The organism is Saccharopolyspora hattusasensis (genome assembly GCF_050972075.1).
GTDB lineage: Bacteria > Actinomycetota > Actinomycetes > Mycobacteriales > Pseudonocardiaceae > Saccharopolyspora > Saccharopolyspora hattusasensis.
Window position 1 is genome coordinate 1 of sequence record NZ_JBPCDC010000001.1, and the last position, 55,101, is coordinate 55,101.

General features: G+C 69.1%; 57 protein-coding genes and 3 pseudogenes (1 of these 60 only partly in view). 25 read left to right on the forward strand and 35 right to left on the reverse strand.

Going from position 1 to position 55,101, the window contains the following annotated elements; all coding sequences use genetic code 11:
- The 6 genes from ACRXBZ_RS00005 to ACRXBZ_RS00030 form a co-directional block, all read right to left on the reverse strand.
- A partial coding sequence (locus tag ACRXBZ_RS00005) for an amidohydrolase family protein (protein WP_433877179.1) occupies positions 1 to 477 on the reverse strand: 477 nt, incomplete at its 3' end.
- Positions 474 to 1,772, reverse strand: a complete 1,299-nt coding sequence (locus tag ACRXBZ_RS00010) for an aspartate aminotransferase family protein (RefSeq protein ID WP_433877180.1) — start codon at positions 1,770 to 1,772, stop codon at positions 474 to 476. The genes ACRXBZ_RS00005 and ACRXBZ_RS00010, both read right to left, overlap by 4 nt.
- Positions 1,773 to 1,782: 10 nt before the next feature.
- Positions 1,783 to 2,625 carry a nitrilase-related carbon-nitrogen hydrolase gene (locus ACRXBZ_RS00015; protein ID WP_433877181.1) on the reverse strand — a complete coding sequence of 281 codons (843 nt, stop codon included), beginning with the start codon at positions 2,623 to 2,625 and terminating at the stop codon, positions 1,783 to 1,785.
- Positions 2,626 to 2,913: 288 nt separating this feature from the next.
- Positions 2,914 to 3,357, reverse strand: a complete 444-nt coding sequence (locus tag ACRXBZ_RS00020; RefSeq protein ID WP_433877182.1) for an SRPBCC family protein — start codon at positions 3,355 to 3,357, stop codon at positions 2,914 to 2,916.
- Between the two features lie 145 nt (positions 3,358 to 3,502).
- Complete coding sequence (locus ACRXBZ_RS00025; RefSeq protein WP_433877183.1) at positions 3,503 to 3,688, reverse strand: DUF397 domain-containing protein; 186 nt, start codon at positions 3,686 to 3,688, stop codon at positions 3,503 to 3,505.
- 17 nt (positions 3,689 to 3,705) lie between these two features.
- Positions 3,706 to 4,551: a helix-turn-helix domain-containing protein gene (locus tag ACRXBZ_RS00030; protein WP_433877184.1), complete on the reverse strand. Its 846-nt coding sequence runs from the start codon at positions 4,549 to 4,551 to the stop codon at positions 3,706 to 3,708.
- A gap of 159 nt (positions 4,552 to 4,710) precedes the next feature.
- Here ACRXBZ_RS00030 and ACRXBZ_RS00035 point away from each other — a divergent pair, with 159 nt between their 5' ends.
- Positions 4,711 to 4,980 carry a hypothetical protein gene (locus ACRXBZ_RS00035; RefSeq protein WP_433877185.1) on the forward strand — a complete coding sequence of 90 codons (270 nt, stop codon included), beginning with the start codon at positions 4,711 to 4,713 and terminating at the stop codon, positions 4,978 to 4,980.
- Positions 4,981 to 5,035: 55 nt separating this feature from the next.
- Here ACRXBZ_RS00035 and ACRXBZ_RS00040 read toward each other — a convergent pair whose 3' ends face one another.
- Positions 5,036 to 5,170, reverse strand: a complete 135-nt coding sequence (locus tag ACRXBZ_RS00040) for a hypothetical protein (RefSeq protein WP_433877186.1) — start codon at positions 5,168 to 5,170, stop codon at positions 5,036 to 5,038.
- Between the two features lie 87 nt (positions 5,171 to 5,257).
- Complete coding sequence (locus ACRXBZ_RS00045; RefSeq protein ID WP_168588877.1) at positions 5,258 to 5,641, reverse strand: DUF5313 family protein; 384 nt, start codon at positions 5,639 to 5,641, stop codon at positions 5,258 to 5,260.
- A gap of 210 nt (positions 5,642 to 5,851) precedes the next feature.
- On the opposite strand from ACRXBZ_RS00045, the gene ACRXBZ_RS00050 reads away from it, so the two are divergent.
- The 5 genes from ACRXBZ_RS00050 to ACRXBZ_RS00070 all read left to right on the forward strand — a co-directional run bounded on the left by ACRXBZ_RS00050 (position 5,852) and on the right by ACRXBZ_RS00070 (position 9,267).
- Entirely contained in the window at positions 5,852 to 6,004 is a 153-nt protein-coding gene (locus ACRXBZ_RS00050; RefSeq protein WP_168584138.1) for a hypothetical protein, read from the forward strand.
- Between the two features lie 221 nt (positions 6,005 to 6,225).
- Positions 6,226 to 6,843 (forward strand): hypothetical protein, encoded by a 618-nt coding sequence (locus tag ACRXBZ_RS00055; protein ID WP_433877187.1) that lies wholly within the window; start codon positions 6,226 to 6,228, stop codon positions 6,841 to 6,843.
- 51 nt (positions 6,844 to 6,894) lie between these two features.
- The gene (locus ACRXBZ_RS00060) at positions 6,895 to 7,695 is read left to right on the forward strand and encodes an SDR family oxidoreductase (protein ID WP_433877188.1); all 801 of its coding nucleotides are present in this window, start codon (positions 6,895 to 6,897) and stop codon (positions 7,693 to 7,695) included.
- A 73-nt stretch (positions 7,696 to 7,768) separates the two neighbouring features.
- Complete coding sequence (locus ACRXBZ_RS00065) at positions 7,769 to 8,533, forward strand: TetR/AcrR family transcriptional regulator (protein ID WP_433877189.1); 765 nt, start codon at positions 7,769 to 7,771, stop codon at positions 8,531 to 8,533.
- 92 nt (positions 8,534 to 8,625) lie between these two features.
- Positions 8,626 to 9,267 carry a TetR family transcriptional regulator gene (locus ACRXBZ_RS00070; protein WP_433877190.1) on the forward strand — a complete coding sequence of 214 codons (642 nt, stop codon included), beginning with the start codon at positions 8,626 to 8,628 and terminating at the stop codon, positions 9,265 to 9,267.
- Here ACRXBZ_RS00070 and ACRXBZ_RS00075 read toward each other — a convergent pair whose 3' ends face one another.
- Positions 9,268 to 10,653, reverse strand: coding sequence for an amidase (locus ACRXBZ_RS00075; RefSeq protein WP_433877191.1), 1,386 nt, complete (start codon positions 10,651 to 10,653; stop codon positions 9,268 to 9,270).
- 230 nt (positions 10,654 to 10,883) lie between these two features.
- Here ACRXBZ_RS00075 and ACRXBZ_RS00080 point away from each other — a divergent pair, with 230 nt between their 5' ends.
- Complete coding sequence (locus ACRXBZ_RS00080) at positions 10,884 to 11,822, forward strand: aldo/keto reductase (protein WP_433883761.1); 939 nt, start codon at positions 10,884 to 10,886, stop codon at positions 11,820 to 11,822.
- 4 nt (positions 11,823 to 11,826) lie between these two features.
- Here the strand turns inward: ACRXBZ_RS00080 and ACRXBZ_RS00085 are convergent, their stop codons facing one another.
- The 3 genes from ACRXBZ_RS00085 to ACRXBZ_RS00095 form a co-directional block, all read right to left on the reverse strand.
- The gene (locus ACRXBZ_RS00085) at positions 11,827 to 12,909 is read right to left on the reverse strand and encodes a VIT1/CCC1 transporter family protein (RefSeq protein ID WP_433877192.1); all 1,083 of its coding nucleotides are present in this window, start codon (positions 12,907 to 12,909) and stop codon (positions 11,827 to 11,829) included.
- 70 nt (positions 12,910 to 12,979) lie between these two features.
- Positions 12,980 to 13,870, reverse strand: coding sequence for a nitroreductase family protein (locus tag ACRXBZ_RS00090; protein WP_433877193.1), 891 nt, complete (start codon positions 13,868 to 13,870; stop codon positions 12,980 to 12,982).
- A gap of 109 nt (positions 13,871 to 13,979) precedes the next feature.
- Entirely contained in the window at positions 13,980 to 14,759 is a 780-nt protein-coding gene (locus ACRXBZ_RS00095; RefSeq protein ID WP_433877194.1) for an enoyl-CoA hydratase-related protein, read from the reverse strand.
- A gap of 269 nt (positions 14,760 to 15,028) precedes the next feature.
- On the opposite strand from ACRXBZ_RS00095, the gene ACRXBZ_RS00100 reads away from it, so the two are divergent.
- From ACRXBZ_RS00100 to ACRXBZ_RS00110, 3 genes are all read left to right on the forward strand, one after another.
- Entirely contained in the window at positions 15,029 to 15,211 is a 183-nt protein-coding gene (locus tag ACRXBZ_RS00100) for a hypothetical protein (RefSeq protein WP_433877195.1), read from the forward strand.
- Between the two features lie 614 nt (positions 15,212 to 15,825).
- Positions 15,826 to 15,981 carry a hypothetical protein gene (locus ACRXBZ_RS00105; RefSeq protein ID WP_433877196.1) on the forward strand — a complete coding sequence of 52 codons (156 nt, stop codon included), beginning with the start codon at positions 15,826 to 15,828 and terminating at the stop codon, positions 15,979 to 15,981.
- 120 nt (positions 15,982 to 16,101) lie between these two features.
- On the forward strand, positions 16,102 to 17,979 hold the full coding sequence (locus tag ACRXBZ_RS00110; protein WP_433877197.1) for an ABC transporter ATP-binding protein: 1,878 nt from the start codon (positions 16,102 to 16,104) through the stop codon (positions 17,977 to 17,979).
- Between the two features lie 9 nt (positions 17,980 to 17,988).
- Here ACRXBZ_RS00110 and ACRXBZ_RS00115 read toward each other — a convergent pair whose 3' ends face one another.
- Complete coding sequence (locus ACRXBZ_RS00115; protein ID WP_433877198.1) at positions 17,989 to 19,182, reverse strand: FAD-dependent monooxygenase; 1,194 nt, start codon at positions 19,180 to 19,182, stop codon at positions 17,989 to 17,991.
- Between the two features lie 151 nt (positions 19,183 to 19,333).
- On the opposite strand from ACRXBZ_RS00115, the gene ACRXBZ_RS00120 reads away from it, so the two are divergent.
- From ACRXBZ_RS00120 to ACRXBZ_RS00135, 4 genes and pseudogenes are all read left to right on the forward strand, one after another.
- On the forward strand, positions 19,334 to 19,516 hold the full coding sequence (locus ACRXBZ_RS00120) for a hypothetical protein (protein WP_433877199.1): 183 nt from the start codon (positions 19,334 to 19,336) through the stop codon (positions 19,514 to 19,516).
- Positions 19,517 to 19,573: 57 nt separating this feature from the next.
- Positions 19,574 to 20,683, forward strand: a complete 1,110-nt coding sequence (locus ACRXBZ_RS00125; RefSeq protein WP_433877200.1) for a sensor histidine kinase — start codon at positions 19,574 to 19,576, stop codon at positions 20,681 to 20,683.
- Entirely contained in the window at positions 20,680 to 21,333 is a 654-nt protein-coding gene (locus ACRXBZ_RS00130) for a response regulator (protein WP_433877201.1), read from the forward strand. The genes ACRXBZ_RS00125 and ACRXBZ_RS00130 overlap by 4 nt, the downstream gene beginning before the upstream one ends.
- A 110-nt stretch (positions 21,334 to 21,443) precedes the next feature.
- A pseudogene (locus tag ACRXBZ_RS00135) lies at positions 21,444 to 22,049 on the forward strand (polynucleotide kinase-phosphatase); the annotation flags it as partial.
- Between the two features lie 84 nt (positions 22,050 to 22,133).
- Here the strand turns inward: ACRXBZ_RS00135 and ACRXBZ_RS00140 are convergent.
- The gene (locus tag ACRXBZ_RS00140) at positions 22,134 to 23,612 is read right to left on the reverse strand and encodes a serine/threonine-protein kinase (protein WP_433877202.1); all 1,479 of its coding nucleotides are present in this window, start codon (positions 23,610 to 23,612) and stop codon (positions 22,134 to 22,136) included.
- Positions 23,613 to 23,827: 215 nt separating this feature from the next.
- On the opposite strand from ACRXBZ_RS00140, the gene ACRXBZ_RS00145 reads away from it, so the two are divergent.
- On the forward strand, positions 23,828 to 25,060 hold the full coding sequence (locus ACRXBZ_RS00145; protein WP_433877203.1) for a cytochrome P450: 1,233 nt from the start codon (positions 23,828 to 23,830) through the stop codon (positions 25,058 to 25,060).
- 99 nt (positions 25,061 to 25,159) lie between these two features.
- Here ACRXBZ_RS00145 and ACRXBZ_RS00150 read toward each other — a convergent pair whose 3' ends face one another.
- The 4 genes and pseudogenes from ACRXBZ_RS00150 to ACRXBZ_RS00165 all read right to left on the reverse strand — a co-directional run.
- On the reverse strand, positions 25,160 to 25,417 hold the full coding sequence (locus ACRXBZ_RS00150) for a hypothetical protein (protein WP_433877204.1): 258 nt from the start codon (positions 25,415 to 25,417) through the stop codon (positions 25,160 to 25,162).
- A gap of 31 nt (positions 25,418 to 25,448) precedes the next feature.
- Complete coding sequence (locus ACRXBZ_RS00155) at positions 25,449 to 27,131, reverse strand: sodium:solute symporter family protein (protein ID WP_433877205.1); 1,683 nt, start codon at positions 27,129 to 27,131, stop codon at positions 25,449 to 25,451.
- 259 nt (positions 27,132 to 27,390) lie between these two features.
- Entirely contained in the window at positions 27,391 to 28,569 is a 1,179-nt protein-coding gene (locus ACRXBZ_RS00160; protein ID WP_433877206.1) for an ROK family protein, read from the reverse strand.
- Positions 28,570 to 28,659: 90 nt separating this feature from the next.
- Positions 28,660 to 29,598, reverse strand: a pseudogene (locus ACRXBZ_RS00165) (sugar ABC transporter permease); the annotation flags it as partial.
- Between ACRXBZ_RS00165 and ACRXBZ_RS00170 the strand changes: the two are divergent.
- Positions 29,593 to 29,847: pseudogene (locus tag ACRXBZ_RS00170) on the forward strand (beta-glucosidase); the annotation flags it as partial. The pseudogenes ACRXBZ_RS00165 and ACRXBZ_RS00170 sit on opposite strands and share 6 nt — an antisense overlap.
- Positions 29,848 to 29,953: 106 nt before the next feature.
- On the opposite strand, the gene ACRXBZ_RS00175 reads toward ACRXBZ_RS00170, so the two are convergent.
- Complete coding sequence (locus tag ACRXBZ_RS00175; protein WP_433877207.1) at positions 29,954 to 30,268, reverse strand: GNAT family N-acetyltransferase; 315 nt, start codon at positions 30,266 to 30,268, stop codon at positions 29,954 to 29,956.
- Positions 30,269 to 30,354: 86 nt separating this feature from the next.
- Here ACRXBZ_RS00175 and ACRXBZ_RS00180 point away from each other — a divergent pair, with 86 nt between their 5' ends.
- Positions 30,355 to 31,359, forward strand: a complete 1,005-nt coding sequence (locus ACRXBZ_RS00180; RefSeq protein WP_433877208.1) for a hypothetical protein — start codon at positions 30,355 to 30,357, stop codon at positions 31,357 to 31,359.
- A 70-nt stretch (positions 31,360 to 31,429) separates the two neighbouring features.
- Here ACRXBZ_RS00180 and fahA read toward each other — a convergent pair whose 3' ends face one another.
- The 4 genes from fahA to ACRXBZ_RS00200 all read right to left on the reverse strand — a co-directional run bounded on the left by fahA (position 31,430) and on the right by ACRXBZ_RS00200 (position 35,284).
- A complete protein-coding gene (fahA, locus tag ACRXBZ_RS00185) occupies positions 31,430 to 32,602 on the reverse strand; it encodes a fumarylacetoacetase (protein ID WP_433877209.1) in 1,173 nt (390 codons plus the stop codon).
- Positions 32,599 to 33,465 (reverse strand): hypothetical protein, encoded by an 867-nt coding sequence (locus tag ACRXBZ_RS00190; protein ID WP_433877210.1) that lies wholly within the window; start codon positions 33,463 to 33,465, stop codon positions 32,599 to 32,601. The genes fahA and ACRXBZ_RS00190 overlap by 4 nt, the downstream gene beginning before the upstream one ends.
- Entirely contained in the window at positions 33,462 to 34,661 is a 1,200-nt protein-coding gene (locus ACRXBZ_RS00195) for a homogentisate 1,2-dioxygenase (protein WP_433877211.1), read from the reverse strand. The genes ACRXBZ_RS00190 and ACRXBZ_RS00195 overlap by 4 nt, the downstream gene beginning before the upstream one ends.
- Before the next feature lie 98 nt (positions 34,662 to 34,759).
- Positions 34,760 to 35,284 (reverse strand): MarR family winged helix-turn-helix transcriptional regulator, encoded by a 525-nt coding sequence (locus tag ACRXBZ_RS00200; RefSeq protein WP_168588896.1) that lies wholly within the window; start codon positions 35,282 to 35,284, stop codon positions 34,760 to 34,762.
- Positions 35,285 to 35,437: 153 nt separating this feature from the next.
- Between ACRXBZ_RS00200 and ACRXBZ_RS00205 the strand changes: the two genes are divergently transcribed.
- From ACRXBZ_RS00205 to ACRXBZ_RS00215, 3 genes are all read left to right on the forward strand, one after another.
- Positions 35,438 to 36,481 (forward strand): LolA family protein, encoded by a 1,044-nt coding sequence (locus tag ACRXBZ_RS00205; protein WP_433877212.1) that lies wholly within the window; start codon positions 35,438 to 35,440, stop codon positions 36,479 to 36,481.
- Positions 36,481 to 37,446, forward strand: coding sequence for an ABC transporter ATP-binding protein (locus ACRXBZ_RS00210; protein WP_433877213.1), 966 nt, complete (start codon positions 36,481 to 36,483; stop codon positions 37,444 to 37,446). Before ACRXBZ_RS00205 ends, ACRXBZ_RS00210 begins: the two co-directional genes overlap by 1 nt.
- Positions 37,447 to 37,694: 248 nt before the next feature.
- The gene (locus tag ACRXBZ_RS00215) at positions 37,695 to 38,546 is read left to right on the forward strand and encodes an ABC transporter permease (RefSeq protein WP_433877214.1); all 852 of its coding nucleotides are present in this window, start codon (positions 37,695 to 37,697) and stop codon (positions 38,544 to 38,546) included.
- Positions 38,547 to 38,580: 34 nt separating this feature from the next.
- Here the strand turns inward: ACRXBZ_RS00215 and ACRXBZ_RS00220 are convergent, their stop codons facing one another.
- Positions 38,581 to 38,841, reverse strand: coding sequence for a hypothetical protein (locus ACRXBZ_RS00220; RefSeq protein WP_433877215.1), 261 nt, complete (start codon positions 38,839 to 38,841; stop codon positions 38,581 to 38,583).
- A 133-nt stretch (positions 38,842 to 38,974) separates the two neighbouring features.
- Between ACRXBZ_RS00220 and ACRXBZ_RS00225 the strand changes: the two genes are divergently transcribed.
- Positions 38,975 to 39,979: an aldo/keto reductase family protein gene (locus ACRXBZ_RS00225; protein ID WP_433877216.1), complete on the forward strand. Its 1,005-nt coding sequence runs from the start codon at positions 38,975 to 38,977 to the stop codon at positions 39,977 to 39,979.
- A gap of 147 nt (positions 39,980 to 40,126) precedes the next feature.
- Here ACRXBZ_RS00225 and ACRXBZ_RS00230 read toward each other — a convergent pair whose 3' ends face one another.
- The gene (locus tag ACRXBZ_RS00230; protein ID WP_433877217.1) at positions 40,127 to 40,405 is read right to left on the reverse strand and encodes a hypothetical protein; all 279 of its coding nucleotides are present in this window, start codon (positions 40,403 to 40,405) and stop codon (positions 40,127 to 40,129) included.
- Positions 40,406 to 40,807: 402 nt separating this feature from the next.
- Between ACRXBZ_RS00230 and ACRXBZ_RS00235 the strand changes: the two genes are divergently transcribed.
- Positions 40,808 to 41,527 carry a flavodoxin family protein gene (locus tag ACRXBZ_RS00235; RefSeq protein WP_168588902.1) on the forward strand — a complete coding sequence of 240 codons (720 nt, stop codon included), beginning with the start codon at positions 40,808 to 40,810 and terminating at the stop codon, positions 41,525 to 41,527.
- A 39-nt stretch (positions 41,528 to 41,566) separates the two neighbouring features.
- On the opposite strand, the gene ACRXBZ_RS00240 is transcribed toward ACRXBZ_RS00235, so the two are convergent.
- Positions 41,567 to 42,880, reverse strand: coding sequence for an MFS transporter (locus ACRXBZ_RS00240; protein ID WP_433877218.1), 1,314 nt, complete (start codon positions 42,878 to 42,880; stop codon positions 41,567 to 41,569).
- 201 nt (positions 42,881 to 43,081) lie between these two features.
- Here ACRXBZ_RS00240 and ACRXBZ_RS00245 point away from each other — a divergent pair, with 201 nt between their 5' ends.
- Positions 43,082 to 43,816, forward strand: coding sequence for a methyltransferase domain-containing protein (locus ACRXBZ_RS00245; protein ID WP_433877219.1), 735 nt, complete (start codon positions 43,082 to 43,084; stop codon positions 43,814 to 43,816).
- A 60-nt stretch (positions 43,817 to 43,876) separates the two neighbouring features.
- Here ACRXBZ_RS00245 and ACRXBZ_RS00250 read toward each other — a convergent pair whose 3' ends face one another.
- Genes ACRXBZ_RS00250 through ACRXBZ_RS00260 form a run of 3 tightly spaced genes read right to left on the reverse strand, consistent with a single transcriptional unit; the run spans position 43,877 to position 45,467 of the window.
- Positions 43,877 to 44,725 carry a helix-turn-helix domain-containing protein gene (locus ACRXBZ_RS00250; protein WP_433877220.1) on the reverse strand — a complete coding sequence of 283 codons (849 nt, stop codon included), beginning with the start codon at positions 44,723 to 44,725 and terminating at the stop codon, positions 43,877 to 43,879.
- A complete protein-coding gene (locus ACRXBZ_RS00255; protein ID WP_168588906.1) occupies positions 44,722 to 45,261 on the reverse strand; it encodes a DUF6879 family protein in 540 nt (179 codons plus the stop codon). The genes ACRXBZ_RS00250 and ACRXBZ_RS00255 overlap by 4 nt, the downstream gene beginning before the upstream one ends.
- The gene (locus tag ACRXBZ_RS00260) at positions 45,258 to 45,467 is read right to left on the reverse strand and encodes a hypothetical protein (protein ID WP_433877221.1); all 210 of its coding nucleotides are present in this window, start codon (positions 45,465 to 45,467) and stop codon (positions 45,258 to 45,260) included. The genes ACRXBZ_RS00255 and ACRXBZ_RS00260 overlap by 4 nt, the downstream gene beginning before the upstream one ends.
- 408 nt (positions 45,468 to 45,875) lie before the next feature.
- Between ACRXBZ_RS00260 and ACRXBZ_RS00265 the strand changes: the two genes are divergently transcribed.
- Positions 45,876 to 47,000, forward strand: coding sequence for a carboxylate-amine ligase (locus ACRXBZ_RS00265; protein ID WP_433877222.1), 1,125 nt, complete (start codon positions 45,876 to 45,878; stop codon positions 46,998 to 47,000).
- 125 nt (positions 47,001 to 47,125) lie between these two features.
- The gene (locus ACRXBZ_RS00270; protein ID WP_433877223.1) at positions 47,126 to 47,884 is read left to right on the forward strand and encodes a haloacid dehalogenase type II; all 759 of its coding nucleotides are present in this window, start codon (positions 47,126 to 47,128) and stop codon (positions 47,882 to 47,884) included.
- A gap of 225 nt (positions 47,885 to 48,109) precedes the next feature.
- Here ACRXBZ_RS00270 and ACRXBZ_RS00275 read toward each other — a convergent pair whose 3' ends face one another.
- The 6 genes from ACRXBZ_RS00275 to ACRXBZ_RS00300 form a co-directional block, all read right to left on the reverse strand.
- On the reverse strand, positions 48,110 to 48,241 hold the full coding sequence (locus tag ACRXBZ_RS00275; RefSeq protein ID WP_256413597.1) for a hypothetical protein: 132 nt from the start codon (positions 48,239 to 48,241) through the stop codon (positions 48,110 to 48,112).
- A 1,259-nt stretch (positions 48,242 to 49,500) separates the two neighbouring features.
- Positions 49,501 to 51,066 (reverse strand): ABC transporter ATP-binding protein, encoded by a 1,566-nt coding sequence (locus ACRXBZ_RS00280; protein ID WP_433883762.1) that lies wholly within the window; start codon positions 51,064 to 51,066, stop codon positions 49,501 to 49,503.
- 5 nt (positions 51,067 to 51,071) lie between these two features.
- Complete coding sequence (locus ACRXBZ_RS00285) at positions 51,072 to 51,866, reverse strand: ABC transporter permease (protein ID WP_433877224.1); 795 nt, start codon at positions 51,864 to 51,866, stop codon at positions 51,072 to 51,074.
- Positions 51,863 to 52,804, reverse strand: a complete 942-nt coding sequence (locus ACRXBZ_RS00290; protein WP_433877225.1) for an ABC transporter permease — start codon at positions 52,802 to 52,804, stop codon at positions 51,863 to 51,865. The genes ACRXBZ_RS00285 and ACRXBZ_RS00290 overlap by 4 nt, the downstream gene beginning before the upstream one ends.
- The gene (locus ACRXBZ_RS00295) at positions 52,801 to 54,357 is read right to left on the reverse strand and encodes an ABC transporter substrate-binding protein (protein WP_433877226.1); all 1,557 of its coding nucleotides are present in this window, start codon (positions 54,355 to 54,357) and stop codon (positions 52,801 to 52,803) included. The genes ACRXBZ_RS00290 and ACRXBZ_RS00295 overlap by 4 nt, the downstream gene beginning before the upstream one ends.
- 97 nt (positions 54,358 to 54,454) lie before the next feature.
- Positions 54,455 to 55,101: the 3' portion of a class I SAM-dependent methyltransferase gene (locus ACRXBZ_RS00300; protein WP_433877227.1), read on the reverse strand. It continues 187 nt past the right edge of the window; 647 of the gene's 834 nt are visible here — the last part of the coding sequence; its start codon lies off the right edge, out of view; the stop codon is at positions 54,455 to 54,457.

A 55,101-nucleotide genomic window follows, 5' to 3' on the forward strand; every position in this document is an offset into this window, starting at 1 on the left:
GGCCATAAACATCTTGAAGCTGGTGATCCCCTCGGCGACCAGCACGTCCATCTCCTTCAGCGCCTCGTCGCCGACGTCGGAGAGGATCATGTGGAAGCCGTAGTCGATCGCGCACTGCCCATCAGCCTTGGCGTGCCAAGCGTCCAGGCCCTCGCGCAGGGAGCCGCCGACCGGCTGGATCGCGAAGTCGACGATCGTGGTGGTACCGCCCCACGCAGCGGCCCGGGTCCCGGTCTCGAACGTGTCCGAGGCGAATGTCCCACCGAAGGGCATCTGCATGTGCGTGTGCCCGTCCACGCCGCCCGGGATGACGTAGTGCCCGGACGCGTCGATCACGCTGTCCGCAGTGGACACCCATTGTTCGGCGACGGCGGGCGCGGCGATCGCGGCGACCTGTTCGCCGTCGACGAGCACGTCCGCTCGGGTCTCCTCGGTCGCGGTGATCACCAGGCCACCGCGGATAATCGTCCGGCTCATTGCCGCCCCGCCTCCTCCAGCGCCGCCAGCAGGATCCGGCCGCCCTCGCGCGCCTCGGCCTCGGTGAGGCTCAGCGGCGGGGCGATGCGCAGCACGTTGCCGTCCAGCCCGCCCTTGCCGATGAGCAAGCCACGCCGCCGGGCCGATTCGAGCACCTCGGTGGCGATCTCCGGCGCGGGCGTTCCGTCGGCGTGCGCCAGTTCGACGCCGATCATCAGGCCTTTGCCCCGCACGTCGACGACCGCCGGGACCCGGCCGAGCGCTGCGTCTAGCTCCTCGCGCAGGACCGCACCAACGCGCGCGGCGTTGCTCTGCAGGTCGTTGGCGAGGAGGTGCTCGAGGTTGGCTAGCGCCCCGGCGGCGGTGATCGGGCTTCCGCCGAAGGTGGAGATCGAGTTCGTGCGGACGCTGTTCATGATCTCGGCGCGGGCGATGACGCCACCGACCGAAAGGCCGTTGCCGATGCCCTTGGCGAAGGTGACGATGTCCGGTGCCCCGTTGGCGTCGTGTGCCTGCCAGCCCCAGAAATGCTCGCCGGTCCTCCCCCAGCCGGTCTGCACTTCGTCGCTGATCCACAGGATGCCGTGCCGGTCGAGGACCTCCTTGAACCGCGCGAACAATCCGTCCGGTGGGCTGGCGAACCCGCCGACGCCCTGGATGGGTTCGGCGATCAGGCAGGCGACGTTGCCGTGCAACTGCCCGAGCACGTCCTCCAGATCGGACACGCACGCGGCGGTGAACTCCTCGTCCGGCAGACCGGCGAGCGGGGTGCCGCGTCGACGGCTGCCGTGCACGTACGCCGTCTGCACCGGGGACAGGCTTGTCGGCGACCAGCCGCGGTTGCCGGTCACCGCCAGCGCCGAAAACGACCTGCCGTGGTAGCTGTTGCGCAGCGCCAGCACCTGGTTCGAGGCGCGGTAGCCGGTGGCCAGCAGCAGCGCGGTGTCGTTGGCCTCGGTGCCGCTGGTCGTGAAGAACACCCGCGGGTCTTCAATGCCGGACAGCTCCGCGACCCGCTCCGCGAGCTCGATCATCGGGCGGTTGAGGTACAGCGTCGAGCTGTGCAGGATCCGGCCGGCCTGCGCGCTGACCGCCGCGGTCACCTCGGGCAGCGCGTGCGCCGTCATCGTGGTGAGGATGCCGCCGAAGAAGTCCAGGTACCGGTTGCCTTCGGCGTCCCAGACGTGCCGACCCTCCCCGCGCTCGATGTCGATCGGTTCGTCGTAGTACAGCGCGAGCCAGTCCGGCAGCACCGCGCGGTGCCGCTTGGTCAACTCGGAGTGCGTGCTCGTCATCGTCGCTCCCTCACGGCTCGGTCAGCAGGCGGTAGGCGTCGGGGCGCCGGTCGCGGTAGAACGCCCACTTCTGGCGGACCTCGTCGATCAGGTCGAAGTCGAGGTCGCGCACCACGAGTTCCTCGTCGGTGTCGCTGGCGGGCTCGCCGACGAACTGCCCGTACGGGTCGACGAAGTAGCTGGTGCCGTAGAAGTCGTTGTCGCCGTACTCCTCGACGCCGACCCGGTTGATCGCCGCGATGAAGTACTCGTTGGCGACCGCCGCGGCGGGCTGTTCGAGCTTCCACAGGTAAGAGGAGAGGCCGCGGCTGGTCGCCGACGGGTTGTAGACAAGCTGCGCGCCGGCCAGCCCGAGCGCCCGCCAGCCCTCCGGGAAGTGCCGGTCGTAGCAGATGCAGACGCCGACCCGGCCGACCGCGGTGTTGAAGATCGGCCAGCCGAGGTTGCCGGGACGGAAGTAGTACTTCTCCCAGAACCCGGGCAGGTGCGGCAGGTGGTGCTTGCGGTACTTGCCAAGGTAGCTGCCGTCGGCGTCGATCACGGCGGCGGTGTTGTAGTAGAAGCCGGGGCCGTCGATCTCGTAGACCGGCACGACGACGACCATGCCGAGTTCCCGCGCCAGCGCGCACATCCGCTGCGTGGTCGGGCCGTCCGGAACCGGCTCCGCCCAGCGGTAATGCTCCGCCTCCTGCACCTGGCAGAAGTACGGGGCGTTGAAGACCTCCTGGAAGCCGATGATCCGGGCGCCCTGGCCGGCGGCAGCGCGGGCGTGCTTCTCGTGCTGGTCGACCATCGAGGCGGTGTCGCCGGTCCACTTCGCCTGGACCAGCGCCGCACGAACGATGTTGGGCATGGTTGCGCTGCACCCCTTCGGTCCGTGATGCCCTCTAAGACGACGTTCGGAGGGCGACCATGACGAGCCGGTCGGCCCGCTCACTGAAGGTATGACCAGCGGCCACCACGCGCAATGATCAAGCGGTTACCCAGAGTTCCCGTTCGGCGCGACGCGATCGGGACACGCGGTGCGGCGAGCGAAGATGCCAGAAAGACACCGGCACCCCGCCACCCGAATTCCTTCGAACAGGCGAAGCGCCGGTGTGTCGTGCTCGCCGCGGCTCGTCCGGTGAGCGCGACACCGCTGTCACGATTGCTTGGCGAGCGCGTCCAGGTTGTCCAGGACTTCGGAGTAGATGCGCTTGAGGCCGCCCGGGGCGAACGTTCGCTCGAAGAATCCGCCGATTCCCTTCGCGCCTTCCCACGTGGTCTCGATCCGCACGAGGCAGCCGTCGTTCTCCTCGCGCACCGTCCACGTGGTCACCATGCTGGAGTTCGCGTCGGTCTCGACGAGCTTGCCGGATTCGGGCTCGCTCATGACGGCCTTGACGTCGCGCACGCGCTTGGAGGTCGCCTGGAGTTTCCAGGTCGCGATCGTTCCCGCACCCGTGCCGCCTTCGACGACCGCGTAGTCCCGGTAGTGCTCGGTCAGGATCTTCGGCCTGCTTTGCGCGTAGTCGGCGATGATCGTCCGCACCTGCTCCGCGGATGCGCCGGTCCGGCGCTCCGCGCTGGCCGTGACCTTGCCCATGTCATTCCTCCAAGTAGCCGACGGCAGACTGCACCACCTATCTCACCAGCACGACGCACCACGTGCGTCACCAGCGTCCGCGCCGGGCGCGGCCGGGCGCCAGCGTCGGCCGCCTGTTCGTGCTGCGCAGATCCATGGCCCGCCTTCAGCGCAGCGACTCGACGAACCGAGACCACCGATCGGCCGGGAAGGCCAAGACGGCACCGTCGGTGTCCTTTGAGTCCCGCACCCCGACGCCGGGCCCGGCAAACGCGACCTCGACACAGTTGGCGTTCGCCCCACTCCGGCTGCTCTTGCGCCAGTCGGCATTGGTCAACTCTAGCGCAGACATCCACGCTCCTCGTGTGGTCAGTGCTCAGCGGCGATATTTCTAATCAGATCGCCCGTTGCGCCCGATGCAAGGGCTGCATGAAGGATATTCCTCAACGCTAGGCGGTAGGAAGCCAAGTCCTGATCTTCCTCCAGAAACAGCTCGGTGTAGTGATTGCCCACGTAGACAATGTCGGGCTCCTCATCGAACTCAAGCACCAAGAAGGCACCGTGCAGACCGACATAGGCACCTGCCGACACAGGGACCACGAGGAGGTTGACATTGCTCGCACCTGCAACGTTCAACAGGTGCTGCAACTGCCGCTTCATGACACCAGACCCACCGATAGGCCTACGCAGAACGGTTTCGTCCATCACAGCAAGGAATTGCGGCGCTCGGCTCCTGCTGAGAACGATCTGGCGCGCCATCCGCGCCGCGACGAGCTGGTCGAGCTCTTCCTCGGTCAAAGTGGCGTCGATGCCTTGGATGATCGCCCTGCAATACTCGGGCGTCTGCAGCAGTCCTGGGACGAACGTCGTCTCGAAGTTCTGGATGCGGCTTGCCTTGGCTTCGAACTCCATGAGGTTCTTCCAGTTATGCGGCAAGCCTGTTTGCCGTTCCCACCAGCCCTTCTGATCGGCACTCTTGGCCAACTCGACCAACGTGTGCCGTTCCACAGCCGGGACGTGGTAGAGCCCGAGCAGTGCCGCCACGTCCTCGATCTGCAGGCCGCTGACGCCGGTCTCGATGCGGCTGATCTTGCTACCGGACACCCCCAGCTTGGCACCTGCTTCAGTGCAGCTGAGCCCCGCTTTCTCCCGATATCGCCGCAATTCGTTTGCTATCTGGCGAGAACGTACTGACGTATGGCGGTTCCCCGGCATGGCAACCTCCTGCGAAGCGTTGTTTTGATCAGGATCTCGAAGCCAGCGGACCGTCCACAATGACCTGATCGGATGATTGCTTGCAAGCATTGCATCGTGCGAGCTTCACTGCGTCAACCCTGCGACCAGGGCAAACATGAGATCAATTCGGGAGAGGGTATGAGCGGCGAGCTCGCACGGAAGCGGACCGAACTAGAACTGCGGATCATGTCCGAAACCGCCACGGAAAAGTCCTGGCACATTCCGGCGCAGGCCGGCAAGGGGCCGGTCACCGTCGCACTGCGGATTCCCGAAGTGCGCGTCACCGATTCGGCCGGGCGGCACATCCTGATCGGCCCAGAACAGGCCGACGTGCTCGGTTCGAAGCTGAGCAGCATCAGCGACTGGCTACAAGAAGGCGACCGAGACTGGATCGACCCCGACGCCTAGCGACCTAGGCGAACGGCCCGTTGACTCCGGCAGACGAGACAAACGGGCCGTTCGCTCAGCTGCCGAGGCCGATGCCGATGCCGGGACTGTCGAGGAGGGTTACGCCGCCCGCCACCAAGAGGTCCGCCCGGTCATCGCCGGGCAGCGGTCCCGGCGACGTCGGCCGGTCGGCGCGATCCGTCCAGTACACGGCTATTTCGGTGTCGGCCAACGCCGGGTCGCACTGGTGGTGGAGTCGCCCTTGGCAGCGTTGAGCTGGTTCATCCGCCGCTATCCGCTATTCCCACCACGGCTGGTAGCCGACGCCGTGCCTCGCCGCCCGGTTCACGTCCCGGCGCAGCTCCCGGGTCTCGCGTGCGACACCCGGCGCGAAACCGTGTTTGATGGCGCGGTGTTCGGCCGTCTCGCCCAGGTAGCAGACCGAGTAGAACAGCCCGACCAGCAAGCCCAGCAGGATCGAGACCAGCCTGATCCACAGCGGACCGGGCAGCAGCACCAGGAGGCAGAACGGCGCCAGCTGGGTGAGGGCGCGGGCGAGGTGCCGCAGCACCCAAGTCGGGCAGGTGACGTCGTGCAACACCCACTCGGCGCACCGGTCCGGAAGCCTGCCACCGAAGGCGTACCAGACCCATTGCGCTGGATTGGGCCGGTTCTTCGCCATTTCTCCAGGCTAGTCTCAGGCTAGTCTTCGCGGGTTTTGGCCGGAGCCACCCGTTCGGCCGGTCCTGGACAACGGCGCAATCCTATGGGCGGCACGCCTCGGCGCCCGCACCCGTCCGCTCCGCCGCGTGCGTCCCGCGACACATCCGCCGGATAGCCAGTAACGAACGGCGGCCTTGATCGATAGTTCTGGGCAGAAGGGGTGAGTAACATGTTCGTCGTCGTTGTGGCCTTGCTGTTCGTGCTGATCTTGGGTGTTGTCATGTTCACCGATGTGCTGGACGGCAAGGAGTCGTCGGGCCACGGCCTGAAGGATGCGGTGGCGCAGTTGCGGCGCGAGATCCGCCTGATCGGCCACCGCTGATCATCCAGAATGGACTCCGGCCTCGCCTGCGGCGGGGCCGTTCTGGTCCGCCGGGCGGCCGCACCACCGCCCCACCGGTGATGATCTTGTAATCCCCGTCGGACCGGGGGGCTGGCGACCCGGACCCGCAGTGTCGTAGGGTTCGACCGGCCGCCCTCACTCGTTCGAGTGAACGGCGGCGTCGCGAGCAGACCATACGGCCGACAGGTGGGGTGACAGCAATGGGTAGGTCGTCGTTGCCGCGAGCCCGCACTCGGGGCCGCCACCGGCGGGTGGAACCCAAGACGTGGCAACACGCCACTCCCCCGCGGGTGATCGGCTACGCGGTCGCGGTGTCCCTAACCGTGATCGCGGTCAGCAGCGCCTACCACCGCACCGACGCGCCGCAGGCAGCGCCGGAGCCGGCTCCGCAGGTGGCCGCCGCCCAGTCCGGGGCGAAGTTCCTCGTGCCGCAGGTCACTCCCACCGTCCCGGACTTGACCGCCCCGACGCCGGAGCCGCGGCTGGTCGCCAGCGAGACCCCCGAGCCTGGACCGGCCACCACCGGCACCGCGCCGACGACCACCAAGCGGCCCGCGCAGACTGCGGCCCCGGAAACCACGAAGGCGCCGAAGTCGACTTCCCGGACCTCGACCCCCGCGGAGTCCTCGCAGCCGGAGCCGACCCAGTCCTCCGAGCCGTCCCAGACCACGCAGCCGTCGGAGCAGCCGAGCGAGCCGGCCCCGCCTTCGCATTCCGAGCCGGAGCCGACCCCGCCGAGCAGCTCCAAGCCGACGCACCCGGGCCTGCTGCCGGATCTCGGTGGCGTCATCGACGGCATCACGGGTCTGAACCCCTAGCCTTCGCGACCCTGGCACCGCGGTGAGACAGTTGATCCAGGGGGTGCCGACATGGACACAATCGCGATCACCGGCGGAACCGGACACCTCGGGCGGGAACTGGTGCGCCTGCTCAAGCCCACGCACCGGGTGCGGGTCCTGACTCGCCGCCCCGGCACCGACCCCGAAATGGAGTGGGTGCGGGGCGACCTCACCACCGGAGAAGGTGTCGCGGAGGCGGTGGCCGCCGCGCACACCGTGGTGCACGCGGCGACGTATTCCCCGGTCGCGCAGCGGGGTTTCATGCACCCGGTCGACTTCTGGCGCAGCCCGCCCGACGTGGACGTCGACGGCACCAGCCGGTTACTCGAAGCTGCCACCGCGGCCCGGGTCCGGCACTTCCTGTACGTCTCGATCGTCGGCGTGGACCGGCCGGCGATGCCGTACCTGCGACTGAAGCACACCGCAGAAGAGCTGGTCAGCGTTGCCGACGTGCCTTGGTCGATCGTACGCGCGACCCAGTTCCACTGGCTGCTGGACCGGATGTTCAACCGGGCGTCCCGGCTGCCGGTGCTGCCGCTTCCGGGCGCGCTGCCCACGCAGCCCGTTGACGTCGGCGACTTCGCCGATTACCTGGTCGAATGCATTCGCGACGGTGCCGGGCAGCGGCGCGAGGACTTCGGCGGCCCTGAAGTGCTCACCCTCCGCGATGCGCTGCGGACCTGGCAGCGCGCCCGCGGCAGCGACCGCCGGGTGGTGGGGTTCCCGGCGCCGCAGCGGCTGCGCCGCATCGCCACCGACATGACCTGCCCGGGCGGTCGCCGGGGCAAGATCACCTGGGCTGAGTGGCTGCAGTCGCATCCCGCCGAGTGACCGCCGTCCACCCCGCGGCGGGCGCCGACCGCTCTCCTACGATCTGGTCGTACGGAGTACGGAGGCGGGTGCGATGGCGACCGAGTACAGCGGCGGCGGTGATCCGGCGCGCAGCCTGGCGCTGCTGTGGCGGACCCACGACGGGCCGGGCAGCGGCCGAAAGGGGCGTTCCGACCTCGGCGTGGACCGCATCGTGCGGGCCGGGATCGAGATCGCCGACGCCGACGGGCTCGCCGCGCTTTCCATGCGCCGGGTCGCCGACCACCTCGGCGTCGGCACCATGTCGCTGTACACGTACGTGCCGGGCAAGGCAGAGCTGATCGACGTCATGCTCGACACGGTTTACGGCGAGACCGCCCGCCCCGAAACCGAATCGGACTGGCGCGCCAGGGTGACGCAGGTCGCCCGGGAGAACTGGGCGCTTTACCGCCGCCATCCGTGGATGCTGCAGGTCGCGGCCGGGCGCGCGGTGGTGGGGCCGAACGCGATCGCCAAGTACGACTACGAGCTGGGCGCGGTCGCGGAGCTGGGGCTCGCCGAGGTCGAGATGGACTCCGTGCTGAGCCTGGTGCTGGGGCACACCGAGGCCGCCGCCCGCCGCTCGGTGGAGATGGCGCAGGTCGAGCGACGCAGCGGGATGACCGACGAGCAATGGTGGCGTGCGCACGCCCCGCTGCTCGGCCGGCTCCTCGACCCGCAGCGCTACCCGACCGCCGCCCGCGTCGGTGCCGCCGCGGGCGAGGCCCACGGCTCGGCGCACAACCCGGAGCACGCCTTCGAGTTCGGCCTGCAGCGGATCCTCGACGGCATCGAGACCTTCGTCGCGAGCCGCCGGTAGTAGGATGCGGTCGGGACCGACACTACAGAAAATGTCAGTCGATGCCAATTGTCGCGACATGACTTATGTCGCGGCCTGGCACAATGAGTGGCATGACCGTCCCGACCGACCATGGTGGCCTGCGCGCCCGCAAGAAGCAGCGCACGCGGGCCGCCCTGATCGACGCGGGCCTGGACCTGTTCCTGGCGAAGGGCTACGACGCGACCACCATCGACGAGATCGCCGCCGAGGTGGAAATTTCGTCACGCACGTTCTTCCGCTACTTCGCAGGCAAGGAGGACGTGGCCCTGGCCAAGGGCGCCGAGTTCGACGACCTCGTGCTCGACGCCCTCGCCGCCCGGCCCGCCGACGATCCGCCGCTGACCGCCCTACGGCACGCAGTACTGGGCATGATCCGCGAATCGGCCTCCGACGACGTCCGCCGGTTCCTCCACGTCCAGCACCTGATCAACAAGACTCCGCCGCTGCTGGCGGGCAACCTCCGCCGAGCGGCCGGCAGCGAGGAGCGGCTGACCGCGGAGATCGCCGCGCGGCAAGGCGTGGACCCGGCCCGGGACATGCGGCCGCGGGTGCTGGTCGGGATGGTCTGGGGCGCGCTGCGCATCGGCTTGGAGGCGATGTGCGCCGACCCGCGCCGAGACCTGGAGCGGCTGGTCGAGCTCGTGGAGGAAGCCATCGACCTGGCCACCGCCGGAATCCCCGAGCGCTGGGGCGACGACCCGCACACCTGGTGATCACAACCTCGGCCAGGGGCGCTGCGCGGGGCGGAGCTGCTCGAAGGCCCGGGCCAGGCGAAGCACCCCCAGGTCGTCGAAGCGCTTGCCCGCGATCTGCAGTCCGATCGGCAGGCCCTCCGGGGTCCAGCCGCAGTTGACCGACACGGCCGGCTGGCCGGACATGTTGTAGGGCAGCGTGAACGCGATGTGCTCCATCGCGCGCATCGGGTCGCCGGTCGGGTAGGCCTGCTCAGCGGGGAACGCCGGGATCGGCGCCACCGGGGACAGCACGAAGTCGAAGTCGCGGACCACCCGGTTGGCGGCCACCGAGATCGCATCCATCTGGCTGAAGCCGTGGAAGACGCCGGCGGCCGAGACGTCCTTGGCGCTGGTCGCCCACTGGGCGATGCCCGGCAGGATCTTGGCGCGGCGCTCCGCGGGCAGGGCCGAGATGTCGGTCCAGGACCGGAACCGCCAGAACCGGTCCATGCCGTCGAGCATCTCGCGGGACAGGAACGGGTCGATCGGTTCCACCACGGCCCCGGCCGACTCGAAGAGCTGCGCCGCGGCGGTCACGGCGGCGGTGACTGCCGGTTCGACGGGCAGCCCCACGCGCTGGTCGAGAAGGAGGGCGATGCGCAGGCCGGAGACGTCGCAGTCCAGCTGCGTCCAGTCGACACCGGCCGGGGGAAGCGCCGTGTGGTCTCGCGCGTCCGGCGCCGAAAGCACCGCCGTCAGCAGCGCGGTGTCCGCGACCGTGCGGGTCAGCGGGCCGACGACCCGGCCCGGGTACGGCGGGGCGACCGGGATCCGGCCGAAGCTGGGCTTGAGCCCGACCACGCCGCACCACCCGGCGGGCAGCCGCACCGAGCCGCCGATGTCGGTGCCCACGTGCAGCGGCCCGTATCCGGCGGCGGCCGCCGCACCCGCCCCGGCACTGGAACCGCCGGGGGTGCGGCCCAGGTCCCAAGGGTTGCGGGAGAGGTGGTGGAAGCTCGACGCTCCCGAGGAGAGCATGCCGTAATCGGGCATGGTCGTCTTGGCGAAGATCACCGCGCCGCTCTCCCGCAGACGCGCCGCGGCGGGGGCGTCTGCGCCAGCCGGGGACAACTCGGTGGCCGCGGTGCCCTGCGGCACGGGCGTTCCCCTCGTCGCGATGTTCTCCTTGACCGTCACCGGAACCCCGTCGATCGGCCCCGCCGGGGTACCGGCACGCCAACGCTGTTCCGACGCCTGCGCTGCAGCGCGCGCACCTTCGGGGTCCGGCGCGTAGAGGGCGCACAGTTTGGGCTCGTAGGAATCGATGCGCTCCAGCACGGCATCCATGACTTCGACCGGCGAGATCTCGCCCGCCTGGTACGCCGCCGCCAGATCCACGGCCGTGAGGTCAGCCAGCTCCGTCATGCCAAGTTCTCCTCGCTCGCACTCGAAGCTCCGAGTCTCGACCAGACCACACCGCGGGTAAAGGCGGAAGCGCGCGCCGACTTCGATCGTCCTTTGTGGTCTGTCCAGATGCTGAGCCGGCCGACCGGGCGGGACTAGGCTGGGAGCAGGACCGAAAGCCAACCACATTGATCGGAGCGCACGTGTCGCAACCGTCCCTGCCCCGTCGTCGATTGGGTCGCAGTGGCCCACTGGTGAGCGCCATCGGCTACGGCGCGATGGGCCTGTCCGGGGTGTACGGCGCCGCCGACGACGCGGAGTCGGCCCGCCTGCTGAACCAGCTGCTCGACCTCGGGGTCGACTTCCTGGACACCGCCGACGCCTACGGAGACGGGCACAACGAGGAGCTGATCAGCGGCCTGCTCGCGAAGCGCCGCGACGAGGTCGTGCTGGCCACCAAGTTCGGCGCCAACAAAGACATCGGCGGCGGCCGCCCCGAGTACGTGCGCCAGGCGGTCGAGGCCAGCCTCGCCCGGCTCGGCACGGACCACATCGACCTCTACTACCTGCACCGGCTCGACCCGGCCACGCCGATCGAGGAAACGGTCGGGGCGATGGCCGAGCTGGTGCAGGCCGGCAAGGTACGGCACCTCGGCCTGTCCGAGATCAGCGCCGAAACCTTGCGCCGCGCCCATTCGGTGCACCCGATCGCGGCGGTGCAGCAGGAGTACTCGCTGTTCACCCGCGACTCGGAGGCCGAACTGCTGCCCGCGCTGCGGGAGCTCGGCGTCGCGCTCATCGCGTACTCGCCGCTGGGCCGCGGCGTGCTGACCGGTGCCTTCAGCAGCGCCTCGGACGTGGAGAACCTCGAAGTGCGCAAGCAGCGGTACCCGCGCTTCGAGGAGGAGAGCCTGCGCCGCAACATCGAGCTGACCCGGCCGCTGCGGGAGCGGGCCGAAGCGCTGGGACTCACCCCGGCGCAACTCTCGCTGGCCTGGCTGCTGGCCCAGGGGGAGGACGTCGTGCCGATCCCGGGCAGCCGCCGCATCGAGCGGGTGCAGGCCAACATCCACGCCGCCACGACCGAGCTGGACCCGGCGGTCGTGGCCGAGCTGTCCGAGCTGTTCCCGCCCGGTGCCGCCGCCGGCGAGCGCTACACGCCCGCCGGGATGGCCCGGCTGGACCGGTGATCGCTCACCCGACGGTCGCGCCGAAGATCAACCCGAGCAGGTAGGTCACTGCCGCTGCTCCCGCGCCGATGGCGAGCTGCCGCGAGGCGCGGCGCAGCGGCGCGGCGCCGGAGAGCACGCCGACGGCGGCGCCGGTGAGCATCAGCGCTAGGCCCACGAGCACGACGGCGATGAGGACGGCGAGGCCGCCGGTGAGACCGAACGCGAACGGCAGCACGGGGACCAGCGCGCCGGAGGCGAAGAAGGCGAAGCTGGACAGCGCCGCCTTCGTGCCGGTGCCGACGATCTCGTGGTGGTCGGCGGGCTTTTCGGGCGGCACCGGCGGTTTGGGGTCGCGCAACAGGGCCTCCGCGCGGCGCTGGGCTTCGTCGGCGGACATCCCCCGGGCCCGGTAGACCAGCGCGAGTTCGTTCGCATCGACGTCGAGGTAGGGCACCACCGCGCGGGCGTCGGGATTCGGGGCGGCCGCGGCCAGCAGTTCCCGCTGGGAGCGCACCGAGATGTACTCGCCGGCCCCCATCGACAGGGCGCCGGCCAGCAGCCCCGCCAAGCCGGTCAGCAGCACGGTCGAGGTCGGTACGTTCGCGCCGATGACGCCCAGCACCAGCGCCAAGTTGCTGACCAGGCCGTCGTTGGCGCCGAACACCGCCGCGCGGAAAGTTCCCGAAACGCGGGCCCGCCCGCGCGCGGCGAGGGCCCGTACCACCTCTTCGTGGATCCGCTCGTCGGCGGCCATCGCCGGGGGCGCGTCGCTGTCGGAGCGGTACGGTGTGCGGCTTTCTGCACGCTGCGCCAAGGCGAGCACGAAGACCGAACCGAACCGGCGGGCGAGGAACACCAGAAGCCGCATCCGGAACTGGCCGCGCCGCTTCGGACCGACCTCGTCGCCGAGCAGTTCTTCCCAGTAGGCGGCGTGCCGTTCCTCGGCCTCGGCGAGCCCCAGCAGAATCTCCCGCTCCTCGCCGGAGCGCCGGGCGGCCAGTTCCCGGTAGACCTTGGCCTCCTCGTGCTCGCCGGCGAGCCGGCGCCGCCAGCGGCGCACCGATTTCGCGTCTGCTGGGCCTGCTCGAAACCCGTTGTCCTGCACGCGCCAAGCCTCCTGAACGGGCGTCCCCGGTGACCATTGGAAGTCCACAGTAGAGTTCTACTGTGCACGATCAACGGCGCGGCGGCAGCAGTTCCATCGAGTCCGCCAGCACCCGGCGCGGCATCATCGGCAGCGGCTCGTCCGAAGCCGGCCAGCCCAGGCGCAGCACCAACTGGGGATGCCCCGCACCGCCGAGGACCGCCGCCCGGACCCGTTCCCGCTCCTCGGCTACCTCGCCCAACTGGTTCAGCGGGCAAGTGACCAGTCCCTCCCGCGCCGCCGCCAGCAGGACCGCACTGAGCGCCTCCCCCACCGCCAGCCAGCTGTCGACGCGGTCGCCGCGGGTGGCCAGCACCGCGAGCACCGCTTCGTCGGTCAGCACCGGAACCGCCGGTTCGGGATCGTCCAGATCGGCGATCGCCTTCTGGTATTCGGGGGTTTCCCGGTATTGCCCGGCTCTCCGCAGGGCGTCGACCAGGAGCGAGCGGTGCTCAGCGGCCCGCACCAGGACGCCGTGCTCCGTCTCGGCCGCGGCCCGCAGGGCCGTCAACAACTCCGGCGGAACCGGCTCCGCGCGGAATGAACACCGCGCGGTGCGCCGCTGACCCGCGACACCGGCGAGCGCGACCATCTCCGGGGAGACGTGATCGCGCGGGCTGAACTGGATCGACGCCAGGTGTCCGGGCTGGGCCGGGTTCGGCAGGCGGTGTACCAACGCCCGCCACCCGAGCGCGGCGAACGCGACCCGTACGTAGTTCAGTGCGGCGCCACAGCTGATCACCTGCGCGCGCCCCGCCGGATCGAGCTCCTCCGGCAGTCGCGAAAGGTCCAGGAAGAGCTGCAGTGATCGCTCGGCGAGCAGCCACCTCCATGGTTGGCAGTTGTGCACCGAGGGCGCTCGACACGTCAGGGACAGCGCCGAACACACGCTGTCATAAGATGGCGCAGAGACGTGTGCCATCCACTACCACATCCTCACGAACTCCGGGTCAAGCACCATCGTTCGCAGCGCCAACTGGTCGGTCCAGGGCAGAAAGTCATGGTGCCTGCGCGGACCGCGATCTCGGTGCTCAGTCGCCGAAGGCCGGGGCGCGCTTCTCCAGGAACGACTGCATCCGTTCGCGCGCGTCCGGGGTTTGCGAGGTCGCGGCCATCACCTCGGTGGCAATCGCGTAGGCGTCGGCCTCCGGCCGGTCCAGCTGCGCGTAGATCGTCTGCTTGCCCACCGCCTTGGCCTGCCTGCTGCCGCGCGTCGCTCGCTCCAGCAGCGCCGCGACGGCCTCGTCCAGTCCCGCGTCGGGCACCACCTGGTTGACCAGGCCCCAGCGCTCGGCGGTCGCGGCGTCGATCGGATCGCCGGTGAGCGCCATCTCCATCAGCCGCTTGCGGCCGATGGAGCGGGCCACCGGCACCGCCGGCGTGTGGCAGAACCAGCCGCCTGTGCCGCCGGGCAGCGCGAAACCGGCCGACTCGGCGGCCACCGCCAGGTCGCAGGTGGCCACCAGCTGGCAACCGGCCGCCACCGCCAGCCCGTGCACCCGCGCGATCACCACCTGCGGAACCGCATGGATGGTGCGCATCACCGACTCGCACAACCGCAGCAGCTCGCGCATCCCGGCCAGGTCGCGCTCGGCCATGTCACCGAAGTCGTGCCCGGAGCTGAACACCGGACCCGCGCCGGCCAGCACGATCCCGGTCGCCTTCGTCTCGGCCGCCGCCTCGAACGCCTGCCGCAGCTCGGCGAGGTGCGCCGCGGACAACGAGTTGCGGCTCTTGGGGCGGTTCATGGTGATCCGGACGGTCGGACCATCCTGTTCGGTCCGCAGGTGCTGATACTCCGGGCTGCTCATCGGCGCTCCAGGGAACTCGACTTCGCCGTCGTTCTCCGAGCCTCGCACACCGAACGCCGCGGCGGCACCCACCTGGAAGAGCTCCCCTACCGGACCGGTTCCCGCGTCAGCCTCCGGCTGACCAGGCCCATCTCCCGGCGCGACCGGCGCGGCCGGTTGTGATCGGCGGCCGGATGTGATCGGCTTTCCCCACGCGGGTGGTGAGCTGCCGGTGGCCGCCGGGTAGGGTCTCGTCGGCGTCGAGGGTGGTAGGACAGGGGGCTGAGCTCATGGACCGCAAGGCCGTGATCGTGGTCGTGGCGCTCGTGGTCGTCGTACTTGGCTCGCTGCTGGTCCGCGACCCGGTCGGGTCGGCGGACGCCGTCCGGTCCGGGTTCGACCTGCTGGTGTCGGCGATCAGCGCAATGGCCAATTCGCTGACGACGTTCTTCCAGCACCTATTCGCCGGCTGACCGGCCAGGACTGCGCACGTCCGACGGGCATCATCGCCGACAATTTATTAACCAACTGCGCTGTCCGATACTTTCCAACCCAATGGATCCAGGTTCGCCGAAAACATGCCCATGATTGATTTCCCGCATGTGAAAGCGCGGCCAGCGACCTAAAAAGGATCGTGCTCAATACCCACTCCCTCAACACCGAAACAAAGCACGGGAAAAAGCTCGGGACTAAATACCCGGATCCCTCGCGAACGGCGCCTATGCGGTCTGCAAAGGCGAAAAAATCCGCCGAAACAACACGAAAGCCAGCTTGTCCTCCCCGGGTGGACCGCTTAAGGTGGGAACCGGTCACATCGAGGAAAGAGCCGGCCGAGGTCAGTGCCAAATGACATCGGCTACTGGGGAAGACCGACTCACCAGCGAAGTGGCCCGGCGCAGGAGAAAAGATTTCCGGCCGGTCCGCAGTTCGCAAAGCTCCCACCGGGCACACGTTCGATCCAGGGCCCAGATCGTTCCGCTCGGGTGGTCTGCGGGGGACTGGAATCTCCATGCGCTGCATGCAAGCGCGCGCCGGATCTCAGGGTTATCCGGCACGTGACGTGCATCGACCGAAAATGGTGATGGGAATGCAGATCAAGGACTCGTTCAGGTTCGACCGGTTCCGCGGCTGGGGCGGTTGGGGCTCCGGCTGGGGCTGGGGCGGTTGGGGCTCCGGCTGGGGCTCTGGCTGGGGCTCCGGCTGGGGCGGCTGGGGTGGCTGGGGCGGTTGGGGCTGCTGGTGATGAGCCCTAACGTCCACAGGACCGTCCTAGACGTCCACAGGACCGTGTAGACGCGTAGCTCCCACTCCTCCCGGGGTGGGAGCTACGCCTGTAAGTGGGGGTGATGATTTGCCGGGATTGGTGAACTGGCTGTTCCGGCCGGCCGAACGGGACACCGAGGGGCTGGTCGAGCGCGCGCCGACGGTGCGGGTGCGCGAGGTTTTCCGCCGCTTCTGGCCGGATGCGCGGCAATACCGCGGCTGGCTGCTGGTCAGCCTGGTGCTGGTGCTGGTATCGCCGCTGCTGGACGCGGCCGCGATCTGGTTGTTCAAGGTGCTCATCGACGACGTGCTGACCCCACGCAACTTCTCGCTCTTTCCCGCGATCGCGGTGGCGTACGCGTTGATAACACTGGCGTCGGGCGTGCTGGACTTCTGCGGGCAATACCTCGCGACGTGGATCGGCGAGAACTTCCTGAACAAGTTGCGCACCAAGGTCTTCGCCCACCTGCACACCCTGTCGATCGGGTTCTTCGACCGCAGGCGCATCGGCGACACGCTGTCCCGGCTCACCGGGGACGTGGCCGCCATCGAGAGCCTGGTGCTGTCCGGGGTCGCGCAGACCTTCGCCTCGGTCGTGAAGGTCCTGCTGTTCGCCGGGGTGCTGTTCTACCTCGACTGGCTGCTGGCCCTGGTGTCACTGGTCGGGGCCCCGCTGTTCTGGGTCGTCGCCAAGTTCTTCGCGCGGCGGATCAGGGAGGCATCCCGCGAGGTCCGCGGGCGCAGCGGCTCGATCTCCACCGTCGCCGAGGAAAGCCTCGGCAACGCGCCGCTGATCCAGGCCTACGGGCGGGAACAGGCCGAGGTGGACCGCTTCACCCGGCAAAGCCGCGGCAACGTCGCCGCCGCGATGGCCTCGGTGCGAGTCGGCGCGCTGTTCTCCCCGCTGGTCGACCTGCTGGAAGTGTTCGGCGTGATGGCCATCCTCGGCGTCGGCATCTACGAGCTGTCGGCGGACCGGATCAGCCTCGGCGGGCTGCTGGTGTTCCTGGTCTACCTGTCCCAGCTCTACACGCCGGTGCGCAGCCTCGGCCAGCTGTCCAACACCGTCTTCGCCGCGTCCGCCAGTGCGGAGCGCATCATCGACCTGCTCGACCAGCGCCCACTGGTTCAGAACCCGGCGCATCCGATCCCGCTGCCGCGGCGGATCACCGGCCGTCTGGAGGTCGACCGGGTCGGCTTCCGCTACCCCGACACCACCGCCGACGTGCTGCGCGGGGTGAGCTTCTGCGCCTTGCCGGGGCAAACCACCGCAGTGGTCGGAACCAGCGGCGCGGGCAAGTCCACGCTGACCAAGCTGCTGCTGCGCTTCTACGACCCCACCCACGGCCGGATCCTGCTGGACGGCATCGATCTGCGGGCCGTGGACCTGGACGCGCTGCGCGCCAACATCGCGATCGTGCTGCAGGAAACCCTGCTGCTGGACGGCACCATCGCGGACAACATCCTGGCCGGGCGCTCGGACGCCACCCGCGATCAGCTGGTCGAGGCGGCCGAGGCCGCCGACGCGCACCAGTTCATCCAGCAGCTACCGGAGGGCTACGACACCCGGGTCGGGCAGCGCGGCCGCCTGCTCTCCGGAGGGCAGCGGCAGCGCATCGCGATCGCCCGCGCGATGATCCGCGACGCCCCGATCCTGCTACTGGACGAGCCGACGACGAGCCTGGACGCCGAAGCCGCGCAGCGGATCCTGGCGCCACTGCGCCGGTTGATGGCCGGGCGCACCACCATCGTGATCTCGCACAACCTGCTCACGGTCCGCGACGCGCAGCAGATCATCTACCTGGACCGCGGGACGATCACGGAAGCCGGCACCCACGACGAGCTGCTGGCCAACAACAACGGCTACGCCCACCTCTACCGGCTGCACCACCCGGAGCGTCCGGTCGGACCGCCGGAAACTCGGGCCCGACCGGACGGGCACATGGACGGGCACATGGACGGGCACATGCCCGGCTAGGACGCCGCATTAGCGCCAGGATTCGCCGCGCCGACGCGCGCGGAACCACCGCTGGCCGGTACCAGCAAGCAACTTTCCCTTGCGCACCAAGAAGTTCTGGTTCACGAGGTGCTGCTGGTACCGCCACGGCGGATGCGGGCCGTACCGACTGGCGATTGCGAAGGTGAAGTCCACGGCGTTGCTGTTGGCGTAGCGGTCGACGTTCTCGAACCAGGCCATGCTGGTGCGCGCGGCGGCTTGCGCCAGGCGCAGCTGCGCGTGGCCTTGCTCGTCGAACTCCTTCAACGCTGCGTTCGAGTCGCCGTGGTCGAACAGGTTCTGCGCGAGCGCTACCGCATCCAGCAGCGCCAACTTGGTTCCGGAACCGATGGTGAAGTGCGTTGTGTGCGCGGCGTCGCCGATCAGGATCATGTTGTCGTGCAGCCACGACTCGTTGTAGACGTGGGTGAAGCGCTGCCACGAAGCGGCTTTCCCGCGGGACTGGCTGACCAGCGAACAGCCCCGCAGCGGGCGGGCGAAGATCCGCTCCAGCACCCGCGTGCCCTCCTCGTGGCCTAGCCGATCCAGGCCCAGGTACCGCCAGGCCAGCTCCTGGCATTCGACGACGACGGTGCTGCCCCCGGCGCTGCTCGGGTAGGCGTGGAACCAGATCCAGCCCTCCGGGGTCTCCTCGAAGTCGTAGGTGAACATGTCGAACCGCCGGTCCGTGCCCAGCCAGATGTAGGGGTTGCGCCCCTGGTCCACCCGGGTGCCGAACTCGTCGGCGTACTGCCCCCGGATCCGGCTGTTCGCGCCGTCGGCCACCACGATCAGGTCGGCGTCGGAGAACTCGGAAAGGTCGTCGACGGCGCGCTCGTACTCGATGTGCGCCCCGACGTCCGTCGCCCGCTCGGCGAGGATCTCCAGCATCGTGGCGCGGTTGATGCTGTAGCCGTACCCCCCGAGATACGCCTTGTCCTGGCTGCACATCTCGATGACCTGTCCCTGCCACAACGTCGACGCCGCGCGGATCCGCTCAGCGCTTCCCCGGTCGTTGCGGTACAGCATGTCCAGCAGATCATCCCCGAACACGACGCCCCAACCATAAGTGGCGCCGCGCGGATCGCGTTCGATTACTGTCACGTCGTGCCCGGCGTCCCGCAGTTTCGTCGAAATGGCGAAGTACAGCCCAGCGGGGCCGGCTCCGATGCACACAATTTTCACGGCACAGCACCTCCTGGAAACAGGCGGGCAGCTGCGCAGGCGCACCGGGCGGCACGTCTTGTCCGCGTGACGCCCTCGTTGTACACCGCTCCCCGACTCGTCGCACCCGCAATCCAGCGGTCCACATGTCGGACCACATCGACACCACCGCGTGCAGGTGCGGCAGGCACCGGAGATCGCCGAACTAGTAGGCGCGGCCGACATCGTCCTGCTAGACGGCCACCACCCGCTGCTCGCCGACGCCGCCCTCAAGTGCGAGAGCCCAGGTCCCCGTGGGTGGCTGCAACGACTCCCCGAACTGGCGTGGCACCGTCGGCTACGTCGGGAAGAGTAGAGGCATGTTCGCTCCTCGGCCGACCCCTGCGCCGCCCGCATCGCGGAGACTGCGAACATGCGCGCGATGAAATCGCTGATCGGGGACGCCGTGCTCGCCGTCCTCATCACGTTGACCGGCATCGTCGGCACGTTGGGTGCCGACCACTGGACTGCGACCGCGCACCGGCCGATCGACGGCGTCGGCCTGGTACTGGTGGCGGCCACCGGGCTGGTCCTGGTGCTGCGGCGTCGCCAACCGGTGGTGACGCTGCTCGTCGCCGCCGCCCTCACCTCGACGTACCTGGTTCTGGGCTTTACCTACGGCCCGGTCCTGCTGGCGTTGATGATCGCGGTCTACACGTTGGCCAGGCACCGCCCGCCGGCCACCTCGGTGCCGACGGCGTTCGCCGCCCTCGTCGTGCTGCTGGTCCACATCTTCACCAGCGCAACCGCGGTGCCCGGCCTGCTCGGGGTGATCCCGGGTTCGGCGTGGGTGGTGGTGCCGTTCGCGGTGGGCAGTGTCGTCCGGTTGCAGCGTGAGGCAGCGTCCCGGGCCAGGGCCGAGGTGCTGCGCCAGCGCGTGGACGACGAGCGGTTGCGAATCGCGCAGGAGGTGCACGACGTCGTGGGGCATGGGCTGGCCGCCATCAAGATGCAGGCGGACGTGGCGCTGCACGTGCTGCCGAAGAAGCCGGAGCAGGCGGAGGTCTCGCTGGCGGCGATCAGCCGCACGAGCAGCGATGCGCTGGAAGAGCTGCGCGCGACACTGGCCGTGGTGCGCCGGACCGCCTCGCCAGGCCCGACCCCGGGCGTGGCCAGGCTCGACGACCTGCGGAAGCGGATGATCGAAGCCGGTGTTCAGGTCCAGCTGGTCACGACGGGTCGGCCGCGGGAGCTGCCCGCCGCGGTCGACCTGACCGGCTACCGGATCCTGCAGGAGTCGTTGACCAACGTGCTGCGCCACAGCGGCGACAAGCGCGCCGAGGTCACCGTCGACTACGCGACCGACGCCCTGGTAATCACGGTCACCAACCCGCTCACCGGCTCGCCGGACGACAGCGGCGGGCTCGGCATCCCCGGAATGCGGCGGCGGGTCGCGTCGCTGGGTGGCGAGTTCACCGCAGGTCCCACCGGGGACGGCCGGTTCGAAGTGCAAGCCCGCCTGCCCATCGAAGGACATCCATGATCACCGTGCTGATCGTCGACGACCAGGACCTGGTGCGCATCGGCCTGCGCACCCTCATCGACAGCGAGGACGACCTGACCTGCGTCGGCGAGGCCGCCGACGGGCTGACGGCGGTGGTCGCGGCGCGCGAGCACCGCCCGGACGTGGTCCTGATGGACGTGCGGATGGCCGGCGTCGACGGTCTGGAGGCGACCCGCCGGATCACTGCGGACCCAGATCTGCCGGACACCAAGGTGATCGTGCTGACCACCTTCGAGATCGACGAATACGTCTTCGCCGCGCTGCGCGGCGGAGCCAGCGGATTCCTGCTGAAGGACACCAAGCCGGTCGAGCTGCTCCGGGCGATCCGGCTGGTCGCCGGCGGTGAGGCGCTGCTGGCGCCGTCGGCGACCAGGCAGCTGGTCCGGGAGTTCGTGTCGATGGCGCCGCGGTCGCGCCGACCGCACCCGCAGCTGCACACGCTCACCGAACGCGAGCGCGAGGTGCTGGGCCTGGTCGCGGAGGGCTTGAACAACGAGGAGATCGCCGAACGCCTGGTGGTCAGCCCGGCGACGGCGCGCACCCACGTCAGCCGGGCGATGATCAAGCTGGGCGCGCGGGACCGCGCCCAACTCGTCGTCTTCGCCTACCAGTCGGGGCTGGCCGACTAACGCAACGCCGGTCATCCCAGAAACCGGTCGCACCGTTCACGAACGTGTAAAAACGTTCCGCGAGCCGACCCTTACGGTGCCGACGTTGGCCAGCGCCCGTACGGCGCTGGTCTTCCCGTGGCGATACCCGCCGCAACCGATACCTGGCGCACCGCAAGGCGTACGTCCGCTCTGCCCTGGCCCCGCTCGCCGAGTCCGTGCGGCTGGCGCCGTTCCAGGTGTTGGCCACCGAGGGACGGACCTACCACGGCGTGGAGCACGGCTGGCACCTGGCGTTGGCGGACCGGCTCGTCGGCACCGACCCGGAGTTGTTCGCCACCACCCGCCGGGTCGCGGTGGACACCACCGACCCGGCCTCGACCGCGGCGGGCATCGAGTGGTGGGAGGAGCTGACCGGGGGCGGCGGCGAGGGCATGGTGGTCAAGCCGATGGCGAACCTCACCAGGGGGCAGCGCGGCTTGGCCCAGCCGGGTGTGAAGGTGCGCGGCCGGGAGTACCTGCGGATCACCTACGGACCCGACTACACCGAGGCGGCGAACATGGAGCGCCTCCGCCAGCGGACCCTCGGCCGCAAACGCGGCCTGGCGACCCGCGAGTACGCGCTCGGTCTCGAAGGCCTGGAGCGGGTCGCGCGGGGCGAGCCGCTGTGGCGGGTGCATGAGTGCGTTTTCGCCGTGCTGGCACTGGAATCCGAGCACGTCGATCCCCGGCTGTGATCCGCCGCGGCGATCCGGGAGTTCAGCTCCACCCGCATCGCCGCGGCCCGGCTACGGCCCATCACCTGAACGCGCGGCGCAGGGTCACTGGCCGATCGGGACGAAATTGGACCAGGCGGTCTCGCTGAGCTTGCTCTTGCCGTCCCAGAGCTCGATCTTGATGCGGACCATGCCCTTCTCGCTCAGGTCCAGGTTGCAGTCCACCGGCGGACCGTCGCTGTTCAGGTCCTTGCACTCGTCCGTGCGACCGTAGTCGGTTTCCGACACGGTCTTGATCCACATGCCGTCTTTGTTGGTGTCGTGCGCGAAGAGGTGGTCGCCGACCGCCTCGAAGCAGCCGGTGCCGCGCTCCTCGCCCTTGAAACTGATCGACTGGCACCACTTGGTCTGCATCGGCTTCGACGGCGGTGTCTCGGGATCCGCCGACGGCTCCTGGGTCTCGGGAGCTTGCGTTTCCGTTTTCTGCTCGGGCGGCTGGACCGGCGGGGAGGACGGCGGCGGGGACGGGGGCGCGCTGGAAGGCAACGGGGTGGGGATCGGCGGCGCCATCGTCTCCCCTACCGGCTGCGAGGTTTCGTCCGCCGGAATCGCCTGGCCCGGCTCGGTGTGCATCATGGCCGCGACTGCCACCGCACCGGCCACGACCGCGACGACCCCGACCCCGCCCAGCACGTACCCCCAGCGCGCGATGCCGCCCTTGTGCATCGGTTCCGCTGGCGGCGCCGCGAACTGCGCCGGGATCGCCGTGACGCTGGTCAGTGCCTGGCGCGCCGCGCGGGCCAGCTCACCGGCGCTGGAGAAGCGCTCGGCGGGGTCCTTCGCCATGCCGCGCGCGACGATCTGGTCGAATTCGCGCGGGATGTCGCCGCGAACGCCGGTCGGCACCGGCGGCGGCTGGTTGAGGTGCGCGTTGATCAGCGACGCCGCGGTGTCCCCGCCGAACGGCTTCGTACCGGTCAGGCATTGGTAGAGCACGCAGGCCAACGAGTAGACGTCTGCCCGGTGGTCGACGGGGCCGTCGTCGAACCGCTCCGGCGCCATGTAGGCGAGCGTGCCGACGGTGTAGCCGGTGGAGGTCAGCGAGGCGGTGGGGCGCAGCGACGCGGCGATACCGAAGTCGACGAGGTAGGCGAAACCGCTGTGGCTGACCAGGATGTTCGACGGCTTTACGTCGCGGTGCACCAGGCCTTCCTGGTGCGCGGCGTCCAACGCCTCCGCGATCTGTTCCAGCACCGCCACCGCATCTGTCGGGCGCATCGCGCCGTTGGCGGCGAGCAGGGACCCGACGTCGCTGCCCTCGACCAGCCGCATGTCCAGGTACAGCCGGCCGTCGATCTCGCCGTAGGCGTGGATCGGGATGACGTGCGGCTCACGGAGCCGTCCGGCCGCGTGCGCCTCCCGCTTGAAGCGCTCGCGGAACTCCTCGTCGACCGCGAGGTGCTGGGCCAGCAGCTTGAGGGCGACGATGCGATCGTGGCGCGTGTCGTACGCGCGGAGGATCTCACCCATCCCACCCCGCGCGATCAATCCTTCCACCCGGTAAGGACCGAACTGCCACTTCACCGTGCGCAACTCCTCAAGACCGACCTCGCGCCATCCTATTAGGCGACTCACACGGTCCCCGCACGCCCCGCATGCCCCGAGCGCCACCTCGTCGACCACGCCTGGTGGTGACCGAAGGAGATCGGCTGAACACCGGCTGTCGCTGGTGAAGTTTCCGCTACGAACCGATGCAGATCGATGCGTCGCACGTTCCCGGCTGATAGAAGAAGTGGATCATGCTCGACCACCCGGCTGTGGAAAGGACCGGTCCGCCGATGTCGACCGACGGGACGAACGCACGCAAGATCGACCGGGGCGAACCCGAGACCGGCTGCCCGGTCAGCCGCGGCTCCGACGGCGTCTGGACGATCCGCAGCTATGCCGCCGCGCGCACCGCGTTGCGCAGCACCGACACCGTCCAGGCCGGGCTCGGGGTGGAGTCGCTCGAGAAGATGCCCGGCAAGATCCGGCGCCCCGTGCTGTACCGGGACGGACCGGAGCACCGGGAGCACCGGCGCCAGACGGCGAAGTACTTCACGCCGCGCCGGGTGGATGAGAGCTACCGCGCGCTAATGGAGCGGATCTCGGACGCCCAGCTCGAGAAGCTCCGCGGGGCCGGGCAGGCGCAGCTCTCGGAGCTGAGCTTCAACCTCGCCATCGACGTGGCCTGCGCGGTGATCGGGTTGACCGAGAGCCGCCCCGGCCTCAAGCAACGGCTGGAGCGGTTCTTCCCCGAGGAGTTCGGCAAACCGGGCTTCACCAGCCTCCACGGGCTCTACTGGGTGTGGCGGCAGGCCACCAACTGGTCCGGGATCTATTTCGGCGACGTTCGGCCCGCGGTGCGAGCGCGGCGCAAGCAACGCCGCGACGACCTGATCTCACACCTGCTGGACGAGGGCTGCTCGTCGGCCGAAATCCTCGGCGAGTGCATCACCTTCGCCGCCGCGGGCATGGTCACCACCCGCGAGTTCGTGAGCGTCGCCGCGTGGCACCTGTTCACCGACGAGGCGCTGCTCGACCGCTACCGCGCCGCCGAGGAGCCCGAACGCCTCGCGATCCTGCACGAGTTGCTGCGGCTGGAACCGGTCGTCGGCCACCTCAAGCGGCGCACCACCGCCCCTGTCGAGCTGCCGACCGACGACGAGGAGACGGTCACCGTCCCGGCCGGCGAGGTGATCGACATCCAGGTCAGCGCCACGAACACCGACCCGCAAGCGGTGGGCGACCAGCCGCTGGCGGTGTGCCCCGCCCGTTCCCTCAACGACGCCTCGGCCCCCGGGCTGTCCTTCGGGGACGGCGCGCACAAGTGCCCGGGCGCGAACATCGCGATCCTGGAAACCGACGTCTTCCTGAAGAAGCTGCTCGCGCTCCCGGGCGTCGAGATGTCGAAGCCGCCGCGCGTCTCGTTCAACGACGCGATCGGCGGCTACGAACTGCGCGGCATGGTCGTCTCCGTGCCGAAGCCCTGACAGACCGTTCCGCGTGAAGGGCACCCCCGCCAATCAACTTCGCAGGAGGTGCCCTTCACACATCATCTGGACCCGTGTATGTCCACATCGGACTTCTACTCAGGACTCCGGCCCCTCGTCCGCGGCGGGGGCTGCGATGGGTCGCAGCCGCGCCCAGACGGCGAAGGCAGCGGAGAAGACGAGCATCCCGATGCCGGAGTAGAGGTTGATGTCGATGCCGCCGGACTTCGCGACGTCGTCAGCGCCGGCCGTCGCACCGACGACGATGAGCACCACCGCGTAGATGCCGAACAGCAGCGCGATTATCGTCCGAATGTCGAAGGCACCAGCGGTGTGCCCCGAACCCCGGCTCGCCATGGGAAGACCTCCTTGTCTGCTTCGGTCAGCGTCAGCCGAAGACGATGTTGAGGGCGATGATCAGGACCAGGGCGATCCCGGCCAGCAGACCCGGCCGCCGGTACCAGCCCGCGTCCTCCCCACTGGTCGCGGCCTGCCGGCTGGCCCGCGGCGTCAACGAGTACACCAACCCCGCCAACTCCGTCTCCGGCTTCGGACGCGTCGCCAACGACACCACCACGCTCACCACGATGTCCACCACGAACGCCACACCCGCACCCACGAAACTCGCGCCCTGCCCCGGCAGGTCCAGCACCCCCGACTCCGACAGCCCGAACACCACCACCGCCGACACCGTGCCCAGCACCAGACCCGCCCACCCCGCATGCGGGGTCATCCGCTTCCAGAACATCCCCAGGATGAACGTCGCGAACAACGGCGCGTTGAAGAACGAGAACAACTGCTGCAGGTAATCCATCAAGTTCGAATAACCCGCCGCGATGAACGCCGTGCCCACCGCCGCCAGCGTCGCCGCCACCGTCACCCAGCGACCCATCCGCAGGTAATAACCATCCGCCCGGTCCCGCACCACGTACGACTGCCAGATGTCATAGGTGAACACCGTGTTGAACGACGACAAGTTCGCCGCCATCCCCGCCATGAACGACGCCAGCAACCCGGCCAGGGCGATCCCCAGAATCCCGTTCGGCAGCAAATCCCGCATCAACAACAAGATCGCATCGTTGTAATCCACACCCCCGCCACCGGTGCCACCGGCCTGCTTGTACGCCGCCAGCTCCGGGATCAGCACCGCCGCGATCATCCCCGGAATGACCACGATGAACGGGATGAACATCTTCGGGAACGACCCGATGATCGGCGTCCGCTGCGCCGCCGACATGCTCTTGGACGCCATCGCCCGCTGCACCTCGACGAAGTTCGTCGTCCAGTACCCGAAGCTGAGCACGAACCCCAACCCGAACACCAGACCCACCGCGCTCAGCACGCTGTTGTCGAACCCCGTCAACTGAGTGCCCGGCCACGCCGACAGCTGCGCCGCACCCCCCGGACCCGCCGACACCTTCGCCACCAGACCTTGCACACCGCCGACCTTCACCAACCCCACGATCGTCAACGGCAACAACGCCGCCACGATCACGAAGAACTGCAACACCTCGTTGTAGATCGCCGCCGACAACCCGCCCAACGCCGTGTACGACAACACGATCGCCGCCGCCAGCAACACCGACAACCACAACGGCCAACCCAGCAACGCATTCACGATGCTGGCCAGCAAATACAGGTTCACACCCGCGATCAAAATCTGCGCCACCGCGAAACTGATCCCGTTGACCAGATGCGCCGCCTTCCCGAACCGCCGCAACATGAACTCCGGAACACTGCGCACCTTCGAGCCGTAGTAGAACGGCATCATCACCACGCCCAAGAACAGCATGGCCGGCACCGCACCGATCCAGAAATAATGCATCGTCGGCATCCCGTACTCGGCACCATTCGCCGACATACCGATGATCTCGATCGCACCCAGATTCGCCGAGATGAACGCCAAACCCGTCACCCACGCCGGCAACGCCCGCCCCGACAAGAAAAAGTCCAGACTGGTGGAAACCGCACGCCGCGCCAAATACCCAATACCCAGCACAAAAGCGAAGTACAACGCCAACAACGCAAAATCCACCGCGTTGGCGTCAAGCAGCTGACCCTGAGCCAGCACCTGGGTACTGTCCCATCTCCCAGTGAACAAAGTGGTCCCTCTTTTCGCAGGAACGCCGGAGTGGACGTGCCGAGAACGCAGGACGCGAAGAAGATGTGCTCGACCGGGTCGGGTTCGACTCCGGTCCAGTATGTTGCCCGCAGGAACATATCACCGGAAGGCGCCGCGAAGAAGATTGCTTGATTGATCAAGCAGATTCGGCGTAACCGCATCGAAACGTGCGCTTTCCCCGCCGGGGCAACGGTTTCGGCCGTTCGGCTCAGCCGCTGGCCAAGACCTGCTCGAAGGCGAGCTCGGCGGCGCCGAGCAACTTGCCGTCGCCGCCGAGCGAGGACGTGACGAGCTTGGTGCCGCCCATCGCACGGCTGACCAGGCTGCGCTCGGAGAGCAGCTTGTCAACGTGGTCGATCAACGTGCGCGGCAGCGCGGTGAACAGATCACCGAGCACCACCAGTTGCGGGCACAGCAGGTTGACCACGTTGCACAGCCCGATGGCCAGCCACTCGCCGAACTCCCCGAGCCGCTGCAACACCTCGTCGGGCTGTTGCGCCAGCGCGTGCAGCTCGGCGACGACGACGCCGCGGGGCGAATCCTCCGGCAGGTCCAGCGCCCTGCTCAGGGCCCGCTCTCCCACCTCGGTCTCCCAGCATCCCCTGCTGCCGCAATAGCATTCGTGCCCGTCCGGCCGCACCACCAGGTGGCCGAGCTCCCCGACATAACCGCCGCTGCCCCGCAACGGCATGCCGCCGGAGATCACCCCGCCACCGACACCGACATCGGCTCCGACGAAAACCGCATCGGTCACTCCCCGCGCCGCCCCGCGCAGGTGCTCGGCGAGCACGCTGAGTTCCGCGTCGTTGCCGACTTCCACCCGCCGGCCGCCCAGCGCCTTGGAAAGCCAGTCGCCGAGCGGCACTTCGGTCCAGTGCAGGTTCGGTGCCTCGCGCACCATCCCGTCCGCGCGGCGCACCACGCCGGGCGCCGACGCCGCGACCGCCACGACGTCGACGCCAGCCTCCTCGATGAGCACCGCGCTGTTGTCGACGATCTTGGTGAAGACCTCGCGCGGATTCCGGGTGGCCGGGCGGAGGCTCCAGCTGCACCGGTTGAGGATCTCGCCACCGAGCCCGATCAGGGCCATCGCGACCTGCTCGACCCGGATGTCGACCGCCAGCGTCACCGCCGCGTGCGGCTGCGGCAGCACCAGCAGCGACGGCCGGCCGGCACCGCTGCGCTGGGCGGGCACGCGCTCCACGACGAGCCCGTCCTTGACCAGCTCGTCGATCAGGACCTTGATGGTGCTGCGGTTGAGGCCCATCTCAGTGGCCAGCGCAGTCCTGGTGCAGGGCCCGCCGATGTGCAGCCGACGCAGCAGTACCGCCCGGTTGTGCCGGCGCACCTCATCGGGCCGCGCTCCCGCGTGTGGTGTCGTGGTCAACTCGGCCGCATCCTCCGCCTGCTCCGGGCTTCGCCTTTGGGAAAAGCATTAGCACAGCGACCGCTTGCGCTGCGCAACGTCCTCCCCCGCTCAGCCTTCATGCTGCGCCGTCGAACGCCGCCGGGACAGCGCGTCCACGCCCGGGGCGGCCACCAGGACCAGGCCGGTGATGATGTTCACCGGGGCCGCCTGGAATCCGAGCAGGTCCAGTCCGTTCTGGACCGTGGCCAGTACCGCGCCGCCGAGGACAGCATCCTGCATGCGGCCCTTCCCGCCGAACAGCGAGGCGCCGCCGATGACCGCGGCACCGACCGCGAACAGCACGAGGTTTCCGTTGCCCGCGCTGCCGTCGACCGATCCGACCTTCGAGGTGTAGACGATGGCGCCCAGCGCCGCGACCGAGGAGCAGACGATGAACGCGCTCATCCTGATCTTGGCGACGTTCACCCCGGCTCGGTGCGCGGCATCCCGGTTGTTGCCAACCGCGTGCAGGTGCCGGCCGTAGCGGGTGCGGTCCAGCACGTGCGTGCCGACGACCAGCAGGAACAAGATGATCGGCACCACGTAGGGCACGCCGCGGATCGATGCCAGCTCGGGTTGCGGCGAGCGGTTCAGGGTCAGCAGGTACGTCGCGAGGCCGCCGCACCCGAGAATGGCGGCCACCTTCGCCACGACCAGCACCGTCGGTTGCGCGACGAGCCCGTGCCGGAGCTTGGCCAGGTGCCGGTAGCCCACCACGACGGCGTATCCCGCTCCGGCCAACAGGAATAGCAGCCAGCTGCCCGTCACGCCGAGGCTGCCGTTGGCGACGGCGAGCAGTTCCCGGCTCTGCCGGATCGATATCGTGCCGCCCGGTCCGACCAGCTGGAGCACCACGCCGGACCAAGTGATGAAGAGACCCAGCGTGACTACGAACGACGGGATGCGGACCTTTGAAACCGCGAACCCCGTCACGCACCCGATCGCCGCGCCGACCCACACCGCCAGCAGCATCTCCAGCCACGGGTTCGCGCCCACCCCGGCCAGAAGTTCATGGACCTACTGCGCGCCGACGAGGCCGATCGGGTGCCGATGTCGCGCATCGACGACGCCAATCGCCGCATCCTGACGAAGAAGTTCGAGCTCGGCCTGTTCGAGCGGCCCTTCACCGACCGCAGCTTCACCAGAACCGTCGGCAGCCCGGAGCACCGCGACCTCGCCCGCGAGGCGGTCCGCGCGTCGCAGGTCCTGCTGAAGAACGACGGCAACGTGCTGCCACTGGCCAACGACGGCGGCAAAACCCATCAACGATGGAGACCGCCAACGGCCCCGCTTCCCCTACGACTTCGGCATGAGGTACTGATCGGTCGTGAGTACGTAACCGGGCTCCAGCTCGGCTGCGCACTCACGACTGCGCACACCGCCGCAGAACGTAGGGCACGAGTTCTTCGTGGCAGAACAGCATTCCGATCGGACGCCCGAGCCGGCGCATCCCGGTCCACCGCCGCGCGGACCACCAATGCCCGACGCTGCGGCCACGCTGCGAACGGTGCACGACCACCCCACCCAGCCCGACCGCAATCACACGCTTCCCCCCGGCGCGGACCGTGATCGGCAGCCAGCCCGCACGGGCGACCAGTCGACCGCCGCGGCGAACGTGGCCTGGCTGCTGCTCCGGCGGGTCGTGAGTGCGTAACCGGGTTCCAGGTCGGCTGCGCACTCACGACTTCTCCACAGGTGGGCGAGTAGTCCACAGATACCCGGAATGCGCTGGTGGAGCTCTGCGTCGACGTGGATCTTGGAACTATGTCGAACAACCTGAAGTGCTCCCGTTACGTATCGCTCTCCGCCGAGGACCGGGAGCGCTGGGCAAAGCTGGTGGACAGCCAGCACGGTGTGGTTTCCGGCGCGCAGATCCGTGAATTCGGCCTACCGAGGGAGTTTCCCCAGGCGCAGATCGAGGCGCAGCGGTGGCAGCGAGTGGTCCCCGATGTCTACGCGGTCTTCACCGGGCCGCTGCCGAGGTCGTCGTTGATCAGTGCCGCACTTCGGTACGGGGGACCGTGGACAGTGCTGAGCCACCGCACTGCGGCCGAAGAGTGGGGGATGCTGCCGGTGGCCGAGGATGCGCCAGTGCACATCACGGTGCCCTACAAGCATTCCGCGGTTTCGCAACTGCCCTTTGTCCACGTGCACCGCTCGCGCGCATTCCAGCACATCATCGCGCCGTCTGACCCGCCGAGAACGAGCAGGGAGGACACCGTCATCGATCTGGCCGCGGCCGAACCGACGGCAGACCAGGCCCGTGATCTCGTGGTTCAGTTGATCGGTGCGAATCAGATCGCGCTGTGGCGGGTGCACGAACAAGTTGAGAACCGGCCACCGTACCGCCACCGCAAAGCAGTGAAGCAGGCGCTTGAACTGCTGGCCGGGGGCGCCGTTTCCGTTCTGGAGGCGGAATACCTGCGGAGTGTGGAACAGGCGCACGGACTTCCGACCGCCCGGCGGCAGTCGCCGTTCGTCGTGGACGACATCGTCCTATGGGAGGACGTCGTCTACGACGCCTCGGGCGTGCCGCTGACCGTTCGACTGGATGGCCGGGAGTTCCACGCGACCAAGCGCATAGCGTTCCGGGATCGACGCCGCGACAACGCGGCCGAACTCGCCGGCAGGGCTCGGCTGGTGTACGGCTGGCACGATGTCCGCAAAAACCCGTGCGCGGTGGCCCAAGAGGTTTTGGCAGTGCTGCGTCGAGAAGGTTGGGCAGGTGCACACCACGCCTGCCCGCACTGCCCGGCACAAAGCTCGTGAGTACGTAACACGGCTCCAGCCCGGTTACGCACTCACGAGCTTGTCGGCTCGGGTACCCGTACAACCTATTTCAACGGGCGGGGCGGATCCGACCGGAAACTTCGCCGAATCCGAGGCGGGTGCCGTCGGGCCCCGGGGCCGTGGCCGTGATCGTCACTTCGTCGCCGTCCTGGAGGAACGTGCGCTGCTCGCCGCCGACCTGGACGGGTTCCTTCCCTCCCCAAGTGAGCTCGATGAACGCTCCGCGCTGGTCCTTCTCCGGGCCCGAGATCGTGCCGGACGCGTAGAGGTCCCCAGTTCGACTGGTGGCTCCGTTGACCGTCATGTGCGCCAGCATCTGGGCCGGGGACCAGTACATCTCCCGGTACGGCGGGCGGGCGACCTCGTGGCCGTTCCAGGACACCGCCAGGTCGATGTCCAGGCCCCACGGTTCGGCTTCCTGCAGGTACGGCAGGGGTTTCGGGTCCTGGGCCGGGATCGGGACGCGCGCGGCTCCCAGTGCGAGCAGCGGCACCACCCATGCCGAGATCGACGTGGCGAAGCTCTTGCCCAGGAACGGGCCCAGCGGCACGTACTCCCACGCCTGGATGTCGCGCGCCGACCAGTCGTTGACGAGCACCGCGCCGAATACCCGGGTGGCGAAGTCCTCGGCAGAAACGACGGTGCCCAGCTCGGAGCCGGTGCCGACGACGAAACCGAGCTCGGCCTCGATGTCCAGGCGGCGGCACGGGCCGAACGTCGGCACGTCCTCATCCGGCGCCTTGCGCTGGCCGCTGGGGCGGACGACGTCGGTGCCCGACACCACAACCGTTCCACTACGCCCGTGGTAGCCGACCGGAAGGTGCTTCCAGTTCGGCATCAGCGGTTCGGCGTTCGGCCGGAACAGCCGGCCCAGGTTCGACGCGTGGTGCTCGGAGGCGTAGAAGTCGACGAAGTCGGCGACCTCGATGGGCAGGTGCATGGTCACCCCGGCGACGGGGCGCACCGCCGCATCCGGCACATCGCCCGACACTAGTTCGGTGATCTGCTGCCGCACCTGCACCCACCTGGCGTGCCCCTGCGCCATGAACGCGTTCAGCGTCGGTTGCGCGAAGACCGCGTCGCCCAGCGCCACCGCCAAGTCCACAACGGACTCGCCGACACGGACGCCGACGCGCGGCTCGGTGCCGGCCGTGGAGAACACGCCGTAGGGCAGGTTGTCGAGCCCGAACAACGAACCGCCCGGGATGTCGATCATGGTCAAGAATCGGCTCCTTCTCCGCTAAGGACCTGGGCCGGCACCAGGCCCAGGTCGATCAACTCGGTCAGCGGCTCGATGATGCTGCACGTGCCGAAGGACAGGAACAACTCGCGGGCGGCCGCGACCCGCGCGGTGTCCAGGTTCGCGACGCGTTCTGCGATCTTGCGCTCGTCCCGTTCGGCGAGGACGGCGGCGATCTCGGTTTCGTCGGCGAAGTCCACGGCCGCATCGGTGGCCAGCAGCAGGTTCAGGTAGCCGTGCTGCTCGAAGCCGGTGTTCGGGTCGGTGTTGCGGATCGCGTGGTGCAGTCCGGCGGTCGCCTTGAACGGCACCCGGGCGTCGACGACCGCCCGGATCGCGGCGGCCAGTTCGGCCTCGTCCGGGTAAAGCTCGGCCTTCACCCCGCCGGTGCGGAACTTTGCCTGGTAGCGGGTCGACGCGCAGGTGGCGATGACCTCCGGGCGCCGCTCGTCCCGGGGTACCTCGACGAATACGGTCACGTCGTCGGCCGCCGGGCAGGCCCCGTCGAGCTCTGCGAAGAACTCCACGGGAGCCTGCCCGGGGGGCACCGCGACCTCCAGCGCCCGCAGGCACACCGGCAGCGATTCGGCCGCCGCGAACACGGCCGGGAGCTGCCGCGGCCCGTTCGGCGCGGTGACCGAGAGGCGGAGCGTCCCGCCGGTTTCGAGCAGTCCGCCGAGCTCCGCGAGCGCCGGTGCCGCGAGGACCAGCGGCCCGACCAGCTCCGCGTAGGGGGTAGCCGCGTACCTGGCGTGCGCGGCTACGGCTTCGGGCAGCGGCGAAAGGCCGGGCGGGAACACCGCGGCGTCATCGCACAACGAGTTCGCGAAATCGGGCACGCTCACTGCTTCGGCCCCCGTCCCGCCCAGGTCCAGGCGTAGCCGGGATCTTCGGCCGCCCGACCGCCCTCGCCGAGCTCCAGCGGGCGGAACGTGTCGATCATGACCGCCAGCTCGTCGAAGAACTCCACCCCGATGCTGCGCTCGTACGCCCCGGGCTGCGGCCCGTGCGAGTGCCCACCCGGGTGCAGGGAGATCGAGCCCTGGCCGATTCCGGAGCCCTTGCGCGCCTCGTAGTCGCCGCCGCAGTAGAACATCACCTCGTCGGAGTCCACGTTGGAGTGGTAGTACGGCACCGGGATGGACAGCGGGTGGTAGTCGACCTTGCGCGGCACGAAGTTGCACACCACGAAGTTGTCGCCCTCGAAGACCTGGTGCACGGGCGGCGGCTGGTGCACGCGGCCGGTGATGGGCTCGAAGTCGGATACGTTGAAGGTGTACGGGTACAGGCAACCGTCCCAGCCGACCACGTCGAACGGGTGCTCCGGGTACACGAACCGGGTGCCGACGATGCCGCTGCTGCCGCGGTGCTTGACCAGCACCGCCACGTCGGTGCCGTCGGCCAGGACCGGCTCGGTGGGGCCGTGGAGGTCGCGCTCGCAGTACGGCGAGTGTTCCAGCAGCTGGCCGAACTTCGACAGGTACCGGCGCGGCGGCGTGATGTGCGAGTTGGCCTCGATGCAGTACGCCCGCACCGGCTCGTCGCCCTGCGGCAGCCAGCGGTGCGTGGTCGCCCTGGGCAGGATCACGTAGTCGCCCTGCCGGAACGGCAGCGCGCCGAACACCGTCTCCACGACGCCGTCGCCGGATTCGACGTACACGCACTCGTCGCCGATCCCGTTGCGGTACAGCGGGGAAACCTCGCCCGCGACCACGTAGGAAATCCGCACGTCGGCGTTGCCCAGGACCAGCCGGCGGCCGGTGACGACGTCGTGGCGCTTCCACTCCTGGCCGCCGAAGAGGTCGTGCAGCTTCAGGTGCCGCGGCCGCAGCGGGTGGTTCGGCTCGGTCTCCAGGCCGGGCAGCTCCCAGACCGACGAGTCCACCAGCGCCGACGGGAGGTTGCGGTGGTACAGCAGCGACGAGTCGCTAGAGAAGCCCTCCTCCCCCATCAGCTCCTCGTAGTACAGGCCGCCGTCCGGCCTGCGGTGCTGGGTGTGCCGCTTCGGCGGCACCTCGCCGACCTGCCGGTAGTACGCCATCGACCCCGCCTCCTCGCAACGGTCCAGGGCATCGTCGCCCCGACGTCCATTTAGTTAATGTATTTACCACTTGCCCAGTCGCGCAACAGCCGGACAGATCAGTTCCGGCCGCGGATGTCGAACTGGTCTCGGTTGGTGATCAGCTTGTCCAGCAGCATGATCAGGATGCGCTGCTCGGTCTCCGTGAGCACGCTGGTCCACTCGTGCTCCCGCTCGTTCTGCGCACGGAACACCTCGACCATCTCCTGCTGCCCGGCTTCGGTCAGCGACAGCAGCACCGAACGGCCGTCGCGCTCGCCCGGCGCCCGGTCCAGCAGCCCGTCGGCGACCAGCGTCTTGGTCAGGTTCGACACCGCGGCCCGGCTCATCCCGGTCAGCTCGGCCGCCTTCTTTGCCTCCAGCGGGCCGGCCAGCCAGGTGACGAACAGCAGCCGGAAGCCCGACCAGGACCGGCCGCGGGGCCGGTGCACCGCCGCCTCCAGGTCGTAGGTGACGATGTTGGACGCCCGGTTGAGCGTCAGTAGCACCTCGGTGGCCAACTGGTGCCGGAAGCCGTACTCCGTCGCCAACCTATGGTTCGCCAGTTCGACGAAGGACCAGAAGTCCAGCTCGTTCGCGGCCATCGCACCCCCATTCCGAACTGATCAATACATGAACTATCTCAGGTCCGCTCGCGAAGCACCAGCCTGAGCCGGTTCTCAGCCTGCGGGCCGCTCTCAGCGTTATCTCAGCTGCCTTCAGACACCCTTGGTCACAGGACCCGACAGGAGGATCTGATGAAACGCAAGCACGTTGCTTACGCGGCGACCGCCGGTGCCGCGGCGGGCGTCCTGGGCTTGACCATGCTGGCGCTGCCCGCCGGCGCGGGTGCCGCCCCGGCGCTGCCTGAGGTGGCACCGGAGCAGCTGGTGGAGTCGGTGATGCGGGCTCAGCCACCGGCGCTGACCGCCACCGTGGAGGTGGACAACGCGCTCGGATTACCCGCGATCCCCGGCGCGGGGCAGGCCTCCGAGATGCTCGCCAACGGAACCAGCAAGTTCCAGGTGTGGGCCGACGGCCAAGGCCGCCACCGCGTTTCGGTTCCCTCGCACAACGGTGAGCTGACCGTCGTCAACGACGGCTCGACGGTGTGGAAGTGGGACTCCGCCGAGCAGAAGGTCGTCCGCTCCCCCGAGCACGCGCCGGAAGCGGCAGAGCACGCGGCCCCGGCTGACCCTGCTGCGACGGCGCGCGAGATCATCGACAAGCTCCGCCAGACCAGCGACGTCAAGGTGGACGGCACGGCCAGCATCGCTGGCCGCGACGCCTACGAACTGGTCTTGACGCCGAAGCCGACCGAGCGCACGTTGCTGCGCGAGGTGCGGGTCGCGGTGGACGCGGAGAAGCGCGTTCCGCTGGAGCTCTCGGTGCTCACCAACGGCTCGAACGACCCGGCGCTGCAGGTCGGATTCAGCAGCGTCGACATGAGCACGCCGGACCCGTCCCTGTTCCAGTTCACCCCGCCCGCAGGCGCGAAGGTGGAGGACGGCAAGGCCGAGCACTCGCCCCAGCAGCGCCCGGCCCACCCGCAGGGCGAGCACAAGGTCGTCGGCGACGGCTGGGATTCGGTCCTGGTGGCTCAGCTGCCGCAGCAGGAGAAGCAGAACGGCCAGGACCCGCGCCAGATCGCCGAGCGGGTCGGCAAACCGATCAGCGGGCCGTGGGGCAACGGCTGGATCATCGGGACCGCGGCGGGCAACGCCCTGCTGACCTCCGACGGCCGGGTCGCGGCCGGCGCGGTGCCGGAGCAGGTGCTCACCGCCGCTCTCGGCGAGGCGTGATGACGAACGCAGTCGAAGCGGTGGGGGCGGCTGCGGCCGCCCCCACCGCGGGCGATCTCGCCGCGCGGACCGTGGGCCTGCGCAAGACGTACGGCAAGACCGTCGCAGTAGCGGGCGTCGACCTCGCGGTGCCGCGCGGCGGGGTGGTCGGCGTGCTCGGCCCCAACGGTTCGGGCAAGACGACCACGATCCGGATGCTGCTCGGCCTCACCGCCCCCACTTCGGGGGAGGTCGAGCTGCTGGGCCACCGGTTGCCGGAGCACAGCGGACGGGTGCTGCCGCGGGTCGGCGCGCTGGTCGAAGGGCCCGGCTTCCACCCGTTCCTGTCCGGTCGGGAGAACCTGCTCCGCAGCGCGGCGATGGAACCGGCGCTGCGCGGTCCGGAGATCCGCGGGGTGGTCGGACAAGCGCTGGAACGCGTCGGGTTGGACGCCGCCGCCGGACGGCGGTACCGGGGCTACTCGCTCGGCATGAAGCAGCGGTTGGGCCTGGCTGCAGCCCTGCTGGTGCCGCGCGAGCTGGTTGTGCTCGACGAGCCCACCAACGGCCTGGACCCGGCAGGCACCCGGGAGATCCGCCGGATCATCGCGGAACTACACGAGGCGGGTACGACCGTGCTGGTGTCCTCGCACCTGCTCGCCGAGATCGAGGCGACCTGCACGCACGCCGCGGTGCTGCACCGGGGTTCGCTGGTCGCGCAGGGCGAGCTGGCCGCCATGCTGGAGTCCGGCGCTCCGCACCTCGTGGTGTCCACACCGGACGTTTCCAGAGCCGTGGCGACACTACACGACAAGGGCGTGGCGGCGCGGGAGGAAAGCGGAGCAGTCCGCGTCGAATTGTCCGATGTAGACTCATCCGAGGTAGTAGCGATGCTCGTGCACGCCGGGGTGCCGGTGCAGGAAGCGCGCCGGGCCCGGACCGGGCTGGAGGACCTCTTCGCCCGGTTGACCGAGGAGGAACTTTGAACCCTCTCCGGTGTGAACGCGGAAGATTCCTGGCTCGGACTGCTTACTTGCCTAGGAGGCAAGTAAGTCTGACGTCCGCAACGCCAGCCGGGACGGAACCCGCCCGGCCCCCGACAAAGGAGGTCTTTGATGCTGGCTTGGTTCTCGCTCAGCACGTTGATCAGCATAGCCGGTCACTACACGACCGGACACGAGGGATCGGCTCCGCCGCGGCCTGAAGGCCGGGACATCTGCCGATTGGAGATCAGGTGACGGCGACAGCTGCAGTCACGACAATAACGCGGACATCGGCCCCGCTGGGCCGAGTCCTGCTCGCCGAGCTGCGATGGGTGCTGCGGCGGCCACGCAACCTGCTGGCGCTCCTGCTGCTCGCAGGCCTTCCGGTGCTGCTCGGCACCGCGATCGCCGTCACCGGCGGGCCCGGCAGCCGCGGCGGCGGTTCGATCCTCGCCGCCGTGGCCGGGAACGGGCTGGTGCTGCCGGTCGCGGCCCTCGTGCTCGCGCAGTCGTTGCTACTGCCGCTGGTGGTGGCGATGGTCGCGGCGGACGCGCTGGCCGGCGAGGCTTCGCACGGCACGCTGCGCGGCCTGCTGCTCGCTCCCGTGGGCAGGGTGCGGCTGGTCGGCATCAAGGCCTTCGGCGTGCTGGTGCTGGCGGTGCTCGCGGTGACCGTCGTCGCCGTCAGCGGTGTCCTGACCGGACTCGTCATCGTCGGCGGCGACGGCATGGTCACGCTCTCGGGGACCACGCTGCCGATCGGTTCGGCGCTGGGCCGGGTGGCGCTGGCGGCCGGGTGGTCCGCGGTGCAGATGGCCGCCGTGGGGGCGGCCGCGCTGGCGATCTCGTCGCTCACCGAGCACCCGCTGGTGGTCATGGCCGCCACCATGGGCGGCCTGATCGTGTTCGGTGTGCTCGGCACGATCCCGGCCCTGGACTGGTTGCAGCCGGTGTTGATCACCACGGACTGGTCGGCGGTGATGGACGTGCTGCGCGATCCGATGAGCGGCGACACGCTGGTCACCGGCCTGTTCCGCGCGGGGTGCTACCTGCTGATCGGCCTGTCCGCCACCATCGCGCGCGTGGTCACCAAGGACGCCTGACGGTGCGGGGGCGGCGACGCCTCCGCACCCGGCATCAGCGCTGGAGCACCGCGTGGAGCTCCAGCCAGGCGGCCTTCAGCAGCACGCGCGTCGTTCCGGCCCGCCCCAGGACCGGGGTCGTGCGGGCACGGCGAGGTGGTCGTTGCTGCCGTTTGTGGCGCACGTAGAACCCTTCGATCTTGCTGGGCCGGGCGCCACCGCGCCCGCCCGAAACCGACGCCTGGCAAGACCCCGTTGTCCCGCCAGGCCGCACGCCGTCCGGGGTCGTGCCCCGTCCGGAGCGTGCGACGGACACATTGCTCGTTACTCGCCGGTTGCGCAAGGAAAATTTCGGTGCTCGCCGCGATCGGCGCCTCCGCGACGCACGTCGCCCGCGCCGGACCGACCGGGTAAGTTCGGCTCCGTCCGTCCGCGTTCGAAGGGGAGTCATGGAATTCCGCCATCTCGGCCGCAGCGGCCTGGTCATCAGCGAACTCGCCTACGGAAACTGGATCACCCACGGATCCCAGGTCGAGGAGGACGCCGCGACCGCGTGCATCCGCGCGGCGCTAGACGCCGGGATCACCACGTTCGACACCGCCGACGTCTACGCCGCGGGCCGCGCCGAGGCCGTCCTAGGCCGCGCGCTGCGGGGCGAGCGCCGCGCAGGCCTGGAGATCTTCACCAAGGTCTACTTCCCCACCGGGCCGGGCCGCAACGACCGCGGCCTCAGCCGAAAGCACATCGTGGAGTCCATCGACGCCTCGCTGCGGCGACTGCAGACCGACTACGTCGACCTGTACCAGGCGCACCGCTACGACCCGGAAACGCCGCTGGAGGAGACCATGGAGGCCTTCGCCGACGTGGTCCGCAGCGGGAAGGCGTTCTACATCGGGGTGTCGGAGTGGACCGCCGAGCAGATCCGCGCCGGGCACGCGCTGGCCCGGGAGCTGCACGTGCCGCTGGTGTCCAGCCAGCCGCAGTACTCGGCGCTGTGGCGGGTGATCGAGGACGAGGTGGAGCCGACCTCGGCGGAGCTGGGCATCGGCCAGATCGTCTGGTCCCCCATCGCGCAGGGCGTGCTCACCGGCAAGTACCTGCCCGGGGCCGCCCCACCCGCGGGTTCCCGCGCCACGGACGAGAACGGCGGCGCGACGTTCGTGTCCCGCTTCCTCCGCGACGAGGTATTGGAACGGGTGCAGCTGCTCAAGCCGCTGGCCGACGAGGCGGGGCTGTCACTGGCGCAGCTGGCGGTGGCCTGGGTGCTGCAGAACCCGAACGTCTCGGCGGCCATCATCGGCGCCTCCCGGCCCGAGCAGATCACCGAGAACGTCGCGGCCTCCGGGGTGAAGCTGGAGGCCGAGCTGTTGCGGCGCATGGACGAGATCCTCGCCCCGGTCGCCGAACGCGACCCGGGCAAGACCGCCGAGAACGCCCCGAAAGCCCGGAAGTGACCGGCGCGGCTAGTGGCTGAGCCGCTCCCACACCGACGGCTGGCGCGGTGCCGGCACGAACGGCGTGGACTGCGCAGCCGAGTGACGTCGTCTCGCGCGCGACACAGCGCCCGCGATCAGCCCGACCACGGCGGCGAGCAGGAGGATTCAGAGCCCGACGACGGTCGACCGGTCGACGGTGAGGTCACCTCGCACGCCGATCGAGAAGGTGGCGAAGAAGGCCCAGCACACCGCCGCGGTCGCGGTGGCTGCGGGCACCGTCGTGAGGGCCGAGACGATGGCGACGAGGATCGCCAGCAGCACCACGACGGCTGAGGGGCGCGCCGTCTCGTCCACCGCGATGCACGCCGTGACGACCACGAATCCGCTGGCGAACCCGAGCGGATATCCGAAACCCCCTGGCAGAACCTGCGATTCCGAGCGCATCATCCGACTACTAGACGCCTCCGGAAGCCGCTGTCCGCGAAGTTTCCGCCGCCTTGACACCCACCAGCGCAATACTGACAAGACCATGACGGCAACTTACTCGGGACCCGGTTCGCGCAACGGGAATGGCAGTGGACCGAGCGCTACCGGTCGCAGCCGGAGACCCTGCGCTACGCCCGGCACGTGGCCGACCGGCGGCGTCGGGACCTACCGCGAGCACTGCCGCGAAATCGCCGCCGACGATTACCGGGGCTTCCGCCTCACCGCTAGACGCTGCCCGCCATCGGTGTTACCTGGATCAACATTCCTCGCGCCGCCCGCTCCCCCCGTTCGGCGAGTTGCCCGGTGCGGCGCTCGGTGCTGCACTTACCGCTCGGGAGACGTTGCCGGGGGGCGAGGACGATGACCGAGGCGACCGAACCAGTTTTCGACAACCTTCGCGCGCTGTTCATCAACTGCACGCTCAAGCGCTCGCCGGAGCGCAGCAACACCGAAGGCCTGCTCGAACTCAGCTCGGGAATCATGCGCAGCAGCGGCGTCAAGGTCGACAGCATCCGCGCCGTCGACCACGACATCGCCGTAGGTGTCTGGCCGGACATGACCGAACACGGCTGGGCCACCGATGAATGGCCGCAGCTGTACCAGCGGGTCCTGGCCGCGAACATCCTGGTGCTGGCCGGTCCGATCTGGCTCGGGGACAACAGTTCCGTGATGAAGCACGTCATCGAACGGCTCTACGGCTGCTCGTCGCTGCTCAACGACGCCGGCCAGTACTCCTACTACGGACGCGTCGGCGGCTGCCTGATCACCGGCAACGAAGACGGCGTCAAACACTGCGCGATGAACGTCCTCTACAGCCTCCAGCACCTCGGCTACACCATCCCGCCGCAGGCCGACGCCGGATGGATCGGCTCGATCGGCCCCGGTCCGTCCTATTTGGACCCCGATTCCGGTGGTCGGGAGAACGACTTCACCAACCGCAACACCACGTTCATGACCTACAACCTCATGCACGTGGCGGCGATGCTCGATCGGGCGGGCGGCATCCCTGCCTACGGCAACCAGCGCGCGGAGTGGGACGCGGGCTGCCGCCCCCACTTCGAGAACCCCGAGCACCGCTGAGCGGGCCCGGGAGTGGCCGACGACCACTCCCGCTCCCCGCTACCTCTCGGTCGGTTCGACGGTCAGGTCGGCATCGCGGGTCTCGCGCATGAACCAGACGCACACCGCGCAGATCACGGCGATCAGCGCCACGTAGGCCGAGATCGGCAGCGACGAGCCGGTCCAAGCGATCAACTGGGTGGCCAGGATCGGGCTCAGCCCGCCGCCGACGATGCTGCTGGCGTTGTAGGCCACCGACGAGCCCGTGTAGCGGTAGCGGGTCGCGAACAGCTCCGGCAGGAATGCGCCCATCGGCGCGAACAGGGCCGCGAACGCGATCATGCCCACCGACATGCCGATGGCGATCAGCACCGGCTGCTTCGTGTTGATCAGGGCGAACAGCGGGAACGCCCACGCGATCGCCAGGATCGCGGCACCCAGGCAGACCCGGCGCCGACCGACCCGGTCCGAGTACATCGCCAGGACCGGGGTGGCGATGCCCATCACCGCGACCGCGATCATCGCGCAGATCAGCAGCATGTTCTTGCTCAGGTGCAGCACCTCGGTACCGTAGGACAGCGAGAACGTGGTGATCGTGTAGAACAGCGTGTGCGCGAGGATGAACGAACAGGTCGCCAGCAGCAGGGTTTTGGGCTGGCGCCTGAAGACCTCGACGATCGGCGCCTTGGCCTTTTCCTGCTCCCGCATGGCCTTCTCGAACACCGGCGTCTCCGCGATCTTCATCCGGATGTAGTAGCCGACGATGATCAGCAGCGCGCTGGCCAGGAACGGCACCCGCCAGCCCCACGAGTCGAACGACGCCTCCGATATGGTTCCGCCGAGCACGAGGAAAGCGGAACCGGCGATGACGAAGCCGACCGCCGGACCGACCTGCGGGAAGCTCGACCACAGCCCGCGCTTGCCCTCCGGCGCGTACTCGGTAGCCAGCAGCACCGCGCCGCCCCACTCACCGCCTAGCCCGAAACCCTGCACGAACCGGCAGGTCACCAGCAAGATCGGCGCCGCGACGCCGATCGTCTCGAATGTCGGCAGGAGACCGATCGCCACGGTGCCGGTCCCCATCAGCAGCAGCGAGACGATCAGCATCGTCTTGCGACCGATGCGATCGCCGAAGTGGCCGAACACCACGGCCCCGACCGGCCTGGCGATGAACCCGACGCCGAAGGTGGCGAACGCCGCGAGCGTGCCCGCCAGCGGCGAGAACGTCGGGAAGAACAAGTGGCCGAACACCAGCGCCGCCGCGGTGCCATAGATGTAGAAGTCGTAGAACTCGATGGCGGTGCCGATGAAGCTCGCCGCGACGATGCGCCCCTTGGGCACCGCGGTGGGTGGCGAGCTGACAGCGGTAGACATGGGCACTCCTCGATGACCGGGTGGACAGCGCGAACGGCGCCGAAGCCGGTAAATCCTCTCCCCTGGAACGCGCGCTGTGAAGATCTCGAACCGGGAAATTTCGCCGGGGCGGTGCAGGCCCTGCGGCGTCCGGCCCGGACGACTGGCCACTGGTGGCGCCGTCACCCTAGGCTGGGTGGTGCCGACCAGCGGGAGGTGCGCATGACCGACCAGTCCGTGCCTGCGGTTTTCGAGCGGGTGCTGCCGTTGTTGACGCCCGCACCGGAGCATCCGGACACCAGTCGCGGATACCTGGACCTGCTCGGCGCGCAGGGCGAGGCGCCGTCCGGCCCGATCCAGTCGTTCTGGGAATCGAGCGCCGGTTCGGCCCTCTACGACCACGCGCAGTCACTCGCCCGGCGCGTGCTCCCGATGTGGTTCGGGCTGCCCACCCGGGCGCATCCGCCCGCCGGTGGGCGGGTGCTGGACATCGGCTGCGGGCCCGGCAACGTCACCGCCCGGATGGGGAGCGCCGTCGGCCCGACCGGGCTCGCGATCGGCATCGACGTCTCCGGGGCGATGCTCGCGCGGGCCGCCCGCACCGAGAGCACCGGCAACGTCGGGTTCATTCGCGCCGACGCGCGCGAGCTACCGTTCCCCGACGGCACCTTCGACCTCGTCACCAGCTTCGCCGCGCTGCAGCTGATCCCCGACCCGCACGAGGTGCTGGCCGGGATGGCACGGGTGCTCGCCCCCGCCGGCTGGATCGCGGTCATGGTGCCGACGCCGCGCGGCAGCCTGCTGCACCACGCGGCGAAGTTGGTCGGCGAGCGGTCCGGCCTGGAGTTCTTCGACGCCGCCGAGGTTGCCGAGTCGCTGCAGGACGCCGGAGTGGGAGCCGTGCACACTCACCGCAGCGGCCCGGTGCTGTGGATCACCGCTCGACGGACGGCGTAGTTTCCACAATGGACGTTTCGCGGCGGAGCCGCGGACGGGCCGCTCGACCGGCCCAAAGACTCACGGCTGGCTGGCCGCGGCGTAGTGCGCGATGAGCCGCTGCAAAAGCGAGCGGGCCGCAGCATCCGCCAACGACGCAGCCGACAGAGCGTCGAAAAGGCGGTGGAACCGCGCCAGTTCTCCGGCCTCGGTGACGGTCATCTCCGTGTTGACCGTCTCCACCAGCGCGAGGTCGTCGATGATGACGAAGCCGTGCAGCGGAACCGCCGTCAGCTGCGCGTCCAGCGGCAGGATCGCTAGTCGCATCGTCGACATGCCGGCGAGGGCCAGCAGCCGGTCCAGCTGGGCGACCATGACCTGGGGCGGGGCGATGGGATGCCGCAGCGCGGCCTCCGAACAAAGGATCTCGACCGCCGTCCGCGGGCTGAAAAGCACGCTCTGGCGGGACATTCGCCGTTCGACCGACTCGGTGACGTCCCTCGGGCTCTGGTGCAGGTCCGCAACCACCTCGAAGACGTGCCGGGCGTACTCGGCGGTCTGCACCAGACCGGGTACCAGCGCGATTTCGAACAGCCGGATGCGCTCGGCGCCGTGCTCGAGCTGCTGGCTGTACTCCTGTCGGGCGCGATTCCCGGTGCGCAGCTGGCGCTTCCAGCTCGCTGCCTCGATGCGGATCTCGCGCAGCTCCTGCCGCAGCTCGGCCACCACATCGTCGGCAGCATCGGTCAGCCGGCAGTAGGTGACCACGTCCGCGTCGGAGACGGACTGCTTCGCCGTCTCCACCCGCGAGACTTTGGACGACGTCCACCCGGCTTGCTGAGCGAGCTGTTTCCCGGACAGCCCGGCCGCGAGGCGCAGCCGACGCAGCGCGTCGCCGAACGCCAGGCGGCGAGTGTCGAAGTCGGTCACCGGCTCCTCTGGGTCAGGTCGTGCAGGTAAACCATCAGCGGAATCGCATGATCGCATGCGATGTCCCGCCAGGCCCGATACCGGTTCACCTCCCCCGGGCTGGCGATGATCTCGGTGCCAGCGAAGCGCTGGTTCTCGAAGTGCATCAACGCGACCTTGGTCTCGTCGAAGAGCCAGAAATCGCGGGCTGGCAGGCCCAGCGCGTCCGCCTCGGCCTGGGTGAGGACCCGCAGGTCCTCACCGGCGGCGATGTTGGCCGGGCTGACGTCGAGCTGCCAGCGCTGGTATTCGGTGGGTGGCTCCCGGAAGACCCGGACCCGGGAGAAGATCCGGCCCGCGCGGGTCGCGGCCGCGACCTCCTCGAGCCAGGGCCGCAGCCAGGTCAGGTCGTCCGGTTCGCCGGCCCGCCAGCGGCGCCAGGGTTCGGCTTCGGCGGGCTGGCGGTAGGTGCCCTGGCATTCCCACCGCCATGCCCGGTGCCGGAACGAGCGCAGGAGTTCCTCGAACTCCGCGCCGGGTAACACCCAGGTACTCACGGCGTCGCCTTCGGCACGAAGTCGAGCAGAGCAGCTGGAACCTCAACGGCGGTCTCGTGGTCGGGAAGACCGCGCTCCCTAAGTGCGGCAAGCGCTTCCGGATCGGTGACCTTGTAGCCCTGGACGACGTAGGTTCCCTGGTCGGTGCTGTACAGCGTGGGGCAGGTACCGGCGTGCGACGTCGTTCCCTGGAAGGTCAACTTCACTTGCTCCTCCTTGTTCGGAGACTCATGCATCGTCTGTGCAATACCTGCATTCGGTCAAGCGTCGGCCCGTCGCGCAACTCAAACAGCCGAACCGGGTGATGCAACTGTCGTGATCAACTGGGCCGTTCGGGTTGGAATTACCGGGTTGTTGCGCGGATTGCTTGAAATGCACGCGCCGGCGTCTCCATACTTCCAATCGCGACCGAGAACGGGGAGACCGAGAGGCGGCCGAGCGCGTGAGGATCACTCAGTTCCCGACAAACGCGTGCTCCGGCGCGCCGGCCCGCCGCCCCTGGTCCCGGTCCCCAAAAATCCCCGGCCCGGTGTTGAACCCCGACTCACACCGGGCCGGCCTGACCAATCCGTCCACAGTAGACTGACCAGGCGAGCCGCCGGAAAGGGCATCCGATGCATCGCGGCTCACCCCTCCTTACGTTCGGGATCGAAGAGGAGTTCCTGCTGCTGGATACCGAGACCGGCCGCCCGGCGCCAGGAGCCGCCGAGGTCTTGGGCGACATCCCGGCGCTCGAAGGCGACGCCACGAGCACCTTCAAGACCGAGTTCGCCCGTTTCCAGCTGGAATCCAACACCCCAGTCTGCCGCACCGCCGCCGAGGCCCGCGAACACCTACTCGCGGCCCGGCGCGCCCTCGTCGCCGCGGCCGATCGGCGCAAGCTGCGACTGGTCTCCACCGGGTACTCCCCGCTCGGCATCCCCGACCCCATCCCGATCACCGACACTCCCCGATACCGGCGCATCATCGACCACTTCGGGCAGCTGCTGGACTCGCACACCACCACCGGCTGCCACGTCCACGTCGGTATGCCCGACCTGGCCACCAGCCTCGAGGTGTCCAACCACCTGCGCCCGCACCTCCCGGCGCTGCTCGCGCTCACCGCGAACTCCCCGTTCTACGACGGCCGGGACACCGGCCACGCCAGCTGGCGCACGGTCGTCTGGTCCCGGCTGCCGTCTGCCGGACCGCCGCCGATGCACCGGAATCCGGCCTCCTACCAACGCGCCGTCAACGCGCTGCTGGCCAGCGGCGCCGCGCTGGACCACGCCATGGTCTACTGGTTCGCCCGCCCCGCACCGCATCTGTCCACATTGGAAGTCCGGGTGGCGGACGCCGTCGCCACAGCGGAAGAAGTACTCCTGCTAGCGCTCCTGGTGCGCGCACTGGCCGCAGCGGCACTGCACGACATCGCCGAGGACCGCCCCGCACCCGAACTCCCCGACGAGCACCTCCGCCTCGCCACATGGCGCGCCGCGCACGACGGACTGGAGGGGCAGGGCCTGGACGTGACCGGGGAGCTCAGGCCTGCGCGATCCCTCCTGGACGAGACAGTCAAGGCGGCGCTGCCCGCCCTGGACGCCAGCGGAGACACCCGACTGGTGACCGACCTCCTCGACCGCGTGGTGCGGGATGGCAGCGGGGCTCACCGCCAGCGCTTGGCGCACGCCCGCCACAACGACATCGCCGACGTCATCGCGCTGCTCGCCGAGCAGACCCGCGCCACCCCGCCGAGGTAGAATCTTGTCCACATAGGACGTCCGCTGGCGCTGTCGAGCAGATCTCGCCGAGTGGATCTACATTCCGTCCCGCCTCCTTGCTAGGGTCGATCAGCGAAGCGCGGCCCAACGAGGGAGGTCCAGCGATGGCGATCGGACCGGGAGCTCTGGCAGCTCCGCAGCGGATTGTCGACGCCGTTCTCTTCGACACCTTCGGCACCGTCGTCGACTGGAAGTCCGGCGTGACCGACGCCGTGGAGGCGATCGCCTACCGGTACGGATTCAAGGTCGACGCCGCCGAGTTCGCGCTGCGGTGGCGAGCGCGCTACCAGCGCTCGTTGGAGCCCATCCGCAGCGGCGCCCGGGGGTTCCGCACCCTGGACGAGCTGCACAGGGAGAACCTGATCGCCACGGCCGAGGAGATGGGCCTGCCCATCGAGCGGATCGAGGCGGCCGACGTGGAATGGCTCAACCGGGCTTGGCACCGGCTGGACGGCTGGCCGGACAGCGTGCCCGGGCTGACCGAGCTCAAGCGGCACTTCATCATCGGCCCGCTGTCCAACGGGCACCTCGCACTGCTGACCAACATGGCCAAGCACGCCGGGCTGCCCTGGGACGTCATCATCGGCTCGGACGTGACCCGGTCCTACAAGCCGGACCGGAACGCCTACCTCGCCGCGGCGCGGCTGCTCGACCTGCCGCCGCACCGGGTCATGCTGTGCGCGGCGCACAACTCGGACCTGGCCGCAGCCCGCAGCGCGGGTCTTCGGACGGCGTTCGTCGTGCGACCGCAGGAGTTCGGAACCACCCAGCGGTCCGACCTGCACGCCACCGACGCTTGGGACGTCATCGCCCGCGACATCCGCGACCTGGCGACCCAGCTGCGCGACCACGTCACCGCCTGACCACATCCGTGAGCGTTTTTGGGTGCCATAGCGCCCAAAAGTACTCACGGGAAACCGCGCAATCGCACGCCAAGGTCATCCGCGCTCGACCGGATTCCAATGTCCACACCGGACGGGCGCCGCGAATGGGATGTGCTTCGAACCGAACAGCTGATGCGGGACCACATGGCCTACACCCGCCGGGTGCTCGGCCCCCACCAGCCGACGAGCTGACCGACCGGCGCGTCAGTTGTAGCCGCGCACCAGGTGGCTCTCGTCCAGATCGAATTCCGCCTCGAACACAGATAGTTCGTTCGACGCGTCCTCCGCGCCCTCCAGGTCCTCCCGGTCCTCCACATTGGATTCTTGAATCGACACGCGTTTCCTTCCTCTCAACTCTCCATCGACGGAGCAGCGAATTCTCGTACATCGAGCCGGGATTCCGAATCAGTCCACTGTCGGCGGGCAATGCGGCGGGGAAGACCGCTCGGGGTGCCCGGCGTGTTCGTGCGGAACATCTTCGGCCTCCTCATCGACGTACATCGTCGGTCAACGAGCCGGGTTCGCCAGGCACGGGTTCTCCAAGCAAACTCGAGGTCAAGGTATTACACCTCGATCTGCCGGACGGTGGCGGGTCGGTGAAGCGATTAACCTCGGCGCGGCAGCAACCTGCCACCTCCGGACCGACCTCGCGTTTCCGCCTGCGCTCCAGGCATTTCCACTGCACCGATCGGCGAACGACACCGGCCGGGCGGGTGCCGGGCGACCGGACACGCCGTTCGGCGGATGCCAAAGCGGTCGGACCGGCCGCACCCTGTCACCTGTCACCGATGTGCCCGAACGAAGTGGAGCTTGATGACCAGTTCGCCGGGAGGTCCGCAGGCGGCGAGCCAGGAGGTGGTCATCGCCGCGCTCCAGCACATGGTGCGAAGCCGTGATCTCGCTGCGCACCCGGAGACAACCGAGGGCGTTGTCGCGCATCGCGCCGAATGCTGCAAGGTATGCGGTGTCACCCTCTTGTCCGAGAGTGTCAGATTTTTGTGGGCGGAGCGGTGATTGAGTTGCCCACTACAGATTTCGCGCGGTGTGTCCAGCGCGTATTCCTGGCCGACCAAGTCACGACGCCACCCGTCCGCAAACGCGGCCAGCCGCCCCTTCACGACGATCCGCCGTACCTATTGAGCTGTAGTTGATCATGCTGGACGGCAACCCAAAGATCATCCCAGACCCCAGACCACACCTCGCATCCAGGATACCAACCACAAGATCAACTAGACAGCTGAATAGCTACCCGGCAGCCGCTTGCGGTGTGGGACTCAACTGGCACCGCCGCGGGTTCTCAGGGGTCCTTCTCGCGAGGCCAGTCCCCGACGCGGTGAATTGGGCATTCATGATGTCGGGGATCCCGCAGTGAGAAGGCCTCTGAGGTTCCGCTACCCGCACCGCTACGCAAACCACTTTCGAAACAGGCCTTAGTCCCGTTCTGGTGCGAAGGCCTGCAGGATCGCCTGGCGCTTGTCGATGCGACCGCGTGGCGCTGCGCTCCCACGTCGCCGAAGTGTCCGCTCCGCTCACGCCCGCAGGGTAACCCGAGCTGAACTCACCGGTTCAATCGGATAGCCATGACCGATCCCATGTCATGGTGCAGAACGCTGGGACGCTACCTCCTGGGTTTTCGTTGCTGCTTCGACGAGTTCGACGGTGGCCTGGTGCTTCGGGTTGGCGAGAACCTCCGCGGTTCCACCGTGTTCGGCGATTCTTCCTCCGTACACGATCACGAGTCGGTTCGCCAGGCTCGTCGCCACCGCGAGGTCGTGGGTGATCATCACCAACGCGCTGCCTGCGTCCCGGTGCAACTGGTTCAGCGCTTCGAGTAGTTCGGCTTGGGTCACGGCGTCCAGACCCGAGGTGATCTCGTCGCAGATCAGCAGGTCCGGTTCGCTGAGCAACGCGCGCACCAGGGCCGCCCGCTGGAGTTCCCCGCCCGACAAGGAACGGGGCAGGCGCGCCGCGCTGGACTCCGGGACGCCGAAGCGGGCGAGGCCTTCGATCGCGCGGGTGCGGGCCGCCGGACTCGTTGCGCCGCACAGCCTTTCGGCGGTTCGGGCGATCTGGTCGAGCACCGGGACGAACTCGTTGAACGACGCCCTGGCGTCCTGGAACACGTACTGGATCCGGGCCAGCTGGTTCCTCGTGCGTCTGCGGAGCCGGGGTGACAGCGTCTCGCCACCCAGCCGGATCTCACCCGCGCGGTACGGGTGCAGGCCCGCGATGCAGCGCGCGAGCGTTGTCTTACCGCTGCCTGAACGCCCCACCACCGCGAGCTTGTCGCCGGCGTATATGTCCAGCGTGACCTCGTGCAACGTATCCACCCGGCCGTGGCCAGCGGTCACTTCCCGGACCGCCACCAGCGGTCGGCCCGTCTCAGCGGGGCTCCCTGCGGCGGCCAGATCGGGTTGCGCGGCGATCAGGCGCTTCGTGTACGGGTGCTGGGGTGAACCGAGCACCTCTTGGCGCGGCCCGGATTCCACGATGTTGCCGCTGCTCATGACCAGAACCTGGTGCGCCAGTGTCCGCACCAGGTCCAGGTCGTGGGTCAGCAGCAGGACTGCGATTCCTTGCGCCGCAACGGCTCTCAGCTCATCGACGAGCCGGCCGCGGGTGACCGCGTCCTGCCCGGTGGTCGGCTCGTCGGCGACGAGGACGCGCGGGCGGCCGATGAGCTCGTGGGCCAGCACGACGCGCTGCTGCTGCCCGCCGGAGAGCTGGTGCGGGTAGCGGCGCAGCAGCTTCTCACCATCCGGCAGCTGCGCTTGGCGCAGCGCTTCGAGCAACCGGGCGCGCGCCAGCCGCTTGCGGTCCGCGCGGGTATCGGCGTGGACGTGCAGGCGGGCGATCTCGTGCAGCACCGGTCCGATGCGACGGACCGGGTTCAACGCCGCCGACGGTTGTTGCGGGATGTATCCGACGAGACCGGGTTCCGGCGGGTGGTCGGCATCCACGTCGAAGCCGGCGACTTCGACGCGACCCGTGACGCGCGCTGTGGCCGGCCGTTCACCGAGCAGCGCCAGCGCTGTGGTCGTCTTCCCGCTGCCGGACTCACCGACGAGCGCGGTCACCTCACCCGCGGCCAGGGCGAACGACGCCCCGGACACGATCTCGCGGTCGTCGTCGACGACGACGGTGAGGTTGCGGACGTTCACGACGGTCAACGTGCCTCCAGGGCGGTCGATCGATCACGCAGCCACCGGTCGAAGGCCAGGTTCACGCCCACCGACAGCAGCACGATCAGCAGTGCGGGCAGCGCCACCGCCCACGGCTGGATGAACAGGCCGGTCCGGTTGCGGTCGACCATCGCCGCCCAGTCACTGGCCCCGGGCGAGATCCCGACGCCGAGGAAGCTCGCCGAAGCGACCAGATAGATCGCGCCGGTGAAGCGGGTGCCCAGGTCCGCGGCCAGCGTCCGGCACATCGCGCGGGCCACGTAACCCAGGCCGATGCGCAGCCTGCTCTCGCCCTGCAGGCGCATCGCCTCGACGGCGGGGCGGCTGGCCAGCGACAGCGCCGACGCGCGGCTGATCCGCACCACGTCCGGCAGGTTGATCAGCGTGACGATACCGATCAGCACCCACGTGGCGTCGGGTGCGATCGACGCGAGCAGCAACAGCATCAGCATCGACGGGATCGCCAGCACGAGGTCCAGCGGCCGCATCAGCACTTCGTCCAGGACACGGCTCTTCGTCATGCCCGCCGCCAGTCCAAGCGGAACCGCCAGCAGGTAGGTGCAGGCCGTAGCCGTCGCGGCGGTCAGCACCAGGGACCGCCCGCCCAGCAACACCTCGTTCCACACGTCCCGGCCGACGAAGTCGGTGCCGAACCAGTGCCCGCCGCCGAACGCGAAGGCCACGTCCTTGGCCGTGTCCCCGGAAGCGAACAACGGCCCGAACAGCGCCAGCAGGACCGGCACGCCCACGAGCACGGCGGGCAGCGCGTACCTGGTCACCGGCCCACCTCCGATGCCGGGGCCAGCGCGCGGGCCGCGATGTCCGCCGCCAGGTTGACCAGCACCGTGGTTCCGCCGAGCACCACCGCCAAGCCCTGGACGACCGGCAGATCCCGCGCCGAGACCGCCTCGACCAGGGTGGTTCCCAGACCGGGGACGACGAAGATCGCCTCGATCACGATCACGCCGCCGATCAACCAGTCCGTGGTCCGGGCCAGCTGCTGCACGGCCGGTGCGATGGCGTTGGGCAGCGCGTGCGCGAAGCGGACGCGGGCCGGCGCAAGTCCGAGCCTGCGGACGTGGCGCACGTACTCGGCTCGCTGCGCGTCGATCATGCCGGCCCGCACCAACCTGCTCAGCGAGCAGATCGGGCGCAGCAGCAGCACGAAGACCGGAAGGACCAGCACCGCGGGGTTGGCCAGCAACCCGGCGGATCCGACCGCGGTGGGCGGAAACCAGCCCAATTGCACGGCGAACACGGTCACCACCAGCACGCCCATCGCGAACTCCGGAGCCGAGTACAGGCCGAGGGTGCCGCTGGTGATGAGGCGGTCGATCCGCCCTCCTTCGCGGTGCGCACCGAGCATGCCCAACACCACCGACAGCGGTACCAGCAGCGCGAGGGTCAACCCGGCCAGCAGCATGGTCGGGCCCATCGCCGAGCCGATGATGTCGACCACAGCCCGGGGACCGACCAGCGAATGGCCGAAATCGCCGTGCAGCGCGCCGAGCAACCACCCGACGAGGCGCTGCCACGCCGGCTCGTCGAGACCGAGCTGTTCCCGCAGCAACTCGATGATCGCGGGGTCCGGGTTGTCACCGGCGATCGTCACGGCCGCATCGCCTGGCAGGGCCTCGGTCAGGAAGAACACCGCCGCCATCACCAGGAGGACCTGCGCCACGCCCAACAGCACCCGCCGGAGGACGTACCCGGTCACGCCAGCCAGACCTTGTCGTAGCGGGCCCAGTCCAGGGTGTTGGCCGGGGCCCGGTCGTCGATGCCGCCGACGTTCGGCGCCGACGCCACGATCCAGTCGGAGACGCCCCACCACAGGAAGCCACCCTCGCGGTGGAGCTGGTCCTGCATCTGGAAGTACAGCTGCTCCCGCCGGGCGTCGTCCGCTGTGGACTGCGCTTCCTGGTAGAGCGCGTCGAATTCCGGGCGCTGCCACTTGGTGTTGTTCGTTGTCGACGTCGTCAGCAACCGCTGCGAGATGTGCGACTCCAGCGGCATCGCGCCGGACCGGTAACTGGCCATCACCCCGTTCTTGGCGATGTCGGACCAGTAGGTGTCCTTGTTGCCCAGCCGCACGTTTAGGTTCAGCCCGGCCTGTCTGGCCTGGTCGCTGATGGCCAGCGCCGCCTCCTTCAGCCCGGTCGAGGTGTCGGAGGTGTCGAGGTCGATCGTCAGGCCCTCGGCGCCCGCCTGCTTGATCAGGGCACGGGCCCGGTCGAGGTCCTGGGTGCGCTGCGGCAGCGCGTCGGCGTAGTACCGGTAGCCCTTGCCATAAACGTCGTTGCAGAGCTGCCCGGAGCCCTGCAGCACGGACCTGACCAGCTCGTCCCGGTTCACCAGGTGGAACATCGCCTGGCGCAGCTCGGGTCGGTCGAACGGCGGCCGGTCGGTCTTCATGACCAGGCCGTGGAAGTTGCTCAGCGGCAGCCGGTGCACCCGCACCCGGCCGGTGTTCTCGTGCGTGCGGGCGCTGGTCGGGGTCAGGTCGTGGGCGTACTCGACCTGGCCTCCCAGCAGCGCGTTGACCCGGGCCGCCTCGTCGTTGGTCACGACGATCTCCAGCTCGTCCAGGTGCGGTGTTCCCTCCCAGTAGTCGGGGTTGCGGGCCGCCACGAAGTTGCGGCCCGGCGCGAAGGAGACGAACCGGAACGGGCCGGAGCCGACCGGCCGGTCGAAGTCAGTCGTGCCCTCCGGGATGATGTAGGCGCCCAGGGTGGCGAGCGCGTTGGGGAACTCCGCGTACGGCCGCTTGAGGCGGAACTCGACGGTGCGGTCGTCGATCGCGCGGCTGCCCGGCAGGTCGATCACCGCCAGACTGGCCTTCGCCCTGCGGCTGCTGCTCGGCTCCACAATCCGCGCGTAGCTGGCCAGCACGTCACTGGCGCGCACCGGTCGGCCATCGTGAAAAGTCGCCTGCCGTAACGTGATCCGCCAGGCGAGCAGGTCCTGGCTGGCCTCCCAGCGCTCCGCCAGCCGGGGCTGCGGGGACATGTCCGAGCCGTAGTCGGCGAGCTTCTCGTAGAGCGCCTTGGCGCGGGCGATCTCGATGTAGAGGTCGGTTTCGTGCGGGTCGAGCACCTCTGCCGCGCCACCGCCGGAGAACGCCGCACGCAACCGGCCACCGGGACGCGGTGGCCCGACCGCTGCGACTCCGGCTCGGCCGGCGCAGCCGGCGAGCACCGCTACGGAACCCGCCGCCGTCAGGCCCAGGAAGCCGCGTCGGCTCAAGCCGCGAGCAGGTCCGGATTCGTGCATGCTGCGTTTCTCCATTCGATGTCGGCCCACGCCGAGATTTTTTGCTAACGATATTGGTTTTCATTTAAGTCGCCAAGGGACTGCGCTGAGGCGCGCCTCACTCGTTGCGCCGCAGCACCACGTGCAGCCGATCGCCGCTGAGCCGGGTGGACAGCTCGGCGTCGCGCCGCCACGGGGTTTCGGCGCGCGGGCCGGGCTCGTCGAACATCGCGACCACCGCGAACCCGTGCCGAACCGCGAAGTACCTTAGTTCTTGGGGGAACAGCAGCCGCCAGGCCGAATGCTGGGTCAACGGCTCGACGCGTCCCGGCCAGTCCCAGCGGCGTTCCCGCCGCAGGAGCTGGTCCTCGTGGTCGATCCACAGGCGCGTGCGCGACCGGTACTCCACCCCGTCCCAGACGACCACCTGTTCCCGGACCTCGTCGAGCAGTTCGGTGTTGCCCAGGAAGAACGCGCCGTTGCGCATCTCCGCGATCAGCAGCCCACCCGGCCGCAGGTGCTGGTGGCATCGCCGCAGGAAGGCATCGATGTCGTCGTTGGAGTGGCAGTACAGGAACGCGCTGTCCAAGCAGGTGATGACGTCGAACCGGGGCCGTGGATCCTTCGGGTTGCCATGACCGCCCAAAAGGCTCGCGGTCTCGAACGACCGCATGTCGGCCACCACGAAATCCGCCCCCGGGCAGTGCGCCTGCGCGTGCTCCACCATCTGCGGCGAGGAGTCCAGGCCCGTGACCCGGTAGCCGT

Excerpts from the sequence above, each read along its gene's own strand:
- ACRXBZ_RS00060 (WP_433877188.1), top strand. The coding sequence starts at position 6,895 with ATGGACACAATCGCGATCACCGGCGGAACCGGACACCTCGGGCGGGAA.
- ACRXBZ_RS00020 (WP_433877182.1), bottom strand. The coding sequence starts at position 3,357 with ATGGGCAAGGTCACGGCCAGCGCGGAGCGCCGGACCGGCGCATCCGCG.
- ACRXBZ_RS00150 (WP_433877204.1), bottom strand. The coding sequence starts at position 25,417 with ATGGCGAGCCGGGGTTCGGGGCACACCGCTGGTGCCTTCGACATTCGG.
- ACRXBZ_RS00235 (WP_168588902.1), top strand. The coding sequence starts at position 40,808 with ATGACCGAGGCGACCGAACCAGTTTTCGACAACCTTCGCGCGCTGTTC.
- ACRXBZ_RS00125 (WP_433877200.1), top strand. The coding sequence starts at position 19,574 with ATGCGCGCGATGAAATCGCTGATCGGGGACGCCGTGCTCGCCGTCCTC.
- ACRXBZ_RS00015 (WP_433877181.1), bottom strand. The coding sequence starts at position 2,625 with ATGCCCAACATCGTTCGTGCGGCGCTGGTCCAGGCGAAGTGGACCGGC.
- ACRXBZ_RS00240 (WP_433877218.1), bottom strand. The coding sequence starts at position 42,880 with ATGTCTACCGCTGTCAGCTCGCCACCCACCGCGGTGCCCAAGGGGCGC.
- ACRXBZ_RS00025 (WP_433877183.1), bottom strand. The coding sequence starts at position 3,688 with ATGTCTGCGCTAGAGTTGACCAATGCCGACTGGCGCAAGAGCAGCCGG.
- ACRXBZ_RS00200 (WP_168588896.1), bottom strand. The coding sequence starts at position 35,284 with ATGGCCGCGAACGAGCTGGACTTCTGGTCCTTCGTCGAACTGGCGAAC.
- ACRXBZ_RS00210 (WP_433877213.1), top strand. The coding sequence starts at position 36,481 with ATGACGAACGCAGTCGAAGCGGTGGGGGCGGCTGCGGCCGCCCCCACC.
- ACRXBZ_RS00045 (WP_168588877.1), bottom strand. The coding sequence starts at position 5,641 with ATGGCGAAGAACCGGCCCAATCCAGCGCAATGGGTCTGGTACGCCTTC.
- ACRXBZ_RS00050 (WP_168584138.1), top strand. The coding sequence starts at position 5,852 with ATGTTCGTCGTCGTTGTGGCCTTGCTGTTCGTGCTGATCTTGGGTGTT.
- ACRXBZ_RS00145 (WP_433877203.1), top strand. The coding sequence starts at position 23,828 with ATGCTCGACCACCCGGCTGTGGAAAGGACCGGTCCGCCGATGTCGACC.
- ACRXBZ_RS00090 (WP_433877193.1), bottom strand. The coding sequence starts at position 13,870 with ATGGCACACGTCTCTGCGCCATCTTATGACAGCGTGTGTTCGGCGCTG.
- ACRXBZ_RS00105 (WP_433877196.1), top strand. The coding sequence starts at position 15,826 with ATGCAGATCAAGGACTCGTTCAGGTTCGACCGGTTCCGCGGCTGGGGC.
- ACRXBZ_RS00245 (WP_433877219.1), top strand. The coding sequence starts at position 43,082 with ATGACCGACCAGTCCGTGCCTGCGGTTTTCGAGCGGGTGCTGCCGTTG.
- ACRXBZ_RS00010 (WP_433877180.1), bottom strand. The coding sequence starts at position 1,772 with ATGACGAGCACGCACTCCGAGTTGACCAAGCGGCACCGCGCGGTGCTG.
- ACRXBZ_RS00030 (WP_433877184.1), bottom strand. The coding sequence starts at position 4,551 with ATGCCGGGGAACCGCCATACGTCAGTACGTTCTCGCCAGATAGCAAAC.
- ACRXBZ_RS00205 (WP_433877212.1), top strand. The coding sequence starts at position 35,438 with ATGAAACGCAAGCACGTTGCTTACGCGGCGACCGCCGGTGCCGCGGCG.
- ACRXBZ_RS00035 (WP_433877185.1), top strand. The coding sequence starts at position 4,711 with ATGAGCGGCGAGCTCGCACGGAAGCGGACCGAACTAGAACTGCGGATC.
- ACRXBZ_RS00070 (WP_433877190.1), top strand. The coding sequence starts at position 8,626 with ATGACCGTCCCGACCGACCATGGTGGCCTGCGCGCCCGCAAGAAGCAG.
- ACRXBZ_RS00075 (WP_433877191.1), bottom strand. The coding sequence starts at position 10,653 with ATGACGGAGCTGGCTGACCTCACGGCCGTGGATCTGGCGGCGGCGTAC.
- ACRXBZ_RS00180 (WP_433877208.1), top strand. The coding sequence starts at position 30,355 with ATGTCGAACAACCTGAAGTGCTCCCGTTACGTATCGCTCTCCGCCGAG.
- ACRXBZ_RS00265 (WP_433877222.1), top strand. The coding sequence starts at position 45,876 with ATGCATCGCGGCTCACCCCTCCTTACGTTCGGGATCGAAGAGGAGTTC.
- ACRXBZ_RS00065 (WP_433877189.1), top strand. The coding sequence starts at position 7,769 with ATGGCGACCGAGTACAGCGGCGGCGGTGATCCGGCGCGCAGCCTGGCG.
- ACRXBZ_RS00100 (WP_433877195.1), top strand. The coding sequence starts at position 15,029 with ATGGACCGCAAGGCCGTGATCGTGGTCGTGGCGCTCGTGGTCGTCGTA.
- ACRXBZ_RS00230 (WP_433877217.1), bottom strand. The coding sequence starts at position 40,405 with ATGCGCTCGGAATCGCAGGTTCTGCCAGGGGGTTTCGGATATCCGCTC.
- ACRXBZ_RS00295 (WP_433877226.1), bottom strand. The coding sequence starts at position 54,357 with ATGCACGAATCCGGACCTGCTCGCGGCTTGAGCCGACGCGGCTTCCTG.
- ACRXBZ_RS00195 (WP_433877211.1), bottom strand. The coding sequence starts at position 34,661 with ATGGCGTACTACCGGCAGGTCGGCGAGGTGCCGCCGAAGCGGCACACC.
- ACRXBZ_RS00130 (WP_433877201.1), top strand. The coding sequence starts at position 20,680 with ATGATCACCGTGCTGATCGTCGACGACCAGGACCTGGTGCGCATCGGC.
- ACRXBZ_RS00095 (WP_433877194.1), bottom strand. The coding sequence starts at position 14,759 with ATGAGCAGCCCGGAGTATCAGCACCTGCGGACCGAACAGGATGGTCCG.
- ACRXBZ_RS00225 (WP_433877216.1), top strand. The coding sequence starts at position 38,975 with ATGGAATTCCGCCATCTCGGCCGCAGCGGCCTGGTCATCAGCGAACTC.
- ACRXBZ_RS00270 (WP_433877223.1), top strand. The coding sequence starts at position 47,126 with ATGGCGATCGGACCGGGAGCTCTGGCAGCTCCGCAGCGGATTGTCGAC.
- ACRXBZ_RS00055 (WP_433877187.1), top strand. The coding sequence starts at position 6,226 with ATGGGTAGGTCGTCGTTGCCGCGAGCCCGCACTCGGGGCCGCCACCGG.